Genomic DNA, 55,888 nt, shown 5'->3' on the forward strand with positions numbered 1-55,888 from the left:
CGCCGGGGCCGCGCCCCGGCGCGTACGCACGGCACCTTCGGCACCCGCCGCCGCGCCCTCGTCCACGCGCGGCGGGCGCACCCCGCACGGCCGGTGGCGGCGGGACTGGCGATATCTCGCCCCTTGACCGCGTCCCGTCAACCGTCAACCATGAGCGGGATCCGGGCGGCCACCGCCCACAGCACACCCCCCACCCGTCGCTCTGGAACCCCCCTGGAGTGCACCTTGCGACTGCGCATCCGCGGCCGGCGCACCACCACCGCCGTCGCCGCCCTCATCGCCCTGGCCCTGGCGGCCCCGATCGCGGCCGAGGCCCACCAGCCGACCGCCGCCCGCACGACGGCGACGGCCGACGCCGAGCCGATACCCCACCAGTACGAGGTGCGCGACGTCCGTACCGCGGCCGAGCGCACCCTGATCGCCGGCACGGGCGCCACGATCGACACCGCGCGCGGCACCACGACGGTCATCACGGCCCAACCGGAGGAGCTGCGCCAGGTCCACGCACTCGGGTACGAGACGAAGGAGCTGCCCGGCCCGCCGCGGCGCGGTGGCCCGGCCGCCAAGGCCGATACCCGGGACTTCCCGGCCGACGACGCCGGCTACCACAACTACCGCGAGACGGTGGCCGCGATCGACGCGGCCGTCGCCAAGCACCCCGACCGGATCGCCAAGAAGGTGATCGGCACCACGGTCGAGGGCCGGAGCATCCACGCCATCAAGATCAGCGACAACGTGGCCCAGGACGAGGCGGAGCCCGAGGTCCTGTTCACGGCGCACCAGCACGCCCGCGAGCACCTGACCGTGGAGATGGCGCTGTACCTGCTCCGCGAGTTCGGCGACAAGTACGGCAAGGACGACCGGATCACCAAGGCCGTGGACGGCCGCGAGATCTGGATCGTGCCGGACGTCAACCCGGACGGCGGCGAGTACGACATCACCGGCGGCCAGTACCGGATGTGGCGCAAGAACCGTCAGCCCAACCAGGGCAGCACGGCCGTCGGCACCGACCTCAACCGCAACTGGGCGCACAAGTGGGCCTGCTGCAACGGTTCGAGCCCCAACCCACGTGCCGACGACTACCGCGGCTCCGCGGCCGAGTCGGCGCCCGAGGTGAAGGTGGTCGCCAACTTCGTCCGTAGCCGCGTCGTGGGCGGGAAGCAGCAGATCAAGGCGGCGATCGACTTCCACACCTACGGCGAGTTGGTGCTGTGGCCGTACGGCTACACCTCGGCCGACACCGCCCCCGGCATGACCCAGGACGACCACAACGTCTTCGCCACGTTCGGCAAGCAACTCGCCTCCACCAACCGCTACTCCCCCGAGCAGGCCAGCGACCTGTACGTGACGGACGGCTCGGCCGACGACTGGATGTGGGCCACGCAGAAGATCTTCACGTACACCTTCGAGATGTTCGGCGGCAGCGGCGGCTTCTACCCGCCCGACGAGGTCATCGAGCGCGAAACCAGCCGCAACCGGGAAGCGGTACTCCGCCTGGCGGAGAACGCGGACTGCATGTACCGGGTGATCGGCAAGGAACAGCAGTACTGCTCGGCGCGGTAGCCGGGCCGTGAACGCGGCGGGGCTCCGGCGAGTGCCGGGGCCCCGCTGGGCGTTGGGCACGTCGGGCGTTGGGGCGCCGACCTGGGGTTGGGGTGGGGCTCGGGCTTGGGCCGCCCGAGGCTTGCGGGTTGGGTTGGGCGCCGGGCCCGGGGGCGCTGGGGCCGCTCGGCGCCGGGCCCGGGATCAGCGCCGCGTGTCCCGGGCCGCCGACCAGCCACCACCGCTGCGGCCGACGACGAGCCGCAGGTGGTGGGCGCGCCAGGCGCTCAGCACCCAGGCGGCCGGCAACTGGAGGCCCAAGAGCGCGAAGCTGGCCATCACGAACGCGTCATCGACCGGTGATTCGGCCCCCGTCCGCCACGCCGCCAGGCCGTTCCCCACCAACAGGACCAGCAGATACAGGCTTCCGTCGACCAGCGGCACGCGCCACGTCGGCAGCGGACTGTCGATGCGGCGGGCCAGGGTGAGGGCGAACGCCGTGACGGCCGTCAGGGCGTGGACGAGCGGGTCCGCCACCCAGAGCGAGAACCAGGCACCGAGTCCGCCCGCAGCCACCGACCAGGCGAGGTCCACCCCGGCACCGACCAGCCATGCCCCGACGGCGACGGCCAACGCGTACGAGAGGGCGGTGCGCCAGGTGACGGTCATGTCGCGCGCTCCATCTGGGCTGGCCCCTGTCTCCCCACGAGGGTTGCCGCTGCCGCCTGACCTTATCCCGGCCGTACGCTCCCCCACCGTCGGCGCCGGAGTGGGAACCCGGGTCTTCGAGTCCCCTGCCTGGCCCGTCGAGACGGCGTCCGGATTCGCAGCGGACGAGGAGGGCGATGCTGGCCGTGCGGCGTGCCGGCGCGTCGCCGTCTACGCCCCGCCCTGGGGATAACCCGACCCCCCAACTGGGCCCCCGGGCCACCCCGCTCCGGGTCCCGGACGGTTGGTCAACGGATGGGCGGGCCCTCGATCATGGACGTATTCAAGCCGCCCCGCGGGCACCACCGGCCGGGGCGGGAAGCTCGTCCGCGGGTCATCGAGAAGGCCAGCGAGCAGGCCGTCAAGAAGGTCCGCGCGAAGGCCAGCAACAAGGTCAGCAAGTCAGCAAGTGGTCAGTAGAAGGTCGGCAAGAAGGCCATCAAGGGGGAACAGTGAATCGTTCGGATAAGCACAGCGTCGCGCGTCGTACGCTCCTCGCCGGTACGGCTGCGGCCGGGGCAGGTCTCGCCTGGGGAGCGGCCGGCAGTGCCGCCGCCCGCGGGCACGGGTCAGGGAACGGCCAGCTCAGCCAGCACGCCGTGGACGCGGAAGTGGCCCGCCGTACGGCCGACTTGATCGCGCTCCGCCGCGACCTGCACAGCCACCCGGAGCCGCCCGGCCAGGAGCAGCGCACCGCCGGCGTCGTCGCCCGCGAGCTGCGCGCGGCGGGGCTCGCCGTACGGGCCGGTGTCGGCGGGTACGGCGTCATCGGCGTACTGCGCGGCGCGCGGCCGGGCCGGACCGTCGCGTACCGGGCCGACATGGACGCGGTGCCGCCGAAGGACATCATCGGCGGCGGCACCGAACCGGCTCACCTGTGCGGCCACGACCTGCACACGACCATGGGCATCGGCATCGCCCAGGTACTCGCCCGGCTGCGGCGGGAGCTCAGCGGCACCGTCGTCTTCGTCTTCCAGCCGGCCGAGGAGGCCCTGTCGGGGGCCGAAGCGGTGCTGAAGTCGGGCGTGTTGCAGCGGCTCGGCGTATCGGAGATCCACGCGCTGCACTGCGGCCCCTTCCCGGTCGGCCAGTTCGCCACCACCGCCGGTTACGGCATGCCCGGGCAGGACAAGGCGGAGCTGACGGTCACCGGCCCGGACGCCGTACGGGAAGCGCAGCGGCTGGCGGCCGAACTCGGCGCTCTCGCGACGGTTCCGATGCCGAAGGGCGATGCCGATCTGGAGCGCATCGTGGCCGATTCGCTGGTGCCGAACGGCCCGCTGGCCACGTTCGTCTCGCTCCAGGCCAGGGCGCGCGAGGCGACGGTGGGCGTGTCGTACCGCTGTTGGCCGCAGGAACGGTACGCCCAGGTACGCGAGGACATCCGCCGCACCGCCGCCCGCTACCCCGGGGCGCGGGTCCGCTTCCCCGGCGACCCGTTCCCGGCCCTGGTCTGCCCCGAGCGCGAGGGCCGCGCCCTGGTCCGGCACCTCAGGCACACCCTGGGGCGCGCCGCGGTGACCCCGCTGCACACCGCGTTCCCGCCGTTCAGCGGCGAGGACTTCGCCCTGTACCTGGACCACGTCCCCGGCACCTTCACCTATCTGGGCGTCCGCACCCCCGGCACTCCCATCACCGCCAGCTATCCGCACTTCACGACGTTCGTCCCGGACGAGCGGGCCATCGCCCTGGGCGTACGGACGATGAGCACGTGGCTGGGGCGGCGGAGCTGCGGGGGGTGAGGGGGCGGGCTGATGGGACGGTACGGGCTGCGCGGACACCGAGCGTGGGGCGGGGTACGGGCCCGACGGGGCCAACTGCGGTGCGGGGAGCCGGTGGGGGCACCCCCGCCGGGCCCCGCAGCACCCCCTAGGACACGGCCGCGAGCCCCCAGCCACCACCTCCCGATATATCCAGAACGTCATGATGTGACCAACATCTGCACAAAGATCTGGTACGGGACCGCGGGGCCCTGAGATAACTGCACAACGACCGAGCAACGACTCGGTGTCGGCGGCGGGGCTCCCCGGGCGGAGCCCCGCCGCCGTCGTCGAGCGACCCGTACCGCAGAAAGGCCCCCCATGGGCACGCGCACGATCCGCCGCACGAGCGTGGTCCTCCCCTGCCCCCTGGCACCCGACCGCTACCTCCCCCGCGTCACCTCCCTCAGCGACGGCCACGGCCACCTCGCAGCCTTCCGCTACACCGCCGCCGACCTGCGCGAACTCCATCTCCTCGACACCGACTTGCAGGACGGCCGGATCAGCGGACTGCGCACCGAACGCACCAGGCTGGAGAAGCTGCGCATCGACTCGGTGCAGTTCAGCGGCTGCGACCTGGCGTCCCTGCGCTGGTCCGACAGCCGGCTCTCGCGCACCGTCTTCCGCGACTGCACGCTCGTGGGCGCCGCACTGGACGACCTCACGCTGGACAACGTCTTGTTCGAGAACTGCACACTGGACTACAGCGTGCTGACCCGCATCCGCTGCACCGGCCCGGTGATCTTCTCCGCCTGCTCCCTGCGCGAGACGGTCTTCGCCACCGCCGACGCCCGCACGGCCCTGCTCGACGGCTGCACCCTGTGGCTGACCGAGTTCGACGGCGGCACCTACCGCGGCCTCGACCTCCGCGGCAACGACCTCTCCCGCATCCGCGGCCTCTTCCACCTCCAGCAGATCGTCATCGACCGCACCCAGACGACGCAGTTGGCGGAGGCCCTGGCGGTGGAGCTTGAGGTGGGGTTCGGGGATGGGGGTGGGGGGTGGAGGGGGTAGGGGGTGTGTCGGGGCCGTGGGCCCTGGATTGGGGGTGGGGCGAGCCAGCCCCCAGGGGCGCGGGCCCAGCGCCCCACCCCACCTCCACACCGCCCCGTGCGCTACCCCTCCCCCCGCCCCCGGCACTCCTCCTTCCGCTCGATGACGAACGCCGGGGTCGCCCCCACCGCGGCCCCCAGCCCCGCCGTGAGTGCCGCGTCCGTCGCGCACGCCTGCTCGGCCGTTGCCCAGCGTCGCCGGTGCGCGCAGTCGCGCTCGTGGGCGCACAGGCATTCCGGCACGTCGATGACGTCCGCGTCCGTGCACCAGCCGCCGTCCAGCAGCAGGATGATCTCCGCCGGCGCGTCCTCGTCCGCCGGGTATTCGTCCACCGCCAGCACCCGTCGGGCCTTTGGCGACGTCAGCCCCAGCGCGCCCGCCACCCTCGCCGCGGCCTCCGCCAACTGCTCACCGGGCCGTACGACCACGCCCGGCGGCTCCCACACCGTGTGATCACGGGCCAGTTGTACTTGCAGGACGTCCGGCCACCCCTGGGTCACGTCCATCGGGTCGTCCGGCACCTGCGGCTTCCACACCAACAGCACCACCCGTAACCTCAGCGCCCCGCTCATGCCCCGCCCTCCAGCGCCGCGTTCTCCCACACCTCGGCCAGGTCAAGGCCGCATTCCTCCGGCGACTTCCCGTTCGCGGTCATCGCCCCCGCCTCGGCGTACCCGTCCGACCACAGGTATCCGCCCGTTCCCGCCAGGTCGTCCACGGCGCACTGCACGTGCCGCGCATTGGGCCGGATCTCGTTCCGCAGCGCGGCGTCCATGTCGAACAGCGAGTTTTCGTACGCGAGTTGAAACTCACGATCCGATACGGGCCGCCATGCGGCGTTCTCCCCCGGCCGCACCCCGTCGGCGAGGAAGAATCGCAGTACGACTCCGGCAACGGTGTGGATCTCGTGTTCGCCGGTCAGTACGTAGTGCAGGGCGCGGGTGTATCCCGCGGGAAAACCGGTCTCCCCGTCCACGCCGGACGGCGGGGGCACGTCACCGGGGCAGACCTCGGACACGTCACTCATCGGGGCACCTCCGTGCGGGCGCGACGGTTCGCGGGCCGGCAGGAATCGGCGGTTCAGCGGAATGGTGACGGTGAGCCCTGATGGGCTTTGCGTGCTCTCGGATCATGAGCAGTGTTCATTCCTCACAACGGATATCAACAACGTGACCGCGACGCAGCGGAATTGACACGAATGGCCATACGACGCCAACGCCGAACACGGTCACGCATGGCGACCAACCCCCTACAGAATTGCCTCATGCGCACTACGCTCACAACCAGCGCCCCGGGACCTGCCACCCGGAGGTCACACCACGCACGAGGAGGTCACAGGGGATGAAGCTGCACGAGGCGGCCGTGTCGGGTCAGAGCGCAACGGCCTGCACCCTCCCCGGACGACACCTCAGACGGCTACGCGAGCGGGCCGGGCTCTCCCTCCGCGCCCTCGCAGCAGAACTGCACTACCCCCACTCGTACATCGGACGGGTCGAGCGACACGAGCAATTGCCGTCCGAAGCGCTGGCCGACGCATTGGATGACTACTTCTCGACATGCGGACTTTTCGCCGACGCGCTGGCTGCAGCTCAGGAATGGTTGGCAACCAAGCACAACTACAACTGCCGTCCCCTCGAAGCCAAATGCGTCCGACTTCAGGTGTTCACCAGCAGTCTGGTGCCTTCGCTCTTACAGGTCGAGGATTACGCGAGAGCGCATTTCTCCCTAGGACTTCAGCAGAAAGAACTGCCAGACCTGGACGCGCGCGTAGCGTCTCGACTGACCAGACAACGGCTGCTCGACAGCCCCGACCCACCGCAGTACTGGGCAGTCATGGATGAGTCAGCTTTGCGGCGCCTGGCCTCTGATCAACACATCATGGCTCGACAACTCAAGCACCTACTCCTTGTCGCCGAACAGCCGCACATCAACCTCCAGGTTCTGCCATTCACCGAGCCGTTCCACCCGCTCATGGGCGGCAGCCTCACTCTGCTCACCATGGAGAACGGCGCTACAACCGCCCTCGTCGAGAGCTACCGCACCAGCGAAGCCGTTGACGCCCCGAGACTCGTCGTTGATCTCATGCACCAATTCGATGTGGTGCGCGCGCAAGCCCTGACCCCATCCGCCTCTCTCGACCTCATCCGCCACTACGCGGCAGAAGGACGGGCCCCCGCCCCTCCGGCATGACCCCCAGCACCAACCAGCCCGCCGCCAAGGCCATGACCGCAAGGCACCCGCCCTCAGGCGCGCCCCGGGACGGGGTCGCACCACGACGCCCCCCGCGCGGCCGGCCAGATCGGCCGCGCAGGGGGCGGGCGGGACAGCAAGGCTAAAAGGGGTAAGTCCGCGCTCACTTCTGCGCGATGAGGCCCGGCGCAGCCGAGGTCACCAGGCGGTCAGCGGCGGGGGCCTGGGCCCAGCGCGGCTTGGGCACCGTGCAGCCGGCCTGGTTGAGGTCGAGCACGTTGCCGGGGCCGAAGCAGCGGGTGAGCTGGTACGTCTGCTGGGCGTAGCCGATGCCGCGGCGGACCGTGACCTGGCCGTTCTGGTCGACCTCGCACGGGTTGTTCATGGTGCAGCGCTGGCCCGACTCGTTGATCGTGTTGTTGACCGCGACCACCTTGCCGCTGTTGGCGTCGATCACCGGGGAGCCCGACGTGCCTCCGATGACGTTGCACGGCGAGGTGTAGCGGACCGAGTCCTTCCAGGTCCAGTTGCCCTCGCGGAGCTGGTTGACGAAGCCGTTGACGTTGCAGGTGTACGTCCGCTTCCAGTAGCCGGAGACGACCTTGATGGTGGCGCCGGAGGTGGGCCGCTCGGCGGACAGTTCCAGGGCGTTGACGTTGTAGCGCTGCTTGATCTGCGCGTACGTGGCGTTGACCTGGTAGATCGCCGCGTCCGTGTCGGTCATCGTGCCGTAGAGGAGCTTGCTGGCGCGCACCGTGCCTGCTGTGCCCGCGCTCGCGTTCAGCAGCGTGAAGCTGCGGCTGGAGGGCTGGTTCACCAGCACCTGGCCGGCGCCCGGCATGCCGCCTTCCAGGCAGTGGCCGTTGGTCAGGACGAGGGCCGGGTCCTGGTCGGTGGAGCTGGGCAACTTGACGACGGAGCCTGAGCAGTTGCTGAGTGCCACCGTGCCCTCGTACGTCACGGCGTTGAGCTTGGGGGTCGCCGCAGCGGGGGCTGTGCTGCCCGCCCGGGCCGAGGCGGTGTCCGTGTCCTGCGCGACGGCGGACGAGGCGCCGATGCCGGCGACCAGCGAGCCGCTCAGGGCCAGGGCCGACAGCGCACCTATGACGGTTCGGTTCACGTGGGGGATTCCTTCCCTCAGGAAGTGCCGCGAATTTGTCATGCGCATTCTGAACGCGTCAACTCCACCGGGCAATCACGTGACCGCAATCTCGAAAAAATGGCGGGTTCACACCAGCTCCACATGTTGACCGGGCCATGCCAGAACCGAAGACTGTCCCCGGCGCCCCACGCCGTACGGCGCTCCGTACGCCGCACCGGGCCCCGCGTCCGCTCGTACCCCCGCGGGCGCGGCACGCCGCACGTCGCACTACTGGACACACCCCACCCAGGAGACCCCCATGCGACTACGAACCAGGGGCCGGCGGACCACCGTCATCGCCGCCCTGCTCACCCTCGCCCTCTCCGTGCCGCTGGCGGCCAACGCCGACGACGCGGGCTCCGGGTCGCACGAGGCCACCCCCACCACCCAGCGCGCCCAGGCCGCCGACACCACGCGGCAGTACGAGGTCACCGGGCCCGACACCGTCGCCGAGCGCACCGAGGTGGCCGCCACCGGCGTGGTCATCGACGCGGTGCGCAAGGGTTCCATCACCATCACCGCGGACCCGGCCGGGCTGCGGCAGGTGCGGCAACTCGGTTACGAGGTAAAGGAGTTGGCCGGGCCGCCGGTGCGCTCCGGCGGCAAGGAGGCGACGCCGCGCGACTTCCCGCCCTCCGACTCGCGCTACCACAACTACGCGGAGGCGACGGCCGAGATCAACGACCGGGTCGCCAAGAACTCGAACATCATGAGCAAGCGCGTCATCGGCAAGTCCTACCAGGGCCGGGACATCGTCGCGATCAAGATCAGCGACAACGTCGGCACCGACGAGGCGGAGCCCGAGGTGCTGTTCACCGCGCACCAGCACGCCCGCGAGCACCTGACCGTGGAGATGGCGCTGTACCTGCTCCGCGAGTTCGGCGACAAGTACGGCAGCGACGCGCGGATCAAGAAGCTGATCGACAGCCGTGAGATCTGGATCGTGCCGGACGTCAACCCGGACGGCGGCGAGTACGACATCGCCACCGGCTCGTACCGCAGTTGGCGCAAGAACCGGCAGCCGAACGCCGGCGCCACCGGTACCGACCTGAACCGGAACTGGAACCACAAGTGGGGCTGCTGCGGCGGCTCGTCCGGCAGCCCGACCTCGGACACCTACCGCGGCCCGCAGCCCGAGTCCGGGCCCGAGGTGAAGGTGGTCGCCGACTTCGTGCGCAGCCGGATCGTCGGCGGCAAGCAGCAGATCAAGACGAACATCGACTTCCACACGTACAGCCAGCTCATCCTGTGGCCGTACGGCTACACCACGGCGGACACCGCGGCCGGCCTCACCCAGGACGACCGGGACGCGTTCGCCACCATCGGCCGCAAGATGGCGGCCACCAACGGGTACACCCCCGAGCAGTCCAGCGACCTCTACGTCAACGACGGGGCGATCGGCGACTGGCTCTGGGGCAACCAGAAGATCTTCAGCTACACCTTCGAGATGTACCCGGGCCCGGGCGGCGGGGGCGGCGGCTTCTACCCGCCCGACGAGGTCATCGAGCGGGAGACCAGCCGCAACCGCGAGGCGGTGCTGATCCTGCTGGAGAACTCCGACTGCATGTACCGCTCGATCGGCAAGGAGCAGCAGTACTGCTCGGCTGGCTGACGGATGGGCGGCCGGCGGGTCGACTGGCTCGGCTGACCGCCGGGCTCGGCTGACTGGCCGGCCGCCAGGCCCGGCGGTCGGCCCGCCGGCTCGTTGGCCCGCCGCCCGCACCGCATCACACCGCACCGCATCACAACAGACGCGGCCGGCCCCGGCATTCGGCAGTGTGCCGAACACCGGGGCCGGTCGCGCCGGGTTGCCCGCCGGCTAGATCACCAGGCTGAGCAGGGCGGCCATCACGAAGCCGACGACCGAGAGCACCGATTCGAGCACCGTCCAGGACTTGAGGGTGTCGCGCTCGGAGATGCCGAAGTACTTGGCGACCATCCAGAAGCCGCCGTCGTTGACGTGCGAGGCGAAGATCGAGCCGGCGGATATCGCCATGATCACCAGGGCGAGGTGGGCCTGCGAGTAGTCGCCGTCGGCGAGCAGCGGCGAGACGATGCCGGCCGTGGTGACGATGGCCACCGTCGCCGACCCCTGCGCGACCCGCAGCACCAGCGAGATCAGCCAGGCCAGCACGATGACCGGCAGGCCCGCGCTGTCGAAGGCGTCGGCGAGCGCCTGGGCGACGCCGCTGCCCTTGAGCACCGCGCCGAACACGCCGCCGGCGCCGACCACGAGCAGGATGTTGCCGACCGGCTTGAGCGATGCGGTGGAGACCGTCTCCAGCGACTTGCGCGACCAGCCGCGGCGCAGCCCGAGCAGGTAGTACGCGAGCAGCAGCGCGATGGTCAGCGCCACGAAGGGGTGGCCGAAGAACTCCACGACCGAGCGGCCCGTGCTGGGGTCGAAGGCGATGGAGGAGAAGGTCGCGCAGAGGATGAGCAGCAGCGGGGTGCCGATGATGGCGAGCACCATGCCGACCGGAACCGGCGCCTCCACGGCACCCGAACCCGCCTGGTCGCCGGCCCCGTCGGCGCCCGTACCACCGGCGCCTCCCTTGCCGGCGCCTCCCTTGCCGGCGGAGCCCGTACCGGCGGAGCCCTTGCCCGCCGCGGCCCTGTTGGCCCGCTGTTCGGCGAGGACCGCGGCCTTGGCCTCCTCGGCCGCCTCCAGCATGTCCTGCGGTACGGGGACGAAGACGCGGTGGCCGATCCAGGCCGCGTACGCCCAGGCGGCGAGCACCGCGGGGATGCCGCAGACCACGCCCATCAGGATGACCCAGCCGAGGTCCACGTCGAGCAGTCCGGCCGCGGCGACCGGGCCCGGGTGCGGCGGCAGGAACGCGTGCGTCATGGACAGGCCGGCCAGCAGCGGCATGCAGTACAGCAGGATCGACTTGCCGCTGCGCTTGGCCGCCGCGTACACGATCGGCGCCAGGACGAAGATGCCGACGTCGAAGAAGACCGGGATGCCGAAGATCAGGCCGGTCAGGCCCATCGCCAGCGGTGCCCTGCGCTCGCCGAAGAGGGTCAGCAGCCGGGCGCTGAGCGCCTCGGCGCCGCCGGAGACCTCCAGGATCGCGCCGAGCATGGTGCCCAGGCCGATGATGATCGCGACGTGGCCGAGGATGCCGCCCATGCCGGATTCGATGAGCGAGACGGCGTCGGACTTCTGCACCGTGCCGAAGAGTTCGGTGACCGAGAGCCCGGCCGCCAGCCCGACCGCGATGGAGACCGCGAGCAGCGCGACGAAGGGCTGGAGGCGCACCTTGATGATCAGGAAGAGCAGCAGGGCGATGCCGAGGCCGGCGACGGTCAGCAGACCGGCGGTGCCGTCGATGAGCAGCAAGAGACCACCGGTGTGCGGCGGCGTCTCGGCCGCGGGTGCGGCAGCGAGAAACATGGGAACTCCGTTGTTTCCAGGGGTCGGTCGGGTGAAGGGATCGGAGGGGCGCGCCCCGGCGGCCGAACGCCGGCGACCGGGCTGCGCGCTCCGGTGAACGGGGGGCGCGAGGTGTGGGGTGTCACGTGCCTTGAGGTGGAGCGGTGGGGTGTGACCGCGGGGACCGGTGGGCCGCCACGGGTGGTGCGGTACGGAAGGTGCCGCCGAGGATTTACGGCAGGTGTCGCGGAGGGGTTGCAGAGGGTGGGCGGACGCGCCCCGCCCGATGGGGGCGGGGTATCGGGCCTGCCGGTCTTGGATGCGTACGCGCCGTGGTCAGCGGCGGTGGTGCGCGGGGGTGGTGCGCCGGGGCCGGTTCGCCGGGTGCGCGCCGTGGTCAGCGGCGGTCTCCGGGGCCGGTCTCGCGGCGACGGGGCCGGGCGGCGTGCTCGACGGGGCACGGCGCGGGACCCCGGTCCGGGGGTGCGGTGCGTACGGAGTGCACGCGGCGCGGGCAGCGACAGGACGACTCACCCACCCGCCCCGGGTGGCCACCAACCAGCCTGTTTTAACAGGCGGTTGATGACCGCGAAGGTCGGATGCGGCTGCTGGTCAGGCTGCCGACGTGAGGCTGCTGGAGCTGGTGCGGCTCGTACGGTGGTGCGGTGGTGCACACGGCCCCCGCGGTGTGCGCGGGCGCCGGGGAGATGCGGGCGGGAAGCGCGCCCTTCCCGCCCCCGGTGTGGTGGGGCGGGGCGGGCGGTCCCGGTGCCGCGGGCCCCTGGTCGGGGGTGGCCCGAAGGGCCCGCGGCGGCGGGGCTCAGCCCAGTACGGCCAGTGCGTCGATCTCGATGAGCAGCCCGGCGGGCAGGCCCACGTAGACCGTCGTACGGGCCGCCGGGGCCTCCTTCAGGTCGGCGAAGTACTCGTTGTAGATCGCGTTCATCTCGGCGAAGTGGTCGACGTCGGTGAGGTAGACGCGCAGCATCAGCACGTCCTCCCAGCTCGCGCCGCCCTCTTCCAGGATCGCCTTGACGTTGGCGAAGGTCTGGAGGGTCTGCTCGCGCAGCGTCGGCCCGGCCGGCGTCGGGGCCTGGCCTTCGACCGCGGGCAGGAACCCGACCTGGCCGGCGACCTGGAGGATGTTGCCCTTCCGCACGCCGTGCGAGAACTTCGCCGGCGGCGCGGTGTGGGTGGCGGGCGTGATGGCCGTCTTCTGGAGCTTGTCGCTCATGCGGGGGCTTCCTCTGCTTTCACTCTGGTACACGGACGGGTCACACCATCCCGGCTGGTCCGGCCGGTTCGGCTGACGCGCTTCATTTCATCTGGATCGGCCGGGGCCCGTACGCATGCGCGCGAGGGCACGGGCACGGACGCCGGTACGCGCGCGAGCGCGGGCGCGGGCGTTCGGTAACGGGGGGCCGTAGCCGGTGGAGCCGTGGACGAGGGTCATTGGTGCCGTCCCGAATACTCGCGGGTGATCGCGTCGGCGGTGTGCCGGACCAGCGGGAGCAGGGTCAGCAACTCCTCGGCGGTGACCACCACGTTGGGGGCCGAGACCGAGCACGCGGCGACCACCCGGCCGTCGGCGCCGCGGATCGGCGCGCCCACGCAGTTGATGGACTCCTCGTGTCCGCCCAGGTCACTGGCCCAGCCCTGGTCGCGCACCTTGACGAGTTCGGCCAGGAAGGCGGCCGGGCCCGGGGTCGAACGGGAGGTGTAGAGCGGGTATTCGAGCCGTTCGGCGATGGCCCGCCGCTCCGGTTCGGGCAGGTCGGCGAGGAGGAGCTTGGCGACGGCGGCCACGGTGATGGCGACCGGCTTGCCGATCCGCGAGTACATCCGGACCGGGTAGCGGCTCTCCACCTTGTCGATGTAGAGCACCTCGTTCTCCTCGTACACCGCGAGGTGCACGGTGTGCCCGCACTTCTCGTTGAGGGCCACCAGGTGGGGGTGGGCGATCTCGCGCACGTCCAGGTTCTCCACGGCCTCCTGGGCGAGCGCGAACAGCCTGGCGCCCAGCCGGTAGCGCTGGTCCTGCTGGCGGTAGACCATGCCGTGCTCGTGCAGCGTGCGCAGCAGCCGCAGGGCCGTTGACTTGTGGACGCCGAGCCGCGTCGCGACCTGCTCCAGGTTGGCCGGGCCCGCCGCGAGCAACGGCAGGATGCTGAGCGCACGGTCAACGGTCTGACTCATCGGTTACGTACCTCCGGGTTAGGTACCCCTACGGTAGGTACCTCCGGAGCGGCGGCCTCTCCCCCGTCGGCGTGCGCGCTGCCGTGAGCCGCCGCGTCCGCGCCGTCGTGCGCCGTCGCACTCGTACGCGCGGGGTCCCCCGCCCCCGTCCACCCCGCCGCGAGCCGCAACGCGCCCCACGCTTCCGGGTCGAGGGCGGCCAGCCGGTCGGCGTGCTCCCGGGTGGGCGGGGAGGCCAGGTCGCCGGGGACGGTGAGGGCCGCGGCGGCCAGCAGGTGGCCGTGCCGGATGCGGGCGAAGACCGGCAGCCCGCGCAGGGTGGCCGAGAGGAAGCCGGCGGCGAACGCGTCGCCCGCGCCCACCGGGGCGACCACGTCCACGCGCAGCGCGGGCGCGTACGTCACGGTGTCGCCGGGGGCGCCACCGGGAACGGCGGGGGCGGCACCGGGGGCGTCGGGGGCGGAGCCTGCGGCCCCCGCTCCCCCGTCCTCGCGCGCGAACACCGTCACCCCCTCCGCACCGTGCTTGACGACCAGGACGGCGGGTTCGGGCAGGGCGGCGCGGATGGCGGCGGGGCCGCTCAGGCCCCAGGCCGCCTCCGCCTCGTCCTCGCCGACGAAGACCAGGTCACAGCCGCGGGCGAGGTCGGCGAGCAGTTCGGGGCCCGGGGCGCCGGCCGGGGCGGCTGCGGCCCGCGCCCGCCACAGCCCGACCCGGTAGTTGACGTCGAAGGAGACCAGCGGACGGCCGGGGGCCGGCGTGGTGAGTTCGCGCAGCAGGGCCAGGCAGTCTTCGGACAGCACCGCGGTGATGCCGGACAGGTGCAGCACCCGGCCGCCCCACAGCGCCGCGCGGTCGAAGCCGCCGGGCGTCATCGCGGCGGCGGCCGAACCCGCGCGGTAGTAGACGACCTCGGAGCCGCCGGCGGGCGCGGCGGCGTCGACCGACCGCTCCCCCGCCGTACGGAAGTAGATGCCGGTGGGGCGGTACGGGTCGCGCTGGACCGCTGCGGTGTCCACGCCGGACGCGGCGATGGCCGCCACCAGGTGGTCGCCGAAGCCGTCGGCGCCGACCCGGCTCACCCAGCGCGCCGCGTGGCCGGAACGCGCCAGCGTGCAGGCCACATTGGACTCGGCCCCGCCGATTCCGCGGTCGAAGCCGGGCACGTCGGCGAGTCGGCCCGGTTGCCGGGGAACGAACGTGACCATGGACTCGCCGAGGCACACGACATCGACGTCCGGGCTGCTCGCGGCTGCGGTCACGATGGCTTTCGCTCCTATCGCACGGTCTGCGGTCTCCGGCCGGGCCCCCGCCCGCCCCGCCGCGCCCACCGCTCCCGTCCCGGGGGCGCCGGTCGGGCCCGTACGGGTGGTGCGGGCCGGTGTGGCTGGCATGGCTGGCGTGACAGGTGGGGTCTGGCGTTTCGGTGGGCGGTTCGCACCGTTGACCCGGCGCTTGCCGGGATGTTAGACAGCAGTAAGCGATATACGCAATGGATGTTGCAGTATATGCAACACAAACTTTGGGGGGCTCGATGGCCACCGAGAACAGCAGGGGCGTGGACCCGGTCGCCGCGCCGACGACGCGCCCCGCCGGGACGCACCCCGAGACCGACGGCGGCGCGGCACGCCACCAACCGGCACCGGCACCCAAGGCGGGCCAGACCGCGGGGGCGTCCGCCGGCCAGGGCCACGACGGCGCGGCCCCCGACCGGCACGCGGCCGACGACCACGCCGCGCCCACCGCCGCCCCGGTGACCTCCGCGATCGCCCACCCGATCACTTCCCCCGCCGCCGACGCCGCAGCCGCCCGGCTGCGGCGGGTCCGCGAGGCCGTCGCCCGGCTGGCGGACGAGCGCGTGGACCACCGGTTCAAGGGGCTGCCGCCGGACGCCGAAGGCGACACCGTCGGCGCGCTGGCCGCCGCCCGCCGCTCGCTGTTCACCGGCGGCTTCACCACCCCCGTCCTCGCCCTCTCGGCCGATTCCGTGGCGCACAACCTGACGCTGATGGAGCAGTACGCCGAGCGCCACCAGCTCGCCTTCGCCCCGCACGGCAAGACCTCGATGGCGCCCCGGCTCTTCGAGCGGCAACTCGCGCACGGCGCCTGGGGCATCACCGCGGCCGTCCCCTCGCACGTCCGCGTCTACCGCGCCTTCGGCATCCAGCGGATCTTCCTCGCCAACGAGGTGGTGGACCCGGCCGCGCTGCGCTGGCTGGCCGGCGAACTCACCGCCGACCCCGACTTCCGCTTCATCTGCTACGTCGACTCGCTGCGCGGCGTGGAGCTGATGGACGCCGCCCTGCGCGCGGCCGGCGCCCGCCGCCCGGTCGACGTCGTGGTGGAACTCGGCGCGGGCCCCGGCGCGCGCACCGGCGCCCGTACCGAGGCCGAGTGCGAACTGATCGCCGACGCGGTCGCCGAGGTGGGCACGTTGCGGCTGGTGGGCGTCGCCGGGTACGAGGGCGAGGTGCCGCAGGCCGACGGCGCATCCGTGCGCGCGTGGCTGCGCCGGCTGACCGCGCTGGTCGTCGCGTTCGACCGGGCCGGCAGGTTCGGTGCCGAGCCGGCGGAGATCGTGGTCAGCGCGGGCGGCAGCGCCTGGTTCGACGCGGTGGCCGACGTCTTCGCCGAACTGCCGCCGCTGTCGGGACCGGCCCTCAAGCTGCTCCGCTCGGGCGCGTACGTCTCGCACGACGACGGCCACTACCGCGAACTGACCCCCTTCAACCGGGTCCCCGCCGAGGGCGCGCTGCACTCCGCCTTCCGGCTGTGGTCGCAGGTCATCTCGCGCCCCAGCGGCGAACAGGCGTTCCTCAACGCGGGCAAGCGGGACGCCGCGTACGACCTGCACCTGCCGGTCGCGCAGGTGGTGCGGGACGCCAGGACCGGCGAGATCAGGCCGGCCGACGGGATCACCCTCACCGGCCTGTCCGACCAGCACGGCTGGCTGCGCACCGAGCCCGGCACCCGGCTCGAAGTCGGCGACTGGGTCGGCCTCGGCCTCTCCCACCCGTGCACGTCCTTCGACAAGTGGCAGCTCATCCCGCTCGTCGAGGCGGACGGCACGGTCTCGGACCTGATCCGCACGTTCTTCTGAGCCGCACGCTCTTCTAGGCACGGGCCGCCTGCCGGTACGGGGCGTCTCGCTGATGCCGGCCGCCGGCCCCGCACCCCTCCCGGTACGGGCCGCCGGCGCCGGCCCCAGCCCCACTCCGGTACGGGCCGCCGGCCCCGACCCCACTCCGATGCGCGCGCGGCCCGTCCCGGCGCTGCGGGCCCGCACCCCTTCCCGTACGGGCCCGCCGGCGCCACACTCCCCCCCCCACCACCACCAAACACACCCACCACCCACCACCGGCCCGCGAGGAGCACCCATGGACCTGGTCATCCGCGACGTCCGCGTCATCGACGGCACCGGGGATGCCTCCTACCGGGCCGACGTCGCCGTCGACGGGGGCCGCATCGCCGCCATCCACCGCGCGACGGACGGCGGGCCGCGCCCCAGCGCACGCCGCACCCTGGAGGCGGACGGCCTCGCGCTGGCCCCCGGCTTCATCGACATGCACGCCCACAGCGACCTGGCGCTGCTGCGCGACCCGGGACACGAAGCCAAGGTCGCCCAGGGCGTCACCCTTGAGGTCCTCGGCCAGGACGGCATCTCGTACGCGCCGGTCGACGAGCGCACGCTCGCCGAGGTGCGGGCGCAGATCGCCGGCTGGAACGGCGGCGGGCCCGGCACCGACGACATCGACTTCACCTGGCGCAGCGTCGGCGACTACCTGGACCGGCTCGACACCGGCTTCGACGGCCAGGGCATCGCCGTCAACGCCGCGTACCTCATCCCGCAGGGCACCGTGCGGATGCTCGCCGTCGGCTGGGAGGACCGCCCGGCCACCGCGGCCGAGCTGGACCGGATGCGCGAACTGGTCGCCACCGGCCTCGCCGAAGGCGCCGTCGGCCTCTCCTCGGGGCTCACCTACACGCCGGGCATGTACGCGTCGGATGCCGAGCTGACCGAGCTGTGCCGGGTGGTCGCCGCGCACGGCGGCTACTACTGCCCGCACCACCGCTCCTACGGCGCCGGCGCCCTGGAGGCGTACGCGGAGATGGTGGACCTCACCCGGGAGGCGGGCTGCGCGCTGCACCTGGCGCACGCCACCATGAACTTCGGCGTCAACGAGGGCCGCGCCCCCGAACTCCTCGCCCTGCTCGACGGGGCGCTGGCCGGCGGCGCCGACATCAGCCTGGACACCTATCCGTACACGCCCGGCTGCACCACGCTGGTCGCGCTGCTGCCCAGTTGGGCGAGCGAGGGCGGGCCCGAGGCGATCACCGCCCGGCTGCGGGACGCGGAGCAGACGGCGCGCATCCGGCACGTGATGGAGGTCGAGGGCGCCGACGGCTGTCACGGCGTGCCCGTCGACTGGGACACCATCGAGATCTCCGGCGTCACCCGCCCGGAGCTGACCGACACCGTCGGCAAGACGGTCGCGACCATCGCCGCCGAGCGCGGCGAGGAGCCGTTCACCACCGCCCACCGGCTGCTGCTCGACGACCACCTCGGCACCACGATCCTCCAGCACGTCGGCCACGAGGAGAACGTCCGGGCGATCATGCGGCACCCGGTGCACACCGGCGGCAGCGACGGCATCCTCCAGGGCGAGAAGCCGCACCCGCGCGCGTACGGCACCTTCCCGCAGTACCTCGGCCGGTACGCGCGCGACCTCGGGGTGCTCCCGTTGGAGGAGTGCGTGGCGCATCTCACCTCGCGCCCCGCGGCCCGGCTACGGCTGCCGGATCGAGGCTTGGTCCGGACCGGATACCGGGCCGATCTGGTCCTCTTCGATCCGGAGACGGTGGCCGCCGGATCGACATTCGAAGCCCCGCGCACCCTTCCGACCGGTATTCCGCATGTGTTGATCGATGGCCGCTTCGTCATCCAAGACGGACGCCGGACCGACGTCCTCGCGGGCCGTTCGGTGCGCCGCACCCCCGTCGGCTGACGGGGCCCGCGGGGCGGTCGTCCGGGCCGCCCGGACGTGGCGAGAAACACCGAGCGGGTCCCGAAATGCGCCCGTATGGTGGCCCGCATGCAGGTGATCCAGTCAACCAAGCTCGCCAATGTCTGCTACGAAATCCGTGGCCCGGTCCTAGAGGAGGCCATGCGGCTTGAGGCGGCAGGACACCGCATCCTCAAGCTCAACACCGGCAATCCGGCGCTCTTCGGTTTCGAGTGCCCGCCGGAGATCCTGGAGGACATGCTCCGCTCGCTGGGCAGTTCGCACGGGTACGGCGACGCCAAGGGCCTGCCGGCGGCCCGGCGGGCGATCGTGCAGCACTACGAGACGCAGGGCATCGACCTCGACGTCGAAGACGTCTATCTGGGCAACGGCGTCTCCGAACTGATCCAGATGGCCATGCAGGCGCTGCTCGACGACGGCGACGAGGTGCTGGTGCCGGCGCCGGACTACCCGCTGTGGACGGCCGCCGTCTCGCTGTCCGGCGGCACCGCCGTGCACTACCGCTGCGACGAGCAGTCGGACTGGATGCCCGACCTCGCCGACATCGAGCGCAAGATCACCGACCGCACCAAGGCGCTGGTGGTGATCAACCCGAACAACCCGACCGGCGCGGTCTACGACGACGAGATGTTGCGCGGCCTGACCGACATCGCCCGCCGGCACGGGCTGTTGGTCTGCTCGGACGAGATCTACGACAAGATCATCTTCGATGGCGTCCGGCACACGCCGACCGCCGCCATCGCCCCCGACCTGCTCACCCTCACGTTCAACGGGCTCTCCAAGAACTACCGGGTGGCCGGTTACCGCAGCGGCTGGATGACGGTCTGCGGCCCCAAGTCCCACGCCGCCAGCTACATCGAGGGCCTGACCATCCTGGCCAACATGCGACTGTGCGCCAACATGCCGGCCCAGCACGCGGTGGCCGCCGCCCTCGGCGGCCGACAGACCGTCAACGACCTGGTCAAGCCGGGCGGCCGACTCCTCGAACAGCGCGACGTGGCGTACGAGATGCTCACCCAGATCCCCGGCGTGACCTGCGTCAAGCCCAAGGGCGCGCTGTACGCGTTCCCGCGGCTCGACCCGAAGGTCTACAAGATCAAGGACGACCGTCAGATGGTGCTCGACCTGCTCAGGGCCGAGAAGATCATGATCGTCCACGGCACCGGCTTCAACTGGCCGGAGCCCGACCACTTCCGCCTGGTGACCCTCCCCTGCGCGAAGGACCTGGCGGACGCGGTGACCCGAATCGGCGACTTCCTGACGGGGTACGCGCAGCCGTAGGGGGTGGCGCGCCTTGGGGTGGCTCGCCTTGGGGGTGGCTCGCCTTGGGGTGGCTCGCCTTGGGGTGGCTCGCCTTGGGGGTGGCTTGCCTTGGGGGGCGCTCCGCGCGGGGTGCGGTTGCGCTCCGCGGGGGCGGGTGGCGGTGCTCCGCAGCTAGGCAGGCACCTCACGGTGGGGGTGGGCGCTCCGCGCGGGGGCGGATGGCGGCGGCTCAGTAGCCGGGTTGCGCTCCGCGCGAGGGTGGGGCCGAACAGGCCGAACCGCGTGCCGGACCGTAGGTCACGCACCACCGGCGAGCACACCCGGCCCGCCCCCGCTACTCCGCGCCGGAGGCGGGGACGGGCGCGGAATCAGTGACGGCGGCCGGGGCCGGGGCGGAGGCCGAAAGCCGCGCCGTGATCCGGTCGAACAGTTCCGTCAGCGGCTCGCTGACCTCGCGGCCGAAGTCGGTGAGCCCGTACGTGACCTGCGGCGGCGTCGTCGGCTCGACCTCTCGCCTGAGCAGACCGTCGTCGACCAGCGCGCGCAGGTTCTGGGCAAGCATCTTCTCGCTGACGCCCTGGATGCTCTCGCGGAGCTCGTAGAAGCGGAGATCGCCGTTCCGTAGGGCGATCAGGACCCAGATGCCCCATCTGCTGGTCACGTGATCGACCATGTCCCGCGCGGGGCAGTCCGTGTGAAACACGTCATACCGCTCCGCGGCCCCGACCCCTCTGCGCTGCACGCCTCCCACCATGTCATGAGCTTACCTTTTGGTACGTCCTTACCAAGAGTTAGCCCCTACTCCTAGCGTGCGGATCACCGAGCACGTCCGACGAAGGAGTTACTCATGATCGTGGTGACCGGGGCCACCGGGAACATCGGCCGGCCGCTGACGCAGGCGCTCGCCGAGGCTGGCCAGCAGGTGACGGCGGTGTCGCGGCACGCGGCGCCGGTGCCGGACGGGGTCCGCCACGTCACGGCCGACCTGACCGACCCGGCCTCCCTCAGGCCCGTACTGTCCGGCGCGAAGGCGCTCTTCCTCCTCCTCTCCGGCGACCTGCACGCCGCGGGCGCAGCCGCCCCCACCGACCTCGTCCGCGAGGCCGTCGCCAGCGGCGTGCGCCGGATCGTCCTGCTCTCCACGCTGGGCGTGGTGACCCGCCCGTTCGGCCCCACCCGGGTCGCGATGCGCGCCCTGGAGGACACGGTGCGGGAATCCGGCGCCGAATGGGCCGTACTGCGTCCCGGCGGCTTCGCGTCCAACGCCCTGTGGTGGGCCGATTCGGTCCGCACCGAACGGGTCGTCGCCGCACCCTTCGGCGACGTAGGCGTACCGATCATCGACCCGGCGGACATCGCCGCGGTCGCGGCGGCCTGCTTGCAGGACGCCCAACACACGGGCAATACATACGAGTTGACGGGCCCCGAGGTGATCACCCCGCGCCAGCAGACGCAGGCCATAGCCGAAGCGCTCGGCGCCCCGGTGCACTTCCAGGAACTCACCCGCGAGGAGGCCAAGGCCGGCATGACCCAGACGATGCCGCCCGAACTCGCCGACGACACCCTGGACATCATCGGCGCCCCCAACCCCGCGGAACTCCGCATCAGCCCCGACGTCGAACGCGCAACGGGCCACGCCCCACGCCCGTTCGCGGCCTGGGCTGGCCGCCATGTGGGGGCGTTTCGCTGAGTCGGGGGCGGCCCGGGGGCTGGGCCTGGGGGTGTTCCGCTGAGTCTGGGCCCCGGGGGTTGCCGGGCTGGCGGTCGCCGCGTACGCGCGCCGGCCGCCCCCGGGCGCCGGGACCCCGCTAGCCCAGCCGCAACCGGTGCAGCATGAGCAGCGCCGCCACGGCATTCGCGGACCTGACCTCGCCCCGGCCCACGAGGTCGGGCACCGACGCGAGCGGCACCCACTCGCGCCGCGAGGACTCGAAGTCGTCGTCCGGGTCACCCACGCGCTCGGCGCCCTGCGCCCAGTAGACGAGGTGGCGGGAGGTGGAGATACCCGGCTGAGGGTCCACCGTGAGCAGATGCCGCATGGCCCCCGGGCGCCACCCGGTCTCTTCCTCGCACTCCCGGGCCGCGGCCTCGGCCGGGTCCTCACCGGCCCCGATGCCACCGGAGGGCAACTCCCAGCCCCACGCATCGGTGATGAACCGGTGCCGCCACAACAACAGGACCTCGTCCGCCGCATTGACGACGGCGGCGACGGCCACCGGCCGCAGCCGGATGACGGTGTGGTCCAGGTGCCGACCGTCGGGCAGCTCGACGTCAGCCATGTTCACCGTGACCCAGGGGTTCTCGTAGACGGTGCGCTCGCCCAGGTTCTTCCACTGCATGCGGGTTAGTCTGCCGCCATGCTTCGCGCAGTGGTCTTCGACGTCGGCGAGTGCCTGGTGGATGAGACACGGGAGTACGGCACGTGGGCCGACTGGCTCGGCGTTCCGCGGCACACCTTTCACGCGCTGTTCGGCGCTGTCATCGCCCAGGGCCGCGACTACCGGGAGACGTTCCAGGAGGTACGGCCGGGGTTCGACCTGTACGCCGAGCGGGAGCGGCGTGCTCGGGCCGGACAGCCCGAGCACTTCGGCGAGGAGGACCTGTACGCGGACGTCCGACCAGCGCTCGGCGAGCTCCGCCGTGCCGGCCTGTGGCTGGGCATCGCCGGAAACCAGACCGTCCGCGCGGGCGCTATCCTGCGTGAACTCTTCACCCCGGACGTGGACTTGATCGGCACCTCCGACGACTGGGACGCGAGCAAGCCCGACCCCGAGTTCTTCCGCCGCGTCGCCGAAGCCGTACCGTTCGACGCGGCCGAGACGCTGTACGTCGGCGACCGCGTGGACAACGACATCGCCCCGGCCCGACAGGCGGGCATGCGCACCGCACTGATCCGGCGCGGCCCCTGGGCCACGATCCAATGGGAGACCGAGGACGCGCGCAAGCTCCCCACGTTCCGGGTGGAGAGCCTGCGTGAGCTCGCTGCCCTGATCGAGGGCTTCACCGACTGAGGGCGCTGACGGTCGTGCCCCAGTCGTACAGGCGGTCGTCCAAGGCTCGGACGCATGGGGATTCCCACAGCGAGCACCCGCTCCAGGTCACGCACCCCCACGGGCTGGTCATCTAATTCGTGGAGTGGGTGACTCGGGTGGCACCCGAGGGCGCGTGAGGTGGGGTACTGATGGGAAGCCGGAATCAGTACGCGCAGGCCCCCTCCGTAGGTGCGGGAGTATCTCCCCCACACGTGATCACGCGAAGGGCCGCCCCCGTGTCCGACAAGTCATCCAGCACGGCCGCCGCGCCCGCCGCGCGTAGCTGGGCCGCTCCCGCCCGCCCCGTCGCGACGCCGATGGACCGCACCCCGTTCGCCACTCCACCCCGTACGTCCGCCGGAGTGTCACCCAACAAAACGGCCTGGTCAGGGCGCACACCCGCCCGCTCCAAGGCGATGCGAACCAGTTCCGGGCGCTCCTCGGCATCCTCTCCGAACGCCGCAACGTCGAGATCCATGTACGCGTCCAAGCCGAAGGCGGCGAGCTTGATCACGGCGGCTTCGCGGACGTTGCCCGTCACCGCCGTCTGCCGGATTCCGCGTCGCGCCACAGCCGCCAACAGCGACGGCACGCCAGGGAGCGCGCATCCGCGCTCGCGCAGGTCAGCAGCGTGCCGTACGTGCGCGGCGCCCAAGGCCCGCGCGAACTCCGCGAACATCTCCACCGAGTCGGGCAGTTCGTGCATCCGGGCCGTCTCGCGGAAGATCACCGGCTCCGTCAGCCCATCGACACGCACCTGCTCACGCATCGTCACGCCCGTCACCTGATCGAATGCTTCCGCCCACAACTCCCGCCCCACCCCCCGGGTGTCCACGAGGGTGTGGTCGATGTCCCACAGAACCAGCAGCCCGACCGGCATTTGCTGTCATCACCTCTCGGAGGGCCCTAACCTGGGCCCAGAAAACCTGGCGCGGAGGCTGACATGGTCGCACCCGATCTACCTATCGGCGACAGGATCAGGCACCACCGAGGCTCCCGGCGACAGGACGTCGTGGCGGGGCTGGTTGGCATCGCCCCCGACTACCTGTCCCAGATCGAGCGCGGCAAGAAGCTGCCCTCGCTACCCATCTTGTACGCCATCGCCCGAGAGCTCGGCGTATCGGCAGCCGCCCTCCTCTCCGCCAGCCCGCCCACCGACGGCCAGGACTCCGACAACACCGGGCCCGGCATCGTGCAGGCCCTCATGGGCTACGGTCCCCCGCGCAGCGCACCAGCCAGTCATCCTGACGACCTATACGAGCGCGTAGCAGCGGCTTGGCAAGCCTGGCAGGGCAGCCCAACCCGATTCACCGACGTGGCGCCACTGCTGCCTGATCTGATCTCTGACGTCGAGCACCTAGCCCGGTCACTGCGCACGCCTGCCGATGCCCCATTGCGACGTGAGGCGCTGCGCGCATCCGCAGACCTGTACTTTCTGCTCCGCTCCTATCTACGGCGAACGGGTCGCCCCGACCTGTCGATGATGGCGGCAGATCGCGCGGTTCGGGCGGCTGAGGATGCTGACGATCCGCTACGCATCGCCGCCGCACAATGGAATCTGGGGCACGCACTGCTCTCCTCACACGAGGTGGACGGCGCTGAACAGGTGGCACTGCTAGCAGTCGACGCACTTGCCTCGGCGCCGTTGCGAGGCGATGAACGGGTTGCGATGACCGGCGCGCTGCACTTGGTAGCCGTCGTTGCGGCGGCCCGCCGACGGGACTGGTCGGCTGCACGTGACCGTCTACGTAAGCACGCAACGCCGGCGGCGCGGCAATGCGGCGACGACAGCAACATCATGTGGACGGTGTTCGGCCCAACCAACGTGGAACTACACATGGTCAGCGTTGAGTTGGAGGCAGGCGAAGCCAGCGAGGCCCTGCGCATGGCCGACGAGATCAACACTCGTGCGCTACCCAGCATCGAGCGGGGCGCAACTTTCATGTTGGAAGTCGCGCGTTGCTACGACCTGCGCCGCGAAGATGCCGCCGTGCTCCTGCATCTGTTGGAGTTGGAAGAAGTAGCTCCGGAAGACCTTGCGCGAAATCCCATGGCGCGGGATCTGATTCGAGGAGTGCTGAGGCGCGCCAGGGCAATGCACGCGCGGCAGGCTCAGCGGCTCGCAGAACGAATTGGCGTGCTGTGACAGAGCTGCTGGGTCGACCGAACTCTCAGTTCGGTTAAAGCGCCGCAGCGGATTCTACGGTCAGTCATCAATCGATCACCCTTAATGACGCCGGAGGCTGCGCTGTGCCGACCGAAGCCGGACGAAACACCCCCTACGCCTGGGTCCCACCCAACAACAGCACGAACTGCTCGCGCGTCGGGGAGTTCAGCCGGCGCCCCCTCGCCCCGTGCCGCCCCCTCACCCCCGCGAACCACCTCGCCGACGCCATCGCCACCCACCACCCCGGGTGGGCCCGATGATCGCCCTCGGCTGGACCCCACCCCCGTGCCACCACCCCGCGCTCCTACCAGCCGGCCGCCAGTGGGACGCCATCCGCACCTCACTCCCCATCGCCACCCGCGCCTTCCCGTACCTGCACGGCGCAGAGACCTGCGCCAGCATCATCGACCGGCGCGCCCACACCGCCGTATGGCTCATCCCACCAGGCCAGGCGACCAACGCACCCTGGGAATGGTGGCAACGACTATCCCCCCACGTCGCCGCCTTCCCCCTCGCACCCGAACCCACCCACATCGCCTACATCGGCGTACCACCAGCCGCCCGACGCGGCGGCCCCGGCATCCACTGGCGACGACCGAACGGCTGGACCGGCCGATACGTCGTAGCCGACACCGAACTCCTGGCCCGCGCCCTCGCAGCAGCCGTCACCAGCGTCCACGGACCCGACGCCCTGGCCCGCCAATGCCGCGTCTGCCGACAGACCGTGCCCCACACCCACGCCGTCACCGCCATCGGCACACCCAACGCCACCGACCACCGCCCACGACGCCTCATCGCCCACCGCGACTGCGCCCGCGGCATGACCATCGAGGGCCAGCCATGACCCGCAGCCTCCACCGCTACGTCACCATGCACCTCGCCCCCGACCCAGACGCCGACCCCTACACCGTCCGCGCCACCTGCGGCACCTGCGTCGAACGCTCACCCGCACCCGACCCCCAGAGGACCATCAGCCAGCAGTACGAACAGGCGATGCAGTGGTGCAACGACCACGCCGCCACCGACCACCCCGACGGACGCCACCTACGCTTCGTCTCCACCGCCACCGTCCACTGGCGCGTCACCCCCTCCGAAGACATCGGCCCAGAAGCCCCCTGAACAGGGACGACGACCTTGCCCGCCGCGTCGGCACCTGGCACCTACTCGGACTCGCGGAGCCACCCCCACGCACCGCGCGGGAAGGGTCCGGCGCCACTAGGGTGGCACCGCAGTCCGTGAGCAGAGACGAGGGAGGAGATCCGGTGCGACGCCGTCAACTCCTGGCCGGTCTGGCCGGAACCAGCGCCGGCGTGGCGCTTGGGGGGCCGGCCGCCGCGCACGCTCCGGCGCGGCCGAGCCTGTCCGGGCTGGAGGACCTGCTGCTGCATCGGCAGCCCCCGGCCGCGGTCGAGGCCGACGCCACGCTGGACTCGGTCACCGCCGCGGTGCGCGCCTGCCGGCTGGACTTCAGCGGCTGCCGCTACGACCGTCTCGCCCGCGCCCTCCCGCAGCGGATCGCGCTCGCCCAGGCGCTGCGTACGAACGGCCGGCCGGAGCAGGCGGCGACCGCGGTCGCCGGGCTCTACAACACCGCGACCCGGCTGTGCATCAAGCTCGGCGAGGACGGCATGGCCGCCGTCACCGCGGACCGGGCCCTCACCGCGGCGCTCGACGGCGGGGACGTCCTCGCCATCGCGGAGGCCCACCGGATGGTCTCCTCCGCCTGGCGCCGGCAGGGCCACTACGCCCGCGCCACCGACGTCGCGGTGGCCGCCGCCGAACACCTGGCCGGCGACCGCACCGCCGACGTCACCGAGCGGCTCTCCGTACAGGGCAACCTCTACGCGACGGCCGCCTACACCGCCGCGAAACAAGGTGATCGGCACACCGCCCACGCCCTCATCGCCGAGGCCCGGGCGACCGCCGGCCGGCTCGGGCACGACGCGCTCCTGCGCGGTACGGCCTTCGGCCCCAACCAGGTTCTCCTGCACCAGGTTTCGGTCAGTTACCTGCTCGGTGACGCGGGTCAGGCCATCGAGCAGGCCCGGCGCATCGATGCCGGCACGCTGCCCACCGCCGAGCGCCGGGCCCGCTACTGGATCGACGTCGCCCGCGCCTTCGACCAGTGGGGCAAGCCCGACCGCTGCTACCGGGCCCTGCTGGCCGCGGAGCGAGCGGCGCCGCAGGAAGTGCGCCGGGACTCGGTTCTGACCATCACCACCGGGCTCCTGCGGCACGACCGCGCCCTGCCCGACGTCCGCGCCTTCGCCCGCCGCGTCGGCGCCCCCACCTAACCAGCCCCGCCACCACCCCGTCACCACCCCCGTCCCCCGTCACAAGCCGATCGGCCGCGCCCCCGTCGCCCCCGCCGACAACTCCCACAGTCGGGCCGCCGATTCGGGGGCCACCGCGTACGCGCGGACGCCGCCGGCGTCCATCGGGGCGGTGGGGGGCGAGACGCGGGCCACCTCGCAGTCCTCCAGATAGAGGCCGCCGAGGTCGGTGAGGAGTGGGGAGGTGGCCGCCCACAGGCCGGTGGCGGCGCCCTGGGACGGGGTCTTGAAGTCGGGGCCGATCACCTTGCCCTGGGCGTCGATCCAGCCGCGGTCGATCTGTTCCTGTTGGCTCAGCTCCCGCTGGAGACCCGTGATGATCTTGCCGGGGTGGAGGGCGAACGCCCGGACGCCGTCGCCCCGGCCGAGGGCGTCCAGGTGCACGGCGAACAGCGCGTTCGCCGTCTTCGCCTGGCCGTACGCGAGCCACTTGTCGTAACCGGTGCGGAAGTGCGGGTCGTGCCAGCGGATGTCGGTCAGGGTGTGCCCGGCGGAGCTGTTGACCACCACGCGCGCGCCGCCGGCCGCGGCCAGCAGCGGGTAGACCTTGCTGACCAGCGCGAAGTGGCCGAGATGGTTGGCCGCGAACTGGCTCTCCCAGCCGGGGCCGACGCGCCGCTCCGGGGTGGCCATCACGCCCGCCACCGCCAGCAGCAGGTCGATCCGGTCGAGCCGGTCGGCCAGGTGCGCGGCGGCGGTGCGCACGCTCGCGAGGTCGGTCAGGTCCAGCGGGACGACCTCACAGCGCGGTACGTCGCGCAGTGCGGCGCGGGCGGTCTCGGGGCGGCGGGCCGGGACGATGACGCGCGCCCCGGCGGCGGCGAGGGCGCGCGTGGTCTCCAGGCCGAGCCCGGAGTAGCCGCCGGTCACCAGGGCGGTCCTGCCGGACAGGTCGAACCCGGCCAGCACCTCGCTCGCGGTGCTGGCCGCGGAGTGGGGCGATCCGATGGGCTGCTGCTCAGGAGTGCTCATGGCGCCGAAGTTACGATCTAGAGCGAGGTCTAGATCAAGTCTTAGGCTGCCTTGCATGAGCAGCGGGAGCACTGACGAGAGCAGCGACGGGAACAGCGGTTCCGCCGCGTCCGCGCAGCCGCTCAGCATCGGGGAGGTCGCCGCGCGGACCGGGCTCAGCGTGCACGCGTTGCGGTTCTACGAGCGGGAAGGGCTGCTGGTCGGGCCGGTGCGCCGGAGTTCGGGCGGGCGGCGCCAGTACGCCGCCTTCGACGTGGAGTGGCTGCTGATCTGCGTCAAGCTGCGGGAGTCGGGCATGCCGCTCGCCGATCTCAAGCGCTTCGCCGCGCTGGTGCGGCAGGGCCCGGGCAACGAGGCGGAGCGGCTACGGCTGCTCGACGCCCACCGGCTGCGCGTCGACGCGCAGATCAGGGCGCTTGAGGAGTGCCGTTCGGTGATCACCTGGAAGGTCGGCGTGTACGCGGAACACCTCGCCCGCGGCGCGGCCGGCGGCCTCTGGGACCCCACCGCCACCTGACCCCCATCCCACCCATCACCCACCCATCGCCGCGCCGAGGTGCGGCGCGAAGTGCTCGGCGACCTCCGCGGCCACGGCCGCCGCGTCACGCGTTCCGTCGACCTCGATGACGCGGATGCCCAGGTGGCGGGCGTTCCGTACCGCGTCATCGGCGATCAGCCGGTCCCGGGCGAGGCGGTTGGCCTGGGCGCGGGCCGGATCGCTGACGGGGGCGTTGAGGGTTCCCGCGCGCGGGAGGGTGCGGATCTGGTGCTGGCAGAACTCCTCGGTGGGGACGAGGACGACCATCCGCCGGAGCGAGTCGAGCAGCGGCGCGACCAGTTCGGGGCGCAGCCCCCACCCCTCGGCGACCGCCGGCCGGCCGGTGGACAGGGCGCGCAGGTCGTCCAGTGCCCACTCGAAGCGGACCGGGAAGCCGGCCAGCGTCTCGGCGGCCATCTCCGCCGGGGTCCGGTTCGTCCAGACGTGGTCGGGGGTGGGGTCCGCCACGGGCTCGCCCAGGGCGACCCGCCGCGCGATCCGGCGGTCCTGATGGCCGCGGGCGTCGTGGTAGTCGTAGTGGTATGCCGTCAATCCGTAGCGATGGGCGATGAGTTCGGAAATGGTGGTCTTGCCGGACCACTGCGCACCGCCGATCCACAGCGCGCGCCGCAGGCTGCCGTGTGGGTCCCAGACGTCTGACATGCGTGTCCTCCCGTTGACGAGCGGTACGGGGCTCCGCCCGGCACGAGTCTCCTGGTGCGGCAGCGGAAATTGCAGTCTTGTCTTCACCGGGTGGTTCACAGAGAGTGGAAGGGAGGGCCGCTCCCGACCGGCCCGCCCCACTCCCCGCCCCACTCCGGCCCGCCCCGGCGCGGCCCACCCCCGGCCCGGCCCGCGCCCACCCCCGGCCCGTCCCATCCAGCCAGCCCGGCTCCGCACCAACCCCACCGGGCCCGGCCCCGTACCCCCACCCCACCGGGCCCGCCCCCGTCCCACCCCGCCGGAACGGCACTAGCACGGCCGCCGATCCCCGGCCCCGACCAACCCGACACGCACACGCAAGAGTTGACGTACTGCGATACCTCATTCACCCGCCATTCACCGGACGCAGCCCGGAATGTGGGTTTCCGGAGCGATGCTGCACCCCTGGATTACGCACCGCTCGTGCGGCGGTGCCTCGGGGGGAGTGAGGCGCGTGAAACGCATCCTCGGCATCGTGTTGGCGGCCGTTCTGATCGGCGGCGTCATCACGGCGGTCGTCCTGGGTCGGGACGACGGCTCCGGGGGGAGCAGTACGACGAAGGTGCGGGGTGTCATCGGGTCCGAGAAGGCCGAGTTCTTCCAGGACGAGCGGGTCCGCGAGGCCCTCGCCGACCAGGGCTTCGAGGTCGAGACGGAGTCCTCGGGGTCCTGGGACATGAAGGGGCTCGACCTGGGCGGCGAGGACTTCGCCTTCCCCGGCAGCTTCGCCCCCGCCGAGTCGCTGCGCAGCGGCCACAAGACGGCCGGGCCCACCACGCGGCCCTTCTACTCGCCGCTGGTGGTGCTCGCCCGGCGGCCGGCCGCCGAGACGCTGGCCCGCAACCGGTACGTCAAGCTGAGCGGCCAGCCCGGCCGCGAGGGCTCCGGCACCCTGCGGATGTCGGCGTTCCTGGACGCCGTGAAGAAGGACACCGCCTGGCAGGACCTGTCGGGCGCCGGCGAGTTCGCCGAGCTCAAGGGCGCGCTCAGCATCTCCAGCACCGACCCGCTGGCCTCCAACTCCGGTGCGCTCTACCTCGCCACCGCCGCGTACGTCGGCAACGGCAACCGGCCGGTGACCGACCGGCAGGGCGTCGAGGCCATCACGCCGCTCACCCGCAAGCTCGTCGCCGTGCAGGGCTACCAGAAGGTCAACAGCGACGACCTGTTCCGGGACTTCACCACCGGCGTCGGCACCCCGCTGGTGCTCGCGTACGAGTCGCAGATCGCCGCCCACCTGCTGCGCGGCGAGTCCGCCGACGACATCGTGGTGCTCTACCCGGACACCACCGTCTTCAGCGACCACTCGCTGGTGCCGTTCACCGACAACGGCCGCAAGCTCGGCGAACTCCTCAGGAGCGATCCCGCACTGCGCAAGTTGGCGGTGCAACACGGGTTCCGGCCGACCGACGGCACCTCCGAGTTCGACTCGGCCACCGCCAAGTACAGCGCCCACCTGCGCCAGAAGCTGACCGGAACGGTCCAGCAGGCCCAGCCGCCGCGGGCCGAGGTGATGCGGGACATCGCCCGCCGTTCCCGCGCCCAGAAGTGAGGGACGCCCCACCATGCAGCCACTGTCACCGCCCGATCCGCGGGCCGAGTCCCCGCTGGTGCTCACCCCGCCCGAGCCGGTAGCGGCCGTGCCCAAGGAGTCGGCCGTCGGCCTGGTGCCGCTCGGCGACGAGGTCGCCGCCGAGATGACGGCCAGGGCCACCGAGTACGTCGACTCGATCGCCGAACTCGACGCCCGCTCACCGGAGTTCGCCAACCGCATCGGCGAGATCACCGAGCTGGGCGCAGGCGAGATCCGCAGCGCCGCCCAGCAGTCCAACCGGATGCTGGACCGCACCGTACGCGCCCTGGCCGACGGCAAGGGCGGCCCCGGCGGCCAGGCCGGCGACGCCCAGGGCCGGGTCTCCAGCAGCCTGGTCGAACTGCGCCGCACCGTGGAGGACCTGGACCCGCGCGACTCGCCGGGGCGCGGCGCCCGCCGGCTGCTCGCCAAGCTGCCCGGCGGCAACAAGCTCCGCGACCACGTCGCGAAGTACGCGTCCGCCCAGGGCACCCTCAACAAGATCGTCGGCAGTCTCCGGTCCGGCCAGGACGAACTGCGCCGCGACAACGCCTCGCTGCACACCGAGCGGGTCAGGCTCTGGGAGACGATGGGCAAGCTCCAGGAGTACGCGGTCCTCACCGAGGCCCTGGACGCGGCCGTCGACCAGCGGGTGGTCGCGCTGGAGGCCGTCGACCCGGCGGCGGCCGACGCGCTCCGCGCCGACGTGCTCTTCCCGATCCGGCAGAAGCACCAGGACCTGCTCACCCAACTCGCCGTGTGCGCCCAGGGCTACCTGGCCATGGACGTCGTACGGCGCAACAACGACGAGCTGATCAAGGGCGTCGAGCGGGCCGCGACCACCACCGTCTCGGCGCTGCGGATCGCCGTCATGCTCGCCGCCGCGCTGGAGAACCAGCGCAAGGTCGTCGAGCAGGTCAACGCGTTGCGCGGGACGACCGAGGAGTTGATCCGCGGCAACGCGGAGATGCTGGCCACCCAGAGCGGCGAGATCCAGCGCATCGCGGCCGACCCGGCGGTGGGCGCGGAGACGCTGCGCACCGCCTTCCAGCAGATCTACCGGACGCTGGACACCATCGACACGTACAAGGCCCGTGCGACGGAGTCGATGGCCGCCACCGTCGAGTCACTGACCAACGAACTCCACCAGGCCAGTGCGTACATCGAGCGCGCACGCAGCAAGCCCGACGCGGGCGGAGAGCAGCGATGAGACCGATCCGACGCCCGGCCGCCCGACGCACCCCGGCGACCGACGCCACCGCCCGCACCCCAGTGGCCGACGCCACGGCCCGCGCCCTGGCCACCGGAAACGGCCAGGCCGCCGAGAACGGCCAGGTCAGCCCGCGCAGCCGCCGGCGGCGCCCGGTGCGGCTGCTGTCCACCATCACCGCGGCCGTCCTCGCCCTGGCCCTGGCCGCCGGCTGCTCCGGCTCCGACGGGGGCGGCGGGGACGACGACAAGGACCGGCAGGGCGAGGGCCGCTCCCCCGGCACCCTGCGGGTGCTGGCCAGCAGCGAGCTGGCCGACGTGTGGCCCGTACTGGAGGAGGCCGAGCGGGCCACCGGCGTCAAGGTCGAGCCGACCTGGACCGGCACCCTGGACGGCGCGCAGCAGGTGGCGTCGGGCAAGGCCGACGGCAAGTACGACGCGGTGTGGCTGGCCTCCAACGACTACCTGCGGCTGCTCACCGGCGAGAGCAAGAAGCTGCGCACCCAGACCCCGATCGTCTCCTCGCCGGTGGCGCTCGGGCTGCGGTCGGCCGCCGTGCAGCGGCTGGGCTGGAACCCCGAGAAGGTCACCTGGGCGCAGGTCCACCAGGCCGTCACCGACGGCAAGCTCAACTACGGCATGACCGACCCGGTCCGCTCCAACTCCGGCTACTCCGCGCTGATCGCCCTGACCTCCGCACTCTCCGGCGCGCAGTCCGCGCTCACCGAGGCCGACGTCAAGAAGGCGTCGCCCAAGCTGCGCGAGTTCTTCGCCGGGCAGCGGCTGACCTCCGGCTCCTCCGGCTGGCTGGCACAGGCGTTCGCCCGCCGCGCCTCCCAGCAGCCGCAGGTCGACGCGCTGATCAACTACGAGTCCGTACTGCTCTCGCTCAAGCGCGGCAAGCTCACCAACGGCACGGGCACGCCGGGCGCCGACGGCGGGCAGCAGGGCGACGCGGTGGCCGGCATCAGCGATCTGACCATCATCCGGCCCACCGACGGCGTCATCACCGCCAACTACCCGCTGAGCCTGCTGTCATCGGCCGACCAGTCGGCCCGCGACTCCTTCAGCCGGCTCTCCCGGCACCTGCGCTCGCCCGCGACCCAGCAGGCGCTGACCGACCAGACCCTGCGCCGTCCGGTGCTCTCCTCCGTCAAGCCCGCCGCCGGCATCGGCCGCGACCCGCGCCACGAACTGCCCTTCCCCGGCAGCCGCGAGGTGGCGGACGGGCTGCTGGACTCGTACGAGAACGAGCTGCGCCGCCCCTCGCGCACCGTGTACGTGCTCGACACCTCGGGCTCGATGCGGGAGGAGCGGCTCGACCGGCTGAAGGCGGCGCTGCGGAAGCTGACCGGTACGGACAGGTCGGCGACCGGCGACCGGTTCCGCGACCGCGAGGAAGTCACGCTGATGCCCTTCGGCGACCGGGTCAAGGAGGTCACCACGCACACCGTGCCGGAGAAGCAGCCGGCGGAGGCGCTCGACCTGATCCGTACGAACGTGGACGCGCTCAGCGCCGACGGCGACACGGCCATCTACAGCAGCCTGGAGCAGGCGTACAAGCACCTGGGCGAGCGCGCGTCGAAGACCGGCGACGACCGGTTCACCTCGATCGTGCTGATGACGGACGGCGAGAACACCAGCGGGGCGGGGGCGCCGGAGTTCAAGAAGTTCTACGACGGCCTCTCGGCCGACCAGCGCACCATCCCGGTCTTCCCGATCCTCTTCGGCGACTCGGACCGGATGGAGCTCGAAGAGATCGCCGACGTCACCGGCGGCCAGCTCTTCGACGCGGTGCAGGGCTCGCTCGACGGCGCCTTCGAGGAGATCCGTGGCTACCAGTGACCGGGGCGCGGGGCGCACCGTGGTGCGGTACCTGGAGTCCCGCAAGAACCTGGCCGGCTGCGGGCTCGGCCTGCTGGGCCTCGGGCTCTACGCGGTGGGGGTGGCCGGCGCGTACTGGCCGGTGGTGATCGCCGGTCTGTACGGGGCGGGTGCCCTGCTGGCCCCGCCCGAGCGCCCGCACTCCCCCCAGTTCCCCGCCCCCGGTGAGCAGGTTGACGCGCTCCGCACCGACCTGGCGACGCTGCGTACGTACCTGGCCGGGGTGCGCGACCGGGACCGGCTGCCGGAGGAGACCGACCGGGAGCTGGCGGACCTGCTCGACCTGCTGACCGCGCTGCTCGACCCGGAGCGCGGCGGGGCTGAGGCGCTGGCGAGCGACGGCGAGGCGCTGCACCGGCTGACCCGGATCATCCGCCAGGACACCCCGGACAGCGTCGACGCCTATCTGCGCACCCGCTGGTGGTCCCGGCTGGCCCCCGGTTCCCCGTCCCCGGATGAGGAGTTGCGGCGCCAGGTGGGCCTGCTGGTCGAGGAGGCCGCGGGTCTGGCCGCCACGCTGCGCGACGCCGAGTCCTGGCGCCAGCGGGCCCTGACCCAGTACTACGAGGACCGGGCGGGCCCGGGCGACCTGGGGGGCGGGCCCGGCGGCCCGGGAGCGGGCCCGCAGGTGGGCCCGGAAGCGGCGGGCGATCCCGGGGCGGCGGGCGGGGCCGGCTAGCGGTGGCGAGCGCGGCGGTCGGGCCGCGCGCGGGAAGGCCCCCGGCAGCAGCCGGGCCACGCTTCGTACGAGCACCTCGCACGAACGCCGCGTACGAACACCGCGCGCGCAAGCCACGCACACCCGGCCCCCGAGGGCCGTTCGCAGGGACGCCCTCCCGTCGGAGGGCGTCCCCGTGCGTCAGCCGAGGCGGGCCACCAGGGCGCGGTACTCGTCCCACAGCTCCTTCGGCGTGTGGTCGCCGAAGGTGTTCAGGTGCTCGGGCACCAGGGCCGCCTCCTCGCGCCAGACCTCCGGGTCGACGGTGAGCAGGAAGTCCAGGTCGGCGGCGGTCAGGTCGAGCCCGTCGGTGTCCAGCGCCTGCGGCGTCGGCAGCACGCCGATGGGGGTCTCGACGCCCTCCGCGGTGCCTTCGAGCCGTTCCACGATCCACTTCAGGACGCGGCTGTTCTCACCGAAGCCGGGCCAGACGAAGCGGCCGTCGTCGTCCTTGCGGAACCAGTTGACGTAGTAGATCTTCGGCAGCTTGGCCGGGTCGGCGCCCTGCCCGACCTTGATCCAGTGGCCCATGTAGTCGCCCATGTTGTAGCCGCAGAACGGCAGCATGGCGAACGGGTCGCGGCGCAGCTCACCCACCTTGCCCTCGGCCGCGGCGGTCTTCTCGGACGCCACGTTGGCGCCGAGGAAGACGCCGTGCTGCCAGGAGAGCGACTCGGTGACCAGCGGCACCGCGCTGGCCCGCCGGCCGCCGAAGAGGATCGCCGAGATCGGCACGCCCTTCGGGTCCTCCCACTCGGGCGCGATGATCGGGCACTGCCCGGCCGGCACGGTGAAGCGGGCGTTGGGGTGCGCGGCCGGCGTCCCGCTCTGCGGGGTCCAGTCGTTGCCCTTCCAGTCGGTCAGGTGCGCGGGCGGCTCCTCGGTCATGCCCTCCCACCACACGTCGCCGTCGTCGGTGAGCGCGACGTTGGTGAAGACCGCGTTGCCCCACATCGTCTTCATCGCGTTGGCGTTGGTGTGCTCGCCGGTGCCGGGCGCGACGCCGAAGAACCCGGCCTCCGGGTTGATCGCGTACAGCCGTCCGTCCTCGCCGAACCGCATCCAGGCGATGTCGTCGCCGATGGTCTCCACGGTCCAGCCGGGGACGGTCGGCTCCAGCATGGCCAGGTTGGTCTTGCCGCAGGCGGACGGGAAGGCCGCGGCCACGTACTTCGCCTCGCCCTGCGGCGGGGTCAGCTTGAGGATCAGCATGTGCTCGGCGAGCCAGCCCTCGTCGCGGGCCATGACGGAGGCGATGCGCAGCGCGTAGCACTTCTTGCCGAGCAGCGCGTTGCCGCCGTAGCCGGAGCCGTACGACCAGATCTCGCGGTCCTCGGGGAAGTGCGAGATGTACTTCGTGGTGTTGCACGGCCAGGGCACGTCCGCCTCGCCCGGCGCCAGCGGCGCGCCGAGCGTGTGGACGGCCTTGACGAAGTCGCCGTCGTCGCCGAGTTCGTCGAGGACCGCGGCGCCCATGCGCGTCATGGTGCGCATCGAGACGGCGACGTACGCGGAGTCGGTGATCTCCACGCCCATGGCGGAGAGCGGGGAACCGAGCGGGCCCATGCAGAACGGGACGACGTACATGGTGCGCCCGCGCATGGCGCCGCGGAAGACGCCCTGGTCACCGGTGAAGACCTCGCGCATTTCGGCGGGGTCCTTCCAGTGGTTGGTGGGTCCGGCGTCCGCCTCGTCGGCGGAACAGATGAAGGTGCGGTCCTCGACGCGGGCCACGTCGCTCGGGTCGGACGCGGCGTAGTACGAGTGCGGGCGCTTGATCGGGTCGAGCTTCTTGAACGTGCCCTTGGCCACGAGTTCCTCGGCCAGCCGCTCGTACTCGGCCTGTGAGCCGTCGCACCAGACGATCTCGGCGGGCTCGGTGAGTGCGGCGATCTCTTGGACCCAGGAGATCAGTTCCTGGTGGTTCGTGGGAGTGGGGTTCTGAGCCACGGGGCCACCGGCCCCGGAGGAATCAGCGCTGCGCGCCACGATCGCTCCGTTCCGCCGAAGCCCGACTGCTCCGGCGCCAGATTGAGGGTTTTGGTCGGATAGCAGACATCGACGGACGCAGCTACGAAATTCGACGTAAGCGGCTACGAAAAGTGCATACGTCTGCCTATCCAATGAGGGAGACAGCTACCCCTTGGGGGCTGCGACCCGGATGCTCAGCTCATCCGGTGCCGACCGCGCTCATTTGATCATCCGACCCGTTCGCCATTCTGTCCAGAGGGCGCCTCCGTGACCATCACCACTCGACACCGGCCCGTAACTTACGGTGGCGTAGGTAGCATGACCGGCATGACTGTCGCCGTGCCCGACACCGCCGCCACCACCAGCGAGTTGGACGCGGTGGCGCCACCACCACTCAAACCGCGGCTGCGCGGCTGGCTACACGCCGGCATGTTCCCCGCGGTGCTCATCTCCGGCGTCCTGCTGACCGCGCTGGCCGACAGCGGCCGGGGCCGGCTGGCCTGCGCCATCTACACGCTCACCGCGTGCCTGCTGTTCGGCGTCAGCGCGCTGTACCACCGCGGCACCTGGGGCCCGCGCGCCGAGGGCATACTCAGGCGGCTCGACCACGCCAACATCTTCCTGATCATCGCCGGCACGTACACGCCGCTGACGCTGCTGCTCATCGACGGCGGCAGACAGCAGTTCCTGCTCTGGGGCATCTGGGCGGCGGCCCTGGCCGGCATCGCCTTCCGCGTCTTCTGGGTCGGCGCCCCGCGCTGGCTCTACACGCCCTGCTACATCGCCATGGGCTGGGCCGCCGTCTTCTTCCTCCCCGACTTCCTGCGCACCGGCGGCATCGCCGTCCTGGTCTGCGTCATCGTCGGCGGCGTCCTCTACAGCGCCGGCGGCGTCATCTACGGCATCAAGCGCCCCAACCCCTCACCCCGCTGGTTCGGCTTCCACGAGGTCTTCCACTCCCTCACGCTGGCCGCCTTCGTCGTGCACTACGTGGGCATCTCGCTGGTGGCCTACCAGCACGGGTAGGCAGCGGTTCGAGCCTCCGGCTCCGACCGGCCACGACCGGCCCTGACTCGGCACGACCCGACGCCCGGGCGCGCGACTCCTTCGCGGCCCGGGCGTTTTCGTTGGTTGGGTTGGGTCGGGTCGGGGCTTTGGTTTTTGGGGCTGGGGGCTGGGGGGCTGGGACCACAACCACCCCAACCTGCTACAGCTCCACCACCACCGCCCCGACGTGCTGCCCCGCGATCAGCCCCACCAGGGCGCCCGGCGCCTGGTCGAGCCCCGTGAACCGGGTGTGCGGGAAGGTGAGGCGGCCGGCCGCCATCGCCGCGCCGATCTCGCGGGTCCACTGCGGCACGCTGTCCAGGTGGTCGAGGAGCGTCAGGCCGCGCAGCTCGATGCTCCGGGCGAGCAGTTGCAGCGTGTCGATCTCCACCAGGGCCGTACTGCCGGCGGGTCCGAGCTGCCCGGAGAGCGCGCCGATGATGGCGAACCTGGCCTTCCGGTTGGCCACCTTCAGGGCGGCCTGGAGTTGCTCGCCGCCGACGTTGTCGAAGACAACGTCGAGGCCGTCGGGGGCCAGCCGCCGCAACTGCTCCTCGATCGGGCCCGCGCCCCTGAGCACGGCCGCGTCGTAGCCGAGCTCCCCGGTCAGGTAGTCGGCCTTGCGCTGCGAACTGGTGCTGCCGATCACCCGCGCCGCCCCGTGCAGCCTGGCGATCTGCCCGGCCATGCTGCCCACACCGCCGGCCGCCCCGCTGACGAACACGGTGTCCCCCGGGCGCACCTCCCCGCCGCGCACCACACCGGCCCACGCGGTCAGCGCCTGCGACAGGTGCGCCGCGGGGTCCGGCAGCGCGTCCAGGTCGAGCGCCCGCACGGAGCCGGCGTCCACGGCCGCGTACTCACGCCAGGAAGCGTGGTGCTCCACCAGGTCACCGACCGCAACCCCGGCCCCGGCGCTCGCACCCGCACCCGCACCCGCCGCGTCGTCGCCCACGGCGACCACCTCGCCGATCGCCGGCCCCCACAGCGGCGCGTCCACCTCGTACGCCGGCATCGGGAGATCCGCGTCGGTCATCAGTGTGCGCATGACGGCGACGACGGCCATGTACCGGTTGCGTACGAGGAGTTGCCCCGGCCCTGGCGCGGGAACGGGCGCGGTGCGGAGCGCGAAGTGCTCCGTACGCAACTCTGCGCCGGGGCGCTCGACGAGCCGCACCTCACGGTGGGTCGCGGGCACGTCGACGGGACGACCGGCGGTGGTGACAGGGGACATGGCACTCCTCGGCTTACCGGGCAGCGCGCCGGGCGCACCACAGCACCCCGCACGGCCGACGAACGATCTCCCCACACGGTAGGGCGCTCCACAGGTCCGCCCTGCTCAACTAGGCGCTTCGACAAGTGACTTGAGGTCTCCGCCCGGCGCCCCCGCGACCCTCTCCAGGTACGTCGCTGACGCGCGCGAATGCGGAGGGACGGGCAGGAATGGGCGTACGGGGTGGGGGCGCGGCGGGGTGTGGCGGTGGCGCGACGGGCGGCGGGGAGCCACGTACCGACGGGCTGTCGGAAAACGTACGCGGGCGCTCACACGGGCCCGACCGGGCCCCCGCCGGCTCGGCCCCTACCACACGCGTGCCGGCCCGCCCCCACCCGCTCCCCCGCCCACGGGAGCGGGCCCGCTCAGCCCGACCGGCTCGACTCCGATCGGCTCAGCCCCGACCGCCGTCCCCGTCCCCATCCCGCTCCGCGGGAGCGGCCCCCGCATCCGGCAGGTCCGACCCGGGGGCGCGCAGGTCCGGCCCGGCGCCCGGCACGTGCGCGCCGCCCAGCGCCGCGGCCAGCCGCTCGGGGTCGGTCGTCGGGGCGTCGCAGGTGAAGTTGCGGCAGACGTAGGCCGCCGGGCGGCCGTCGACCAGCGGCCGGTCCGCGAGGAGCGGCACCTCGTCGCCGCCGGGTTCGCCGACCGCCACCACCGCGCCCGGAGCCGTACCGAGCAGCGCGGCGCGGTGCAGTCGCCGCGTCGCCGGGTCGTCGGCGGGCCCGACGACCGCCACTTCACGCGGCCCGTCGAGCAGCGCCTCGGCCACGGCCAGGCCCCAGCCGATGAAGCGCGGGGCGCGGCCGGCGAGCGCGGTGACCACGCCGAGGGCGCGTTCGGCGGCCTCCCGGTGCGTGCTGCTGCCGGTGGCCGCCGCGTAGCTGACGAGCGCGCCGGCCGCCGCCGTCCAACCGGACGGCACGGCGTTGTCGGTCGGGTCCTGCGGGCGCCTGATCAGCGCTTCCGCGTCGTCGGGCGTGTCGAAGAGGGCGCCGTCCGGCCCGGCGAAGTGCCGCAACACGGTGTCGAGCAACAGCCCGGCGAACTCCACCCACACGCCCTCACCGGTCACCGAGGCCAGGGCGAGGAACCCCTCGGCGACGTCGGCGTAGTCCTCAAGGACACCGCCGTTGGTGCCGGGCACGCCGTCGCGCGAGGTCCGCACCAGCCGGCCGTGGTAGTCGAGGTGCACCCGCACCAACAGGTCGGCCGCCTCGACGGCCGCCGCCGTCAGGTCCGGGCGCTCGAAGTAGGCCCCCACCTCGGCGAGGGCGGCGATCGCCAGCCCGTTCCAGGCCGCCACGACCTTGTCGTCCCGCTCGGGCCGCGGCCTCAACTCCCTTGCCGCGAAAAGCCGTTGCCGAACGGAAGCAAGCAACTCCCCGTCGATCAGAGGCTGCCCGTCCGGCAGCCGCAACACGGAAGCCCCCTCCTCGAAGGTGCCCTCATCGGTCACCCCGAAGTACGCGGCAGCCAACTCCCCATCAGCCACGCCAAGTACCTCGCGCAACTGCTGCGGCGTCCACACGTAGAAGGCGCCTTCGGCGTGCTCGGCGTGGCCGGCGGGTGGGGTGTGGGTGCCGGGCGCGGCGGGTGCGGCGGGCCCGTTGGGGGCGTCGGGTGAGCCGGGCGCGGCGGGTGTGCCGGGTGAGGCAGACGCGCCAGGCACGGCAGGCGCATCGGACGCACCACCCACCCCAGGCTCCCCGCCTGTCCCGGGCACCCCGGTCTCCCCGGTCTCCCCGGGGACGGCACTATCCGCATCAAGCGCCGACGCGAATCCGCCCTCCCCCGTACGGAGTTCCCGCACCAGGAATTCCGCGGTCTCCAGCGCGACACGGCGCGCGAGGTCCGATCCCGTACTCCGCCACAGATGCGCGTACACCCGGCAGAGCAACGCATTGTCATAAAGCATCTTCTCGAAATGCGGTACGACCCAATCAGCGTCCACGGAATAACGCGCGAAGCCACCCCCGAGCTGATCGTACAAACCCCCACGCGCCATGGCCTCGCAGGTGGCCTGCACCATTTGCAGCGCGGCCTGGGACCCGGTCCGCGCATGGTGTCGGAGCAGGAACTCAAGCCCCATGGACGGCGGAAACTTCGGCGCCCCACCGAACCCACCACGCACCGCGTCGAATTCCCGAGTGAGCCCCATCAGGGCCGCGTGCAGATCGGCCGCCGCGGGCGGCGTGGGCGCGCCGTAGGAGAGCGTCCGCCCAGCAAGATCCCGCACGATCCGCCCGGCCACCTCCCCCACCTCGTCCCGCCGCTCATCCCACGCCCGAACCACCCCTTCCAGCACCTGCCGGAACCCAGGCATCCCGTGCCGCGCCCGAGGCGGAAAATACGTACCAAAATAAAACGGCTCGGCATCCGGCGTAAGAAACACGGTCATCGGCCACCCACCCTGCCCGGTAGCCGCCTGCACCACCTCCATGTACACAGCATCCACATCCGGCCGCTCTTCACGATCGACCTTGACGGACACGAAGTGCTCATTGAGGTAGGCGGCGACGTCGCGATCGGCGAAGGATTCGCGCGCCATGACGTGGCACCAGTGGCACGCGGCGTAACCGACGCTGAGCAGGACAGGCACATCCCGCCGCCTCGCTTCCTCAAACGCCTCCGGCGTCCAGGGCCACCAGTCGACGGGATTGTCGGCGTGCTGAAGAAGATATGGCGAGGTCACACCAGCCAACCGGTTCATACGGCCCAGCCTCTCACGGCGCCAGCACGGGTACGGGGACCCCACGGACGCGGGCGTCTCGTGACCGCGGGTCAGCACGGAGCTTGAACACTCCTGGTCCTGTTCAAGCTCCTCCGATGAAGTACGGGGTGGCCGCCGTAAGCCCGGGAGCCTCCAAGCACCACAACCGGCTGGCCCGGGCCCTGGGCGCAGCCGCGGGCCCGAACTGGAACGCCGACACGGACTTCGACGTCCGCTTGCAGACGTTCCCCTCACCAACCGTCGGCCGGACGTCATCGTCTATCGGGCGGAGACCCGCCCCGAGCACGTACTCCTGGTCGTCGAGGTCGTGTCGCCCGGCTCGGAAACCAACGACCGGATCGTTCAACACCAAGGCCAGCATCCCCTCCTACTGGCGCACCGCACAGACCGCCGCGGGGCCCCGATTCGTCTACACATATGTTGTCGACCCCGCTACCAAGACTTACAGGGACAGCGAGGTGCTCACCGGCGCAGTGAATGCCACTAAACCCTTTCCCGCCATAGTCGATCTTGGACCACGTAGAGAGCGATTGACCTGGCACCGCCGCGGGCCCTTCACCAGAAAACCCCCTGCGTCACCAGTCTCTGTGTAGCGGACCAGATAAGAGCCCTCACGGAGCGTGCCTACGCCGTCTCACGTGACCTCGCTGGCCCAAGCTACCGGGTCGTGCAAGTTCACCGGCCCCAGTGGCAGGCGTTAGTCTCTCCGAACGACCACAGCATCCCGGCAGCGACGGTCGAGGAAACACAGGCCGAGCTCCGCACCGAAACCAACAAACAACCCTGGAAGCCGACGAGCCAGTGAGCGATATCCCAATGATCCTTACTTCCTGCCGCCCGCTGACACCACCGCAAATGCCGACACCACCGCAAATCACGTGAACATACGGGATCGCATCGTGCCGCCGGCCGTCGAGTCAACGGCGGGACATCCGCAGCGCGCAGGCTGTACATGCCTGAACTCGCAGCCGCTCACTCGGTGTCGATGTCGGCCTCCCCGACCTCCTTGTCCGCCGACTTGATGCCCAGACTTTCGATGAACTGCCGCTCCTGCGCAGCCAGCTCGTGCTGGCGCGCAAGAATGAAGTCGGTGAACTCATCAGCCTTGAGGTGCTCAATGGACGCGAGACTGACTCCGTGTGAGTCCAGGATGTCGGTCCTCCCCTCCTCCGCAAGTCTGATAAGTGCCTGCCGGATCGACACGCCTGGCGGTGTCGTCATGACAATCCGGTTAGCAGGGCTGGACGCCCCCGGGACCCCGGTCTGAGTGATGATGTGTCGATAGGTCACGCTGTGTGCCGTCGCCAGCTGCTCCAATACGTTGGCGGTGCCGCCGTCGAGGTTCTTCCGCTCAGGGAACGTCAACAGATCCCAGAGGAGGTAGGCTCGCACGCGCGCGCTGCGCAGGTCGAAGCGCTCGGGGAAGGAACGGGCCCGCTCACCGGAGTACCTGAGCCCGCCCGCGCCCCGGGCGAAGGCCTTCATCTCTGTGATGAAGTTCCGGACCTGGGTGGTGGTGGACCCAGCGAAGGTGCCCGCTAGCGACGTCGTCCAGAACCAGTTCCGGAGCTTGACTCGCTGTTCCGCTTCGACCTTGTCAGAGAAGTGGAAGAAGACAGCGAGCAGCATGATCTGGATGTTGTAGGGAACCAAGCGGGCCAGCGGTACCCGGACCTCATTCCGCAGGAAGTCGACCACCTGCTGAAGGATCAGATCGGTGGCTGTCACTGCGGTCATGAGCTGGCCCTGGACCTTGCGGGCCATGGTCTCCCAGGATGTGTCCCGCTGCACGTCCTCCTCGCCGGACAGAGCAAGGACAGTCTGAAAGATCGTCATGATCGGGATCTCACCGAAGCCAGAAGCGGCGACTCGTCCCTTGATCTCTTCCATCTTGTCGCTAAGCGTCTCCGAGCCGATGGTCCCGTAGGTCAGAGCGGATACCATTTGATCGGGCCGCATCTTCTGACCGCTGCTGTTGATCCTAGAAAAGACTTCGATAGCCTGCTGGAGAGTGCCCCCCTCCATGCGCACCACTGAGACCTTGTAGTTCTTCACGCGCTTGGCGATGCGCTCGCTCTCCGTCGTGAGGCGATCGGCCTGCTCACGGGAGCCGGAGACATCGGACAGCTTCCGAGCGTATTCGAGAAAGTCCAAGGTCCCCAGCACCGACCGCATAGGCAGGAAGTGGCTGGGCACCTCCTCGCCACTCTTCCAGTGGCGGTAGCGCAAGCCGTCGTTTTCTGACCGGACGAGCGGCCTGTAGACCCACCACATCCAGTCCTCCTGCCGCGTGGACCGGGGAGCGTCGGCCGACCGGTGGAGGACGCCGAAGAGCGTCGAGAGCCGCTGATGACCGTCCAGCACGTAGGCGATCTTCGCCCCTTCTGGAGCCGACGGAATTCTATGCCCACCGATGGTGTCGAGGCTTTCGAGCGGCATGGGAGTCTCCCAGATGAGCAGGCTTCCCATAGGATAGCCACGCTCCAGGCTGTCGAAGAGCTGCAGCATCTGCTCAGGGCGCCACAAGAAGGGGCGCTGAAACTTCGGCACTCGCAGCTCTCCCTGCGAAATGCGCTCCAACACCTGCTCCAGGAAGTGGACCTCCGGTACCACCGAAATGTCCTTGGCCACCTCTGCATCTCCCATGTTTCAGATCACGCCCCGAATCATCTCGAACATTGCTTGCAATTCCTGCTTCGCTCCGAGGCCTAGGCCGTCTAGGTCCCGTTCCGATATGCCGCCACGAATCACCTCTTGCAGGAAAAGGCCCGGCAATTCCGTCCCAAATCCTTCCTGAAGGGCGAAGAGATCCCGTTCTGCCACTTCGTCATACAGATCACCGTGGCGCGGGGGGATTATGTAGGTCGTCCCGGCTTTCCCAGAGTGCCGCCCCTTCTGGTCGGATCCCTTCTGTGCTTTGCCTTTAAAACCGTGCTTCATGTCGAAGTGGGCGCGCTGCTCGGGCGAGAAATTCTTCAGAGACTCCAGGCGCTTGGCCATGGAGGGCATTCCGACGGCCCTCTTCGGCTGGCGGGCCAGGACCCGGTTGGGAATGTAGTTCTCCATCTCCCGGAAGCTCAGGACATGCGAACTAACACCTTCGCGCGCGGCGGCTTCGGCCTTCGCGTGATTGCCGGTCCGGTCCGTGGGATGGAAGCTGTCACTGTCGATGACTAGGACTACGCGCTTGATCCTAGAGAACTGCGCGGCCTGGTCGACTGCATGCCGGGCCGCACCGTCCTTGCCGCCTCCGTTATATACACCAAGGCGGCTGTTCTCCTTGGCATCGATGACGTCCCCGCAACCCAACAGGCGCGCGAGCGCCTCGATCATCTGCCAGTCATAGATCGCGTTCTCCACCACCAGCACAGCCGGCCGCTCCAAGTCGCGGAGGTCTGCCGTCAACGTCTCGCCGGCCACCGTCACCACATCAGTTGTCCCTCCGTGCGGCGCCCAGGCCTGAGCCATGCTCGCCTTCTGCGCGAGCAGCAGGTAGACCTGCGCCAGAACCGGGACGTGACGCTCCAGGAACGCGCAAACGGCGTCCACATCACCGGGAGAGATCACCCACTCGTGCCGTGCCTCCCTGAAAAACGTGATCAGCTTCAATACGAGCTCTGCATTTTCGTCGCCCTGGCGACCCGTCAAAAGATCGACCGGAATCTCAACGCGCATCGTTGATCCGATTCACCTGCGCGTCCGCGAGGGCGCGCACCTCCTCGAAGTCCTCTGCGAAAACTCCCCGCGGCCAATAGTCGAGGTTACCGAGGGGATCCACTGCGATCTTTCGCAGAATAGCGACCCCCTCGGTCTGCTCAACGAAGTAGATCTTCACGTCTTCGGGCGCCAGCTTCTGTTCCGCAACCCGCCGACGCAGCCTGAGGAGGAAGTTCTCACTATGCGTCTCAACCAAGAAGCGCACCTGCGACTCCTGTACGGCGTCGACATAGAGATCGGCGATCGCGGCGTGTGCCGAAGGATGGAGATGGAGTTCAGGCTCCTCCACGATCTCGATCACAGGCCCGGCGGGCGACTTCACGTGGTCCGCGGCCCGCTGGATCACTATCGGCAGGAACTGGACCACACCGGTGCCGACGTCATCGATGTGAACGACGAGGTCGGGGTCATGCAGGGAACGCAACTTAGGGATGTACATCCCGGATCCGACGTCGGTGACTTCGAGCTGCCAGCCGGGCAGTACGCTTTCCAGCAGAGCGTTCACTTCACGGCCGATCAGACCACGCCCGTACATCTCATCCGCGGCGAGCATACCGAGGGCCCTCTCCCCCCGATAGCCGACACTGCTCGAGGTTCTGAGCGGAGACCGGAAGAAGCGCTCCGGGCTCTTCCTGAACGGACCCAGATATCGGATCTCGTCAAGGCCTTCCCGTATCAGCCCAGTGACTCCGCGGACACCGCTGACGGAGTCCAACCAGTCGGCAGAATCGGGCAGCAGCCCACTAAATCCGATTCTTCCCTCACGGCCGTCGACAAGATAAGCACGCTTCTCAAGAGAGTAGGCATCGATACTACGGATCCAGGAGATGTTCACGTCCTCTGCCCCGCAGGAGATCTCCAAAGAGGAAACTAGCTGTGTTCCCTGATTGGCGATGTTCTGCACCTCGGCGGTGACACTGATGACGTCGCCGCCCTCGATGCCGATCGAGGCGCCCAGGCGAATGTGCCCGTGGGGCGACGAGCCGTGGATCAGATCGGTGAACGAAGGAGTGAAACCCTGGATCAGATCCAGGTCCAGAGGGTACGGAGAGTCGCCGCGGATACCGCTGGACAGCAGCGGGAGCGCTCGCACGACGGCGCTCTTACCAGAATTATTACGACCCAGCACGATGGTAATCTTGCCGAGTTCAACATCCTGCCTCTCTTTGAAGCAGCGATAGTTCTCCAGCGAGAACCTCTCCAACGACACCTGGGCTCCGTTCGCTCACATCATGTCCGGCACACGCCGCCCCAACGGCCCATCGGCGTGGCTACGGCAATACTCTCAGACAGCGGAAGCTCGGCACCCGAGTTTCACTCTTTCCCGCTGTGCAGATGGCCGGCGTCTGGCCCGTCGTTTTGACTATCCAGCAAGGCTGTGAGCCTCCACACAACAACCCTTCCCTGGGCTACAGCGATGCTGCGCGAGACCACGGGCCTAAGCTCCAGGGAAGACAGCGGGCCAATCAGCTCCCCAGGAACATCGGCGGGCCCCCCTGGCACCCTCTGGCATGGGCACGATCATCTCGCCTGCAGCCAGCAACAACCTCGCCCCCGTGATGCGGATTGCGCCGGATGCCTTGCCACATCCGTCAACTTGCAGCCCGCTTGGGCCCAGCATGTCCGCCCCAGGCAGCCCCCTGAGTACGTCGCCCCATGTTTCAGACAGACGCAAGAGCCACGTTCTACTCGGTTGACGAGTTCACTGACACCAGCGGCACGCGCCATATCCGGCCGAAAGCAGCACGGGCACATCACGCCGTTGCGCTTCCCCACACGAGTCTGGCGGCTACTGGGCATGGCGACGTGCACTCGCGTGTCATTGACGGGCCGAAGGACCTCTCCGGGCCGCCGCCCCAGGGAAAGCGGCGCGGGGGAATATCGGAACCGTGGGGCAGCGGCGTTCTCCTTGGGTGAGAGAGGTGCCGGCGATCCGGCTCCCCCAATCAACCACCAACTCCCCCCTCACCCCCCAACCACCAACTTCCCCACCACCCGCCCCGCCCGGCTCTCCTCCATCGCCGCGTGGATGCCCTCCAGGGTCAGGGGGAAGGAACGCGCGACGTGTACGCGGAGTTGGCCGTCGGTGACCAGGGCATTCGCTCGGTGTAGCAGGGTGGCGGATGCCTTGAGGAAGACGGGGACGTACTTCGTGCCGCGGGGGCCCACGCCGCGTAGGCGGCGGGCGGTGATCGTGGTGAGGAGGCGGGTTGCGGAGGCGGGGGTGACCTGGCCGTCCTCGTCGCGGGCGATCGTGACGAAACGGCCGCCGGGGCGCAGTACGCGCTGGGCGCGGAGCCACTGTTCGCGACCGCCGACGCAGTCGATCACCACGTCGAAGGAGTCCGCGCCGAAGCGGGTCGCCACGTCCGTGGTCTCCCTGTCGATCGTCTCGTCGGCGCCCAGGGAGCGTACGAACTCCTGGTTACGGGCGCTGGCGACGCCCACGACGAACGCGTCGGCCGCGCGCGCCAGTTGGACGGCGAGGTGGCCGACGCCGCCGGACGCGCCGATCACGGCGACCCGGGTTCCGGGCCCGACCTGGCCGCGGTCCAGGCAGGTCAGCGCCGTCTGCGCGGCCAGCGGGAGGGCCGCGGACTCGGCGAACCCGAGGCCGGGCGGGGTGTGCGCGAGCAGCCGCGCGGGCACGTTGACGTACTCCGCCGCGCCGCCCCCGCCGATCTCGTTGTCGGCGTGCACCCGGTCGCCCACGCGGAACGGGCGGGCCACGGCCGCCTGCTGCCCCGCCGCACCGGCCCGGCCTCCCCCCGTACCGGCCCGGCCTCCCGGCACGCCGTCCCGGCCGCCTGCCGCCACCCCCTCCCCCACCGCGGTGACGACGCCGGCGAGGTCGAACAGCGGCGTGAACGGGAAGCGGCGGCGGGTGATGAGGCGGCGGTTCCCCTCGATCATCTGCCAGTCGATGGGATTGACCGCCGCCGCCCGCACCTGAACCTGCACTTCCTGCGGTCCTGGCGGGCGGACGGGCAGCGCCTCGGCGAGCGCGAGCACCTCGCGCACCGGGCCGTAGCGGCGCTGCACGATCGCCCGCTGGGTGGACGGTACGGACGGGTGGGATGCGTGGGACTGGTGGGGCGTCATCCGCTGGCCTCCTCGCGACGGGGCCGGCCCACGGGGCAGCCCCAGGCAGAACGGGCGGCGCACGGGCCGGGCAGGGCTTTCACCGAAGCCGACGCCGAAGCCGGGACCGCGGACGGGATCAGGAGCGCCACCAGGGGTGCCCCGAGCATTACTAAACTCATGGACAAGTACTGTACGGCAAGTTCAGTAGTGGGCGACCGGGCCGCACAGGGCTATCCTCAGCGCATGGCGAAGGCGAAGTCGTCCAGTGACCCCGTAGAGGGACCCGCGGCCGGGCCCGTGGATCCGCGTGTGGCGCGCACGCGACGCGATGTGATCCGCGCGAGCGCCACCACGCTGTTGGAAGAGGGCTGGGGCGCGACGACGCACGCCGAGGTCGCGCGCCGCGCGGGGTACTCGAAGGCGACCCTCTACGCGCACTGGCCCACCTCAGCCGACCTGATGCGCGATGCCATCGCCCTGATCTGCGAGGACGCCACCCACCCGGCGGCCAGCGGAGACCTGCACACCGACCTGCACACCGCACTGGGGGCTCTCGCGCTGACGCTGTCGGAGCGCCGGTACGACCGCCTGATGGCGGGCGTCATCGAACGCGCCGCCGACGACGAAGGCGCCCGTGACCTCAGGGACCGCCTCTACGCGAGCGCCACCACGGGCATCCGCACCGCCCTCACCGCCCATCTGGCGCCCGAAGACGTCGAACCCTGCCTCGCCATGCTCGTCGGCGCCGTCCTCGTCCGGGCCACGTACGAGGGGCGGGCGGTGACCCCGGAGTTCCTCACGGACGTCGTCGAGCGGACCGTGGGGCGGGGCGGCAGGGGGGCGGGGGAAGGGTGAGGCGGCGGCGTTGTGGTGGGTGGCACCCGTGTGGGCCCTGCCGGGCTCGTACCGCCTCCGTCTTGGTTCCCGTCGCCCTCGCCCTACGCCCCCGCTACTCCCCGTGCCCCAGCAAGTTGCTCGGGTGAACCTCGCGTTCGACGCGCGGCGTGATGTCCGGGAGGTAGATCTTCTGGATGGCGTCGCCGGCGCCGTGGGCCTCCCAGAGTTCGCGGGTGGCCCAGCGTTCGACGAGGACGAAGCGGGTCGGGTCGTCCTGGGAGTGGTGCGCCTCCCAGCTCACGCAGCCCTCTTCGGCCAGGCAGAGCGGGCGCATCCGGGTCAGGGCGTCGGCCACCGCGGGGACGTCCTCGGCGGCGGTGACACGGATGATGACGATCAGGTCGAACATCGTTGCTCCTCGCAGGGGTGGGAGCCGGGCGCGTACGGCATGGGTCGCGTACGAAGCGGTCGGCCGTACGGCCCGTACGCCGCGGGTCGCAGACCCGGAGGGCCGCGCCCAGCAGGCACGACGTGGCCGAGGCAGGGTCGCCCGAGGGGCGCGCGGCGCGGCGCGGTCAAGGTGAGCGCGCTCGAATCCGGGTGGGCTCCCCGTCGCCGGACGCGGGGCCCGGTGCCCCGTCGGGGACGGGGCGCCCGGTGGTTATCCGTGCGCGCTCACGCTCGCTAGTTGCTCGGTTGCTGGGCCGCGCGGCCCCGCTCGACGCCGCCCTGACCTGCGTCGATCGGGCCCTCGTCGAAGTCAACCTTCTTCATGTGCCGATTCATGGACTTCATCAGGAACCACACGGCAACGCCGATGACCGCGAAGACGATGAAGCCGAGTACGCCAGGGGTGACCTTGTTGTTGTCCACTTCCTTGGCGAGCTCGAACACCGGAGACGCGTGGGTCAGGGCGAGGGTGCTAGTCGCGGTCATCATGGCGTCAATTGTTGCGGATGCCCGCGAAGAGGTCGTCCTCGGGGAGGGATGTCGCCACGCGTGACTGCGCGAGCTCGTACTCCTCCGTCGGCCAGACCTCCTTCTGGATCTCCATCGGGACCCGGAACCAGCCGCCGTCCGGATCGATCTGCGTACGGTGCGCGATCAGCGCCTTGTCGCGGATCTCGAAGAATTCGCCGCAGGGCACGTACGTGGTCAACTCGCGCTCGCGCTTCTGGAACTCCTTCCAGCGCTCCAGCCACTCCCCGTACGGCGATTCGAGACCGCGCGCGAGCAGCGCCTCGTGCAGGGCGACGGTGCGCGGGCGGTTGAACCCCTGGTTGTAGTAGAGCTTCAGCGGCTGCCAGGGCTCGCCCGCCTCCGGGTATCGGGACGGGTCGCCCGCGGCCTCGAACGCCACCATCGTGATCTTGTGGGTCATGATGTGGTCGGGGTGCGGATAGCCGCCGTTCTCGTCGTAGGTCGTGATCACCTGCGGCTTGAACGAACGGATCAGCTTCACCAGCGCGCCGGCCGCCTCGTCGACGTCCTGGAGCGCGAAGCACCCTTCGGGCAGCGGGGGCAGCGGGTCACCCTCGGGGAGCCCGGAGTCCACGAAGCCGAGCCACTCCTGCTGCACCCCCAGGATCTCGCGGGCCTCGTCCATCTCCTTGGCGCGCACCTCGTGGATGTTCGCCTCGATGTACGGGTCGCCCTGGAGCTTCGGGTTGAGGATGGAGCCTCGCTCACCACCTGTGCAGGTGGCGACCAGCACGTCCACCCCCTCGGATACGTACTTGGCCATGGTGGCCGCGCCCTTGCTCGACTCATCGTCGGGGTGAGCGTGAACGGCCATCAGTCGTAGCTGCTCAGTCAAGACTCGATCCTCAGTCCTTGGTCAAAGAAGACGCCTCCTATAGTGACCGAAGCTGGGCGGGAATAATTCCGAGATTTTTCAACCAGCGGGCTGAGCAGGAGGAATGATCATGGCGCCGGTGCGCGATGCACGACCGGACGGGCGTTACGGCCGCTCCGCAGACGAGCGCGCGGACCGCAAGTTGAAGATCATCGGGGCGACGCTCGGCGTCGCGCTGCTCGGCGTCGTCGGCTGGGCCGGCTACTCCTACGTCGCCGGTCAGGACGTCAGCGGCCGGGTCATCGCGTTCAAGGTGGTCTCCGAGCACGCCGTCGAGGTCCACCTTGAGGTGCGCAAGGACGCGGGCGACACGGGGGTGTGCACGGTGCGCTCGCAGGCCGAGGACGGCGCCGAGGTCGGCCGCAAGGACTTCACCTTCGACCAGCGGCAGAAGCAGGTGGACGAGGTCGTGACGCTGCGCACGACCCGGCGCGCGACCAATGCGGAACTCGTCGAGTGTACGGGCGCCGGCGACTGAGCGTCCCGTCGCGTTCCCGAGGGGACCGGTCCGTGCGGCCTGGTCCACGTACGGCCCCGTAGGCCCCCATACGAACCGCATGGGTCGTACGCGCCGTGCGTGCCGCATATGCCGTAGGCGCGGCACATGTCGTACGCGCTGTGCACGCCGTACGCGCCGCATCGATCCCGCGCGGCTACGCTCCGCCACCGGCCCGTGCGGTTGGCGCGGGCCCGGTGGGTCGCACCCCCCTAGAGTCGACTCCGTCACCTCGGCCCCTTGCGTCGCGCCTCCCGCGCCATGCCGCTTTACGTGCTGTTTGCCCTGGTGGTAGGGGGTCTTGAGGGGCGAGGAGACCCCGAGTGCACCCCTTTCTGACGGGTTTCCCGTGCATTCGGGCCCTTCCCTTCTCCCCCTTTCCGCGCGGAATTGTTAGGCTCGTGGTTTCGCCCACCTTTGAAGGTGCACCCTTTGGAGGAGGGCGTTCATTTGTATTCCCCCAAGCACCGACGAGGAGCACCTGTGACCCAGACCAGCGACAACGTCACCTGGCTGACCCAGGAGGCGTACAACCAGCTCAAGGCCGAGCTGGAGTACCTGTCGGGTCCCGCGCGGGTCGAGATCGCGAAGAAGATCGAGGCCGCCCGTGAAGAGGGCGACCTGCGGGAGAACGGCGGTTACCACGCTGCCAAGGAAGAGCAGGGCAAGCAGGAGCTGCGCGTGCGCCAGCTCACCCAGCTCCTCCAGCAGGCGAAGGTGGGCGAGGCCCCCGCGGACGACGGCGTGGTGGAGCCCGGCATGGTCGTGACGATCGCCTTCGACGGCGACCCGAATGACACCCTCACCTTCCTGATGGCCTCGCGCGAGTACGCGAGCGGGGACATCGAGACGTACTCGCCGCAGTCGCCGCTCGGCACCGGCGTGACGGGCAAGAAGGTGGGCGACGAGGCGCAGTACGAGTTGCCGAACGGGCGCACCGCGTCCGTGAAGATCCTCGCGGCCAAGCCCTACCAGGGCTGAGCCACCGCGACGGGCCCGCGCACCGGACCACCGGGCCGGGCCCCGAGGACCGACGCACGGCGGCCCCCCACGGGGCGAGGCCGCCGGTGACGGACCCGACGACGAAACCCCCGACGCACGGCGTCGGGGGTTCGGTCGTCTTCGGTCGCCTTCAGATGGGGGGGCGAGGCGCCGGCTGTGGACCGGGGCGGCCTCAGGCCGCGGCCGAGCGGTACTTACGGACCGCGAGCGTGCGGAAGAGCACGATGATCACGACCGACCACAGCACCGACGCCAGCACCGGGTGCTCCATCGGCCAGGCGTCCGACGGCAGCCCGTCGGGGTTGCCGAAGAGTTGGCGACAGGCGAGCACGGTGGCGCTGAACGGGTTCCAGTCCGCCACGTGCTGCAAGAAGGTCGGCATGTTGTCGGTCGGCACGAACGCGTTCGACACGAACGTGAGCGGAAACAGCCAGATCAGGCCACCCGAGGTGGCCGCCTCCGGGGTGCGTACCGACAGGCCGATCAGCGCGCCGATCCAGGAGAACGCGTACCCGAGGAGGAGCAGCAGCCCGATCGCGCCGATCGCCTTCGGTATCCCGTCGTGCACCCGCCAGCCGATGATCAACGCGACGACGACCAGCACCACCACGGTCAGCGTGGTCTGTACGAGGTCGGCCAGGGTGCGCCCGGTGAGGACCGCACCGCGGGCCATCGGCAGCGAGCGGAACCGGTCCACCAGCCCCTTGTGCATGTCCTCCGCGATGCCGGCGCCCGCGCCGGCCGTGGCGAAGGTGACGGTCTGCGCGAAGATGCCCGCCATCAGGTACTCGCGGTAGTCCGCGGCGTCGTTGCCCGGCTGGCCGGGGACGGGGATGGCGCCGCCGAAGACGTACGCGAACAGCACCACGAACATGATCGGCTGGATGAGGCCGAAGATCACGACCTCGGGTATCCGGGCCATTCTGATCAGGTTCCTTCGGGCCACGACCAGGGAGTCTCTGGCCGACTGGACCAGGCCGCCCTGCGGGCGGGGGCCCGTCGTCTTGCCCAGCGCGGGGGTGACCGTACTGCTCATTTCGCCGCCTTCCCGTGGCGCTCGGCCGTCGCCGTCCCGGCCGCGCCTTCGGTGTCCTTGGTCGTGCCGGGGTCCGTACCGGCGCCTGCCGCGGGGCCCGTGCCACCGGCCGTCGGGTCGGGGCCCTCGCCGGCCGTGGGGTCGGTGCCGGGTTCCGCTTCGGCCGCGTGGCCGGTGAGGGAGATGAAGACGTCGTCCAGGGTGGGGCGGCGCAGGCCGATGTCGTCGATCTCGATGCCGCGGGAGTCGAGTTCGCGGATCACCTCGGCCAGCAGCTTGGCGCCACCGGTGACCGGCACCGTGACCCGGCGGGTGTGGTTGTCGACGCTGGTGCCGCCCTTGCCGAGGCGGCGCAGCACCTCGGTCGCGACGGTGAGGTGGGCCGGGTCGTGCACGACGACCTCGACCCGTTCGCCGCCGGTCTGCGCCTTGAGCTGGTCGGACGTGCCCCGGGCGATCACCCGGCCGTGGTCGACGACGCAGATGTCGTGGGCGAGTTGGTCGGCCTCCTCCAGGTACTGCGTGGTGAGCAGCAGCGTGGTGCCGCCCGCGACGAGTTCCTGCATGATCTGCCAGAGCGCCTGTCGGTTGCGCGGGTCGAGACCGGTGGTGGGCTCGTCCATGAACATCACGGGCGGGCGGACCACCAGGGCCGCCGCCAGGTCGAGCCGGCGCCGCATGCCGCCCGAGTACGTCTTGGCGGTGCGGTCGGCGGCCTCGGTGAGGTTGAAGCGCTCCAGCAGTTCGGCCGCGCGCGCCTTCGCCTCGCGGGCCCGCAACTGGTAGAGCTGGCCCACCATCTGCAAGTTCTCACGGCCCGTCAAGTATTCGTCCACGGCGGCGAATTGGCCGGACAGGCCGATGACGTGCCGGACGTCGTTGGGGTGCTTGAGCACGTCGATGCCGGCGACCGTGGCCCGGCCGCTGTCGGGGCGGAGCAGGGTGGTGAGCACCCGCACCGCGGTGGTCTTGCCCGCGCCGTTGGGGCCCAGCAGGCCGAGCACGGTTCCTTCGGGGACGTCGAGGTCGACGCCGTCCAGAGCCCTGACCTTGCCGAAGGTCTTCACCAGACCTTCGGCGTAGATGGCACCTGGCATGAGGTTTCTCCCAGAGTGGCTGGTCTTCTCGAAATTGCTTCGCGTTTTCTTCGGGCTTCTTCGAAACTCTTCGGAGGCTTGCGGGACTTGGGGCGACGGTGGGCTGCGGTCTGACGGTGACCCGCGCGAGGGGCGTACGCGCCCTACGGCGGGGATCGGCTCGCCCTCGCCCCGCCCGCCCCGTGCTCCCGCCCGGCTCGCCCCGGACCGCCGCGCCCGCCGGCGCGCCGCCGGTGGCCACCCGCTGCGGCGACCGGGCGCACTGCCCGGGAAAGTCAAGCGATCACCGTTATAGCAGACACGCGATATATCGCGTCAATCCTTGCGACAGTATCGCGTTGATACTCCACGGTAC

49 protein-coding genes and 1 pseudogene are annotated in these 55,888 nt (G+C 70.9%); 25 read left to right on the forward strand and 25 right to left on the reverse strand.

Annotated elements, in window-relative coordinates:
* The first annotated feature begins 225 nt into the window (after nt 1-225).
* Nucleotides 226-1,563 carry a M14 family metallopeptidase gene (locus ACMA1D_RS21405; RefSeq protein ID WP_414725624.1) on the forward strand — a complete coding sequence of 446 codons (1,338 nt, stop codon included), beginning with the start codon at nt 226-228 and terminating at the stop codon, nt 1,561-1,563.
* Between the two features lie 183 nt (nt 1,564-1,746).
* Here the strand turns inward: ACMA1D_RS21405 and ACMA1D_RS21410 are convergent, their stop codons facing one another.
* Nucleotides 1,747-2,211 carry a hypothetical protein gene (locus ACMA1D_RS21410; RefSeq protein ID WP_414725625.1) on the reverse strand — a complete coding sequence of 155 codons (465 nt, stop codon included), beginning with the start codon at nt 2,209-2,211 and terminating at the stop codon, nt 1,747-1,749.
* A gap of 312 nt (nt 2,212-2,523) precedes the next feature.
* Between ACMA1D_RS21410 and ACMA1D_RS21415 the strand changes: the two genes are divergently transcribed.
* The 3 genes from ACMA1D_RS21415 to ACMA1D_RS21425 all read left to right on the forward strand — a co-directional run bounded on the left by ACMA1D_RS21415 (nt 2,524) and on the right by ACMA1D_RS21425 (nt 5,024).
* Entirely contained in the window at nt 2,524-2,670 is a 147-nt protein-coding gene (locus ACMA1D_RS21415) for a hypothetical protein (RefSeq protein WP_414725626.1), read from the forward strand.
* 32 nt (nt 2,671-2,702) lie between these two features.
* The gene (locus ACMA1D_RS21420) at nt 2,703-3,992 is read left to right on the forward strand and encodes a M20 metallopeptidase family protein (RefSeq protein WP_414725627.1); all 1,290 of its coding nucleotides are present in this window, start codon (nt 2,703-2,705) and stop codon (nt 3,990-3,992) included.
* A 339-nt stretch (nt 3,993-4,331) separates the two neighbouring features.
* Entirely contained in the window at nt 4,332-5,024 is a 693-nt protein-coding gene (locus tag ACMA1D_RS21425) for a pentapeptide repeat-containing protein (RefSeq protein ID WP_414725628.1), read from the forward strand.
* A gap of 101 nt (nt 5,025-5,125) precedes the next feature.
* Here the strand turns inward: ACMA1D_RS21425 and ACMA1D_RS21430 are convergent, their stop codons facing one another.
* A complete protein-coding gene (locus ACMA1D_RS21430; RefSeq protein WP_414725629.1) occupies nt 5,126-5,635 on the reverse strand; it encodes a hypothetical protein in 510 nt (169 codons plus the stop codon).
* Nucleotides 5,632-6,090 carry a hypothetical protein gene (locus tag ACMA1D_RS21435; protein WP_414725630.1) on the reverse strand — a complete coding sequence of 153 codons (459 nt, stop codon included), beginning with the start codon at nt 6,088-6,090 and terminating at the stop codon, nt 5,632-5,634. Before ACMA1D_RS21435 ends, ACMA1D_RS21430 begins: the two co-directional genes overlap by 4 nt.
* 314 nt (nt 6,091-6,404) lie before the next feature.
* Between ACMA1D_RS21435 and ACMA1D_RS21440 the strand changes: the two genes are divergently transcribed.
* Complete coding sequence (locus tag ACMA1D_RS21440; protein WP_414725631.1) at nt 6,405-7,253, forward strand: helix-turn-helix domain-containing protein; 849 nt, start codon at nt 6,405-6,407, stop codon at nt 7,251-7,253.
* Between the two features lie 163 nt (nt 7,254-7,416).
* On the opposite strand, the gene ACMA1D_RS21445 is transcribed toward ACMA1D_RS21440, so the two are convergent.
* A complete protein-coding gene (locus ACMA1D_RS21445; protein WP_414725632.1) occupies nt 7,417-8,373 on the reverse strand; it encodes a trypsin-like peptidase domain-containing protein in 957 nt (318 codons plus the stop codon).
* A gap of 280 nt (nt 8,374-8,653) precedes the next feature.
* Here ACMA1D_RS21445 and ACMA1D_RS21450 point away from each other — a divergent pair, with 280 nt between their 5' ends.
* Entirely contained in the window at nt 8,654-10,006 is a 1,353-nt protein-coding gene (locus tag ACMA1D_RS21450) for a M14 family metallopeptidase (protein WP_414725633.1), read from the forward strand.
* 207 nt (nt 10,007-10,213) lie between these two features.
* Here ACMA1D_RS21450 and ACMA1D_RS21455 read toward each other — a convergent pair whose 3' ends face one another.
* From ACMA1D_RS21455 to ACMA1D_RS21470, 4 genes are all read right to left on the reverse strand, one after another.
* Nucleotides 10,214-11,794 (reverse strand): GntP family permease, encoded by a 1,581-nt coding sequence (locus ACMA1D_RS21455; protein WP_414725634.1) that lies wholly within the window; start codon nt 11,792-11,794, stop codon nt 10,214-10,216.
* A 799-nt stretch (nt 11,795-12,593) separates the two neighbouring features.
* Entirely contained in the window at nt 12,594-13,007 is a 414-nt protein-coding gene (locus ACMA1D_RS21460; RefSeq protein WP_414725635.1) for a RidA family protein, read from the reverse strand.
* 215 nt (nt 13,008-13,222) lie between these two features.
* Entirely contained in the window at nt 13,223-13,969 is a 747-nt protein-coding gene (locus ACMA1D_RS21465; protein ID WP_349997049.1) for an IclR family transcriptional regulator, read from the reverse strand.
* Nucleotides 13,966-15,249 carry a sugar kinase gene (locus ACMA1D_RS21470; protein WP_414725697.1) on the reverse strand — a complete coding sequence of 428 codons (1,284 nt, stop codon included), beginning with the start codon at nt 15,247-15,249 and terminating at the stop codon, nt 13,966-13,968. The genes ACMA1D_RS21465 and ACMA1D_RS21470 overlap by 4 nt, the downstream gene beginning before the upstream one ends.
* A 254-nt stretch (nt 15,250-15,503) precedes the next feature.
* On the opposite strand from ACMA1D_RS21470, the gene ACMA1D_RS21475 reads away from it, so the two are divergent.
* The 3 genes from ACMA1D_RS21475 to ACMA1D_RS21485 all read left to right on the forward strand — a co-directional run bounded on the left by ACMA1D_RS21475 (nt 15,504) and on the right by ACMA1D_RS21485 (nt 20,274).
* A complete protein-coding gene (locus tag ACMA1D_RS21475) occupies nt 15,504-17,069 on the forward strand; it encodes an alanine racemase (RefSeq protein WP_414725636.1) in 1,566 nt (521 codons plus the stop codon).
* 277 nt (nt 17,070-17,346) lie between these two features.
* Nucleotides 17,347-18,975 carry an N-acyl-D-amino-acid deacylase family protein gene (locus ACMA1D_RS21480; RefSeq protein ID WP_414725637.1) on the forward strand — a complete coding sequence of 543 codons (1,629 nt, stop codon included), beginning with the start codon at nt 17,347-17,349 and terminating at the stop codon, nt 18,973-18,975.
* An 87-nt stretch (nt 18,976-19,062) separates the two neighbouring features.
* Nucleotides 19,063-20,274, forward strand: coding sequence for a pyridoxal phosphate-dependent aminotransferase (locus tag ACMA1D_RS21485; RefSeq protein WP_414725638.1), 1,212 nt, complete (start codon nt 19,063-19,065; stop codon nt 20,272-20,274).
* A 316-nt stretch (nt 20,275-20,590) separates the two neighbouring features.
* Here ACMA1D_RS21485 and ACMA1D_RS21490 read toward each other — a convergent pair whose 3' ends face one another.
* Nucleotides 20,591-21,010: a winged helix-turn-helix transcriptional regulator gene (locus ACMA1D_RS21490; RefSeq protein ID WP_414725639.1), complete on the reverse strand. Its 420-nt coding sequence runs from the start codon at nt 21,008-21,010 to the stop codon at nt 20,591-20,593.
* Nucleotides 21,011-21,103: 93 nt separating this feature from the next.
* Here ACMA1D_RS21490 and ACMA1D_RS21495 point away from each other — a divergent pair, with 93 nt between their 5' ends.
* The gene (locus ACMA1D_RS21495; protein WP_414725640.1) at nt 21,104-21,946 is read left to right on the forward strand and encodes an SDR family oxidoreductase; all 843 of its coding nucleotides are present in this window, start codon (nt 21,104-21,106) and stop codon (nt 21,944-21,946) included.
* 118 nt (nt 21,947-22,064) lie between these two features.
* Here ACMA1D_RS21495 and ACMA1D_RS21500 read toward each other — a convergent pair whose 3' ends face one another.
* A complete protein-coding gene (locus ACMA1D_RS21500; protein ID WP_414725641.1) occupies nt 22,065-22,595 on the reverse strand; it encodes an NUDIX domain-containing protein in 531 nt (176 codons plus the stop codon).
* Nucleotides 22,596-22,613: 18 nt separating this feature from the next.
* Between ACMA1D_RS21500 and ACMA1D_RS21505 the strand changes: the two genes are divergently transcribed.
* A complete protein-coding gene (locus tag ACMA1D_RS21505; protein ID WP_414725642.1) occupies nt 22,614-23,267 on the forward strand; it encodes an HAD family hydrolase in 654 nt (217 codons plus the stop codon).
* A gap of 184 nt (nt 23,268-23,451) precedes the next feature.
* Here the strand turns inward: ACMA1D_RS21505 and ACMA1D_RS21510 are convergent, their stop codons facing one another.
* Entirely contained in the window at nt 23,452-24,168 is a 717-nt protein-coding gene (locus ACMA1D_RS21510) for an HAD family hydrolase (protein WP_414725643.1), read from the reverse strand.
* Nucleotides 24,169-24,231: 63 nt separating this feature from the next.
* Between ACMA1D_RS21510 and ACMA1D_RS21515 the strand changes: the two genes are divergently transcribed.
* The 4 genes from ACMA1D_RS21515 (at nt 24,232) to ACMA1D_RS21530 (ending at nt 27,749) form a co-directional block, all read left to right on the forward strand.
* Complete coding sequence (locus tag ACMA1D_RS21515) at nt 24,232-25,434, forward strand: helix-turn-helix domain-containing protein (RefSeq protein ID WP_414725644.1); 1,203 nt, start codon at nt 24,232-24,234, stop codon at nt 25,432-25,434.
* Between the two features lie 277 nt (nt 25,435-25,711).
* Nucleotides 25,712-26,299, forward strand: coding sequence for a hypothetical protein (locus ACMA1D_RS21520; protein ID WP_414725645.1), 588 nt, complete (start codon nt 25,712-25,714; stop codon nt 26,297-26,299).
* The gene (locus ACMA1D_RS21525) at nt 26,296-26,574 is read left to right on the forward strand and encodes a hypothetical protein (RefSeq protein WP_414725646.1); all 279 of its coding nucleotides are present in this window, start codon (nt 26,296-26,298) and stop codon (nt 26,572-26,574) included. Before ACMA1D_RS21520 ends, ACMA1D_RS21525 begins: the two co-directional genes overlap by 4 nt.
* Nucleotides 26,575-26,690: 116 nt before the next feature.
* Nucleotides 26,691-27,749, forward strand: a complete 1,059-nt coding sequence (locus ACMA1D_RS21530; RefSeq protein WP_414725647.1) for an XRE family transcriptional regulator — start codon at nt 26,691-26,693, stop codon at nt 27,747-27,749.
* 39 nt (nt 27,750-27,788) lie between these two features.
* Here the strand turns inward: ACMA1D_RS21530 and ACMA1D_RS21535 are convergent, their stop codons facing one another.
* The gene (locus ACMA1D_RS21535; RefSeq protein WP_414725648.1) at nt 27,789-28,760 is read right to left on the reverse strand and encodes an SDR family NAD(P)-dependent oxidoreductase; all 972 of its coding nucleotides are present in this window, start codon (nt 28,758-28,760) and stop codon (nt 27,789-27,791) included.
* A 55-nt stretch (nt 28,761-28,815) separates the two neighbouring features.
* Between ACMA1D_RS21535 and ACMA1D_RS21540 the strand changes: the two genes are divergently transcribed.
* Nucleotides 28,816-29,277 carry a MerR family transcriptional regulator gene (locus tag ACMA1D_RS21540; RefSeq protein WP_414725649.1) on the forward strand — a complete coding sequence of 154 codons (462 nt, stop codon included), beginning with the start codon at nt 28,816-28,818 and terminating at the stop codon, nt 29,275-29,277.
* Nucleotides 29,278-29,292: 15 nt separating this feature from the next.
* Here the strand turns inward: ACMA1D_RS21540 and ACMA1D_RS21545 are convergent, their stop codons facing one another.
* Nucleotides 29,293-29,961: a hypothetical protein gene (locus ACMA1D_RS21545; RefSeq protein WP_414725650.1), complete on the reverse strand. Its 669-nt coding sequence runs from the start codon at nt 29,959-29,961 to the stop codon at nt 29,293-29,295.
* 493 nt (nt 29,962-30,454) lie between these two features.
* Between ACMA1D_RS21545 and ACMA1D_RS21550 the strand changes: the two genes are divergently transcribed.
* From ACMA1D_RS21550 to ACMA1D_RS21565, 4 genes are read left to right on the forward strand one after another with little or no spacing between them, the layout of a single operon-like run.
* On the forward strand, nt 30,455-31,552 hold the full coding sequence (locus ACMA1D_RS21550; protein WP_414725651.1) for a hypothetical protein: 1,098 nt from the start codon (nt 30,455-30,457) through the stop codon (nt 31,550-31,552).
* A gap of 13 nt (nt 31,553-31,565) precedes the next feature.
* On the forward strand, nt 31,566-32,783 hold the full coding sequence (locus ACMA1D_RS21555) for a toxic anion resistance protein (RefSeq protein WP_414725652.1): 1,218 nt from the start codon (nt 31,566-31,568) through the stop codon (nt 32,781-32,783).
* Entirely contained in the window at nt 32,780-34,627 is a 1,848-nt protein-coding gene (locus tag ACMA1D_RS21560) for a substrate-binding and vWA domain-containing protein (RefSeq protein ID WP_414725653.1), read from the forward strand. Before ACMA1D_RS21555 ends, ACMA1D_RS21560 begins: the two co-directional genes overlap by 4 nt.
* On the forward strand, nt 34,614-35,345 hold the full coding sequence (locus tag ACMA1D_RS21565; RefSeq protein ID WP_414725654.1) for a hypothetical protein: 732 nt from the start codon (nt 34,614-34,616) through the stop codon (nt 35,343-35,345). The genes ACMA1D_RS21560 and ACMA1D_RS21565 overlap by 14 nt, the downstream gene beginning before the upstream one ends.
* 180 nt (nt 35,346-35,525) lie before the next feature.
* On the opposite strand, the gene ACMA1D_RS21570 is transcribed toward ACMA1D_RS21565, so the two are convergent.
* A complete protein-coding gene (locus tag ACMA1D_RS21570) occupies nt 35,526-37,334 on the reverse strand; it encodes a phosphoenolpyruvate carboxykinase (GTP) (protein ID WP_414725655.1) in 1,809 nt (602 codons plus the stop codon).
* Between the two features lie 348 nt (nt 37,335-37,682).
* Between ACMA1D_RS21570 and trhA the strand changes: the two genes are divergently transcribed.
* A complete protein-coding gene (gene trhA, locus ACMA1D_RS21575; RefSeq protein WP_414725656.1) occupies nt 37,683-38,381 on the forward strand; it encodes a PAQR family membrane homeostasis protein TrhA in 699 nt (232 codons plus the stop codon).
* Between the two features lie 181 nt (nt 38,382-38,562).
* On the opposite strand, the gene ACMA1D_RS21580 is transcribed toward trhA, so the two are convergent.
* A complete protein-coding gene (locus ACMA1D_RS21580) occupies nt 38,563-39,636 on the reverse strand; it encodes an MDR family NADP-dependent oxidoreductase (RefSeq protein WP_414725657.1) in 1,074 nt (357 codons plus the stop codon).
* A gap of 433 nt (nt 39,637-40,069) precedes the next feature.
* Nucleotides 40,070-42,388 (reverse strand): thioredoxin domain-containing protein, encoded by a 2,319-nt coding sequence (locus ACMA1D_RS21585; protein ID WP_414725658.1) that lies wholly within the window; start codon nt 42,386-42,388, stop codon nt 40,070-40,072.
* A 125-nt stretch (nt 42,389-42,513) separates the two neighbouring features.
* On the opposite strand from ACMA1D_RS21585, the pseudogene ACMA1D_RS21590 reads away from it, so the two are divergent.
* Nucleotides 42,514-42,924 (forward strand): annotated as a pseudogene (locus ACMA1D_RS21590) (Uma2 family endonuclease); the annotation flags it as partial.
* A gap of 457 nt (nt 42,925-43,381) precedes the next feature.
* Here ACMA1D_RS21590 and ACMA1D_RS21595 read toward each other — a convergent pair.
* The 4 genes from ACMA1D_RS21595 to ACMA1D_RS21610 all read right to left on the reverse strand — a co-directional run bounded on the left by ACMA1D_RS21595 (nt 43,382) and on the right by ACMA1D_RS21610 (nt 49,228).
* Complete coding sequence (locus ACMA1D_RS21595) at nt 43,382-45,040, reverse strand: DUF262 domain-containing protein (protein WP_414725659.1); 1,659 nt, start codon at nt 45,038-45,040, stop codon at nt 43,382-43,384.
* A gap of 18 nt (nt 45,041-45,058) precedes the next feature.
* On the reverse strand, nt 45,059-46,084 hold the full coding sequence (locus ACMA1D_RS21600) for a hypothetical protein (protein WP_414725660.1): 1,026 nt from the start codon (nt 46,082-46,084) through the stop codon (nt 45,059-45,061).
* A complete protein-coding gene (locus ACMA1D_RS21605) occupies nt 46,074-47,336 on the reverse strand; it encodes a DUF3696 domain-containing protein (protein WP_414725661.1) in 1,263 nt (420 codons plus the stop codon). Before ACMA1D_RS21605 ends, ACMA1D_RS21600 begins: the two co-directional genes overlap by 11 nt.
* A gap of 755 nt (nt 47,337-48,091) precedes the next feature.
* Complete coding sequence (locus tag ACMA1D_RS21610) at nt 48,092-49,228, reverse strand: NAD(P)-dependent alcohol dehydrogenase (protein WP_414725662.1); 1,137 nt, start codon at nt 49,226-49,228, stop codon at nt 48,092-48,094.
* Between the two features lie 291 nt (nt 49,229-49,519).
* Here ACMA1D_RS21610 and ACMA1D_RS21615 point away from each other — a divergent pair, with 291 nt between their 5' ends.
* Nucleotides 49,520-50,065 carry a TetR/AcrR family transcriptional regulator gene (locus ACMA1D_RS21615; protein ID WP_414725663.1) on the forward strand — a complete coding sequence of 182 codons (546 nt, stop codon included), beginning with the start codon at nt 49,520-49,522 and terminating at the stop codon, nt 50,063-50,065.
* Nucleotides 50,066-50,159: 94 nt separating this feature from the next.
* On the opposite strand, the gene ACMA1D_RS21620 is transcribed toward ACMA1D_RS21615, so the two are convergent.
* The 3 genes from ACMA1D_RS21620 to mca all read right to left on the reverse strand — a co-directional run bounded on the left by ACMA1D_RS21620 (nt 50,160) and on the right by mca (nt 51,863).
* The gene (locus ACMA1D_RS21620) at nt 50,160-50,456 is read right to left on the reverse strand and encodes a putative quinol monooxygenase (RefSeq protein ID WP_414725664.1); all 297 of its coding nucleotides are present in this window, start codon (nt 50,454-50,456) and stop codon (nt 50,160-50,162) included.
* Between the two features lie 275 nt (nt 50,457-50,731).
* A complete protein-coding gene (locus ACMA1D_RS21625) occupies nt 50,732-50,983 on the reverse strand; it encodes a hypothetical protein (protein WP_414725698.1) in 252 nt (83 codons plus the stop codon).
* Nucleotides 50,984-50,990: 7 nt separating this feature from the next.
* Nucleotides 50,991-51,863: a mycothiol conjugate amidase Mca gene (mca, locus tag ACMA1D_RS21630; protein WP_414725665.1), complete on the reverse strand. Its 873-nt coding sequence runs from the start codon at nt 51,861-51,863 to the stop codon at nt 50,991-50,993.
* Between the two features lie 109 nt (nt 51,864-51,972).
* On the opposite strand from mca, the gene ACMA1D_RS21635 reads away from it, so the two are divergent.
* Together ACMA1D_RS21635 and greA are read left to right on the forward strand one after the other, a co-directional pair.
* On the forward strand, nt 51,973-52,380 hold the full coding sequence (locus tag ACMA1D_RS21635) for a DUF4307 domain-containing protein (RefSeq protein ID WP_414725699.1): 408 nt from the start codon (nt 51,973-51,975) through the stop codon (nt 52,378-52,380).
* 501 nt (nt 52,381-52,881) lie between these two features.
* A complete protein-coding gene (gene greA / locus ACMA1D_RS21640) occupies nt 52,882-53,379 on the forward strand; it encodes a transcription elongation factor GreA (RefSeq protein WP_414725666.1) in 498 nt (165 codons plus the stop codon).
* A 193-nt stretch (nt 53,380-53,572) separates the two neighbouring features.
* Here greA and ACMA1D_RS21645 read toward each other — a convergent pair whose 3' ends face one another.
* Together ACMA1D_RS21645 and ACMA1D_RS21650 are read right to left on the reverse strand one after the other, a co-directional pair.
* Nucleotides 53,573-54,436, reverse strand: a complete 864-nt coding sequence (locus ACMA1D_RS21645) for an ABC transporter permease (RefSeq protein ID WP_349992971.1) — start codon at nt 54,434-54,436, stop codon at nt 53,573-53,575.
* Nucleotides 54,433-55,533, reverse strand: coding sequence for an ATP-binding cassette domain-containing protein (locus ACMA1D_RS21650; RefSeq protein WP_414725667.1), 1,101 nt, complete (start codon nt 55,531-55,533; stop codon nt 54,433-54,435). Before ACMA1D_RS21650 ends, ACMA1D_RS21645 begins: the two co-directional genes overlap by 4 nt.
* Between the last annotated feature and the right edge of the window lie 355 nt (nt 55,534-55,888).

Origin of the sequence: Streptomyces sp. 796.1, from assembly GCF_047525675.1 — a bacterium.
Lineage (GTDB): Bacteria > Actinomycetota > Actinomycetes > Streptomycetales > Streptomycetaceae > Streptomyces.

Excerpts from the sequence above, each read along its gene's own strand:
- ACMA1D_RS21430 (WP_414725629.1), bottom strand. The coding sequence starts at position 5,635 with ATGAGCGGGGCGCTGAGGTTACGGGTGGTGCTGTTGGTGTGGAAGCCG.
- ACMA1D_RS21545 (WP_414725650.1), bottom strand. The coding sequence starts at position 29,961 with ATGTCAGACGTCTGGGACCCACACGGCAGCCTGCGGCGCGCGCTGTGG.
- ACMA1D_RS21460 (WP_414725635.1), bottom strand. The coding sequence starts at position 13,007 with ATGAGCGACAAGCTCCAGAAGACGGCCATCACGCCCGCCACCCACACC.
- ACMA1D_RS21450 (WP_414725633.1), top strand. The coding sequence starts at position 8,654 with ATGCGACTACGAACCAGGGGCCGGCGGACCACCGTCATCGCCGCCCTG.
- ACMA1D_RS21625 (WP_414725698.1), bottom strand. The coding sequence starts at position 50,983 with ATGACCGCGACTAGCACCCTCGCCCTGACCCACGCGTCTCCGGTGTTC.
- ACMA1D_RS21435 (WP_414725630.1), bottom strand. The coding sequence starts at position 6,090 with ATGAGTGACGTGTCCGAGGTCTGCCCCGGTGACGTGCCCCCGCCGTCC.
- ACMA1D_RS21540 (WP_414725649.1), top strand. The coding sequence starts at position 28,816 with ATGAGCAGCGGGAGCACTGACGAGAGCAGCGACGGGAACAGCGGTTCC.
- ACMA1D_RS21645 (WP_349992971.1), bottom strand. The coding sequence starts at position 54,436 with ATGAGCAGTACGGTCACCCCCGCGCTGGGCAAGACGACGGGCCCCCGC.
- ACMA1D_RS21455 (WP_414725634.1), bottom strand. The coding sequence starts at position 11,794 with ATGTTTCTCGCTGCCGCACCCGCGGCCGAGACGCCGCCGCACACCGGT.
- ACMA1D_RS21585 (WP_414725658.1), bottom strand. The coding sequence starts at position 42,388 with ATGAACCGGTTGGCTGGTGTGACCTCGCCATATCTTCTTCAGCACGCC.
- ACMA1D_RS21620 (WP_414725664.1), bottom strand. The coding sequence starts at position 50,456 with ATGTTCGACCTGATCGTCATCATCCGTGTCACCGCCGCCGAGGACGTC.
- ACMA1D_RS21500 (WP_414725641.1), bottom strand. The coding sequence starts at position 22,595 with ATGCAGTGGAAGAACCTGGGCGAGCGCACCGTCTACGAGAACCCCTGG.
- ACMA1D_RS21635 (WP_414725699.1), top strand. The coding sequence starts at position 51,973 with ATGGCGCCGGTGCGCGATGCACGACCGGACGGGCGTTACGGCCGCTCC.
- ACMA1D_RS21525 (WP_414725646.1), top strand. The coding sequence starts at position 26,296 with ATGACCCGCAGCCTCCACCGCTACGTCACCATGCACCTCGCCCCCGAC.
- ACMA1D_RS21510 (WP_414725643.1), bottom strand. The coding sequence starts at position 24,168 with ATGCCGGTCGGGCTGCTGGTTCTGTGGGACATCGACCACACCCTCGTG.
- ACMA1D_RS21410 (WP_414725625.1), bottom strand. The coding sequence starts at position 2,211 with ATGACCGTCACCTGGCGCACCGCCCTCTCGTACGCGTTGGCCGTCGCC.
- ACMA1D_RS21580 (WP_414725657.1), bottom strand. The coding sequence starts at position 39,636 with ATGTCCCCTGTCACCACCGCCGGTCGTCCCGTCGACGTGCCCGCGACC.
- ACMA1D_RS21505 (WP_414725642.1), top strand. The coding sequence starts at position 22,614 with ATGCTTCGCGCAGTGGTCTTCGACGTCGGCGAGTGCCTGGTGGATGAG.
- ACMA1D_RS21520 (WP_414725645.1), top strand. The coding sequence starts at position 25,712 with ATGATCGCCCTCGGCTGGACCCCACCCCCGTGCCACCACCCCGCGCTC.
- ACMA1D_RS21610 (WP_414725662.1), bottom strand. The coding sequence starts at position 49,228 with ATGACGCCCCACCAGTCCCACGCATCCCACCCGTCCGTACCGTCCACC.
- ACMA1D_RS21560 (WP_414725653.1), top strand. The coding sequence starts at position 32,780 with ATGAGACCGATCCGACGCCCGGCCGCCCGACGCACCCCGGCGACCGAC.
- ACMA1D_RS21465 (WP_349997049.1), bottom strand. The coding sequence starts at position 13,969 with ATGAGTCAGACCGTTGACCGTGCGCTCAGCATCCTGCCGTTGCTCGCG.
- ACMA1D_RS21475 (WP_414725636.1), top strand. The coding sequence starts at position 15,504 with ATGGCCACCGAGAACAGCAGGGGCGTGGACCCGGTCGCCGCGCCGACG.
- ACMA1D_RS21600 (WP_414725660.1), bottom strand. The coding sequence starts at position 46,084 with ATGCGCGTTGAGATTCCGGTCGATCTTTTGACGGGTCGCCAGGGCGAC.
- ACMA1D_RS21495 (WP_414725640.1), top strand. The coding sequence starts at position 21,104 with ATGATCGTGGTGACCGGGGCCACCGGGAACATCGGCCGGCCGCTGACG.
- ACMA1D_RS21535 (WP_414725648.1), bottom strand. The coding sequence starts at position 28,760 with ATGAGCACTCCTGAGCAGCAGCCCATCGGATCGCCCCACTCCGCGGCC.
- ACMA1D_RS21555 (WP_414725652.1), top strand. The coding sequence starts at position 31,566 with ATGCAGCCACTGTCACCGCCCGATCCGCGGGCCGAGTCCCCGCTGGTG.
- ACMA1D_RS21650 (WP_414725667.1), bottom strand. The coding sequence starts at position 55,533 with ATGCCAGGTGCCATCTACGCCGAAGGTCTGGTGAAGACCTTCGGCAAG.
- trhA (WP_414725656.1), top strand. The coding sequence starts at position 37,683 with ATGACTGTCGCCGTGCCCGACACCGCCGCCACCACCAGCGAGTTGGAC.
- ACMA1D_RS21480 (WP_414725637.1), top strand. The coding sequence starts at position 17,347 with ATGGACCTGGTCATCCGCGACGTCCGCGTCATCGACGGCACCGGGGAT.
- ACMA1D_RS21425 (WP_414725628.1), top strand. The coding sequence starts at position 4,332 with ATGGGCACGCGCACGATCCGCCGCACGAGCGTGGTCCTCCCCTGCCCC.
- ACMA1D_RS21490 (WP_414725639.1), bottom strand. The coding sequence starts at position 21,010 with ATGGTGGGAGGCGTGCAGCGCAGAGGGGTCGGGGCCGCGGAGCGGTAT.
- ACMA1D_RS21415 (WP_414725626.1), top strand. The coding sequence starts at position 2,524 with ATGGACGTATTCAAGCCGCCCCGCGGGCACCACCGGCCGGGGCGGGAA.
- ACMA1D_RS21515 (WP_414725644.1), top strand. The coding sequence starts at position 24,232 with ATGGTCGCACCCGATCTACCTATCGGCGACAGGATCAGGCACCACCGA.
- ACMA1D_RS21485 (WP_414725638.1), top strand. The coding sequence starts at position 19,063 with ATGCAGGTGATCCAGTCAACCAAGCTCGCCAATGTCTGCTACGAAATC.
- ACMA1D_RS21440 (WP_414725631.1), top strand. The coding sequence starts at position 6,405 with ATGAAGCTGCACGAGGCGGCCGTGTCGGGTCAGAGCGCAACGGCCTGC.